The organism is Heliomicrobium sulfidophilum, from assembly GCF_057715735.1.
The window spans coordinates 286,778-342,772 of the sequence record NZ_JBVTZZ010000004.1; the positions used below are offsets into that span (position 1 = coordinate 286,778).

The 55,995-nt window shown below is 53.6% G+C and carries 58 protein-coding genes, 11 tRNA genes and 1 pseudogene (2 of these 70 only partly in view); 48 read left to right on the forward strand and 22 right to left on the reverse strand.

The annotated features are described in order from the left end of the window. Window positions 1-372, reverse strand: the 5' portion of a protein-coding gene (locus tag AC0CW1_RS02895; RefSeq protein WP_488181589.1) for a LysM peptidoglycan-binding domain-containing protein. Its footprint begins 114 nt before the window's first position; 372 of the gene's 486 nt are visible here — the first part of the coding sequence; the start codon lies at window positions 370-372; its stop codon lies beyond the left edge, outside the window. A 385-nt stretch (window positions 373-757) separates the two neighbouring features. Between AC0CW1_RS02895 and AC0CW1_RS02900 the strand changes: the two genes are divergently transcribed. Both AC0CW1_RS02900 and AC0CW1_RS02905 read left to right on the forward strand, forming a co-directional pair. Then, window positions 758-1,459 carry a response regulator transcription factor gene (locus tag AC0CW1_RS02900; RefSeq protein ID WP_488182106.1) on the forward strand — a complete coding sequence of 234 codons (702 nt, stop codon included), beginning with the start codon at window positions 758-760 and terminating at the stop codon, window positions 1,457-1,459. Beyond that, window positions 1,434-3,653: a sensor histidine kinase gene (locus AC0CW1_RS02905; RefSeq protein ID WP_488181590.1), complete on the forward strand. Its 2,220-nt coding sequence runs from the start codon at window positions 1,434-1,436 to the stop codon at window positions 3,651-3,653. The genes AC0CW1_RS02900 and AC0CW1_RS02905 overlap by 26 nt, the downstream gene beginning before the upstream one ends. 140 nt (window positions 3,654-3,793) lie before the next feature. On the opposite strand, the gene AC0CW1_RS02910 is transcribed toward AC0CW1_RS02905, so the two are convergent. Beyond that, window positions 3,794-4,228: a DMP19 family protein gene (locus tag AC0CW1_RS02910; RefSeq protein WP_488181591.1), complete on the reverse strand. Its 435-nt coding sequence runs from the start codon at window positions 4,226-4,228 to the stop codon at window positions 3,794-3,796. A gap of 414 nt (window positions 4,229-4,642) precedes the next feature. Here AC0CW1_RS02910 and AC0CW1_RS02915 point away from each other — a divergent pair, with 414 nt between their 5' ends. Beyond that, window positions 4,643-5,374: an AAA family ATPase gene (locus AC0CW1_RS02915; protein WP_488181592.1), complete on the forward strand. Its 732-nt coding sequence runs from the start codon at window positions 4,643-4,645 to the stop codon at window positions 5,372-5,374. 124 nt (window positions 5,375-5,498) lie between these two features. On the opposite strand, the gene AC0CW1_RS02920 is transcribed toward AC0CW1_RS02915, so the two are convergent. Further along, complete coding sequence (locus AC0CW1_RS02920) at window positions 5,499-5,867, reverse strand: hypothetical protein (RefSeq protein ID WP_488181593.1); 369 nt, start codon at window positions 5,865-5,867, stop codon at window positions 5,499-5,501. A 105-nt stretch (window positions 5,868-5,972) separates the two neighbouring features. Between AC0CW1_RS02920 and AC0CW1_RS02925 the strand changes: the two genes are divergently transcribed. The 3 genes from AC0CW1_RS02925 to AC0CW1_RS02935 all read left to right on the forward strand — a co-directional run bounded on the left by AC0CW1_RS02925 (window position 5,973) and on the right by AC0CW1_RS02935 (window position 7,819). Further along, complete coding sequence (locus AC0CW1_RS02925) at window positions 5,973-6,356, forward strand: hypothetical protein (protein ID WP_488181594.1); 384 nt, start codon at window positions 5,973-5,975, stop codon at window positions 6,354-6,356. 27 nt (window positions 6,357-6,383) lie between these two features. Beyond that, a complete protein-coding gene (locus tag AC0CW1_RS02930) occupies window positions 6,384-6,770 on the forward strand; it encodes a DUF5412 family protein (protein ID WP_488181595.1) in 387 nt (128 codons plus the stop codon). Window positions 6,771-6,901: 131 nt separating this feature from the next. Beyond that, window positions 6,902-7,819, forward strand: coding sequence for a GyrI-like domain-containing protein (locus AC0CW1_RS02935; protein WP_488181596.1), 918 nt, complete (start codon window positions 6,902-6,904; stop codon window positions 7,817-7,819). Between the two features lie 282 nt (window positions 7,820-8,101). Here AC0CW1_RS02935 and AC0CW1_RS02940 read toward each other — a convergent pair. Then, a pseudogene (locus AC0CW1_RS02940) lies at window positions 8,102-8,652 on the reverse strand (DUF6803 family protein). Window positions 8,653-8,820: 168 nt separating this feature from the next. Here AC0CW1_RS02940 and AC0CW1_RS02945 point away from each other — a divergent pair. Then, a complete protein-coding gene (locus AC0CW1_RS02945) occupies window positions 8,821-9,144 on the forward strand; it encodes a hypothetical protein (protein WP_488181597.1) in 324 nt (107 codons plus the stop codon). Between the two features lie 95 nt (window positions 9,145-9,239). Here the strand turns inward: AC0CW1_RS02945 and AC0CW1_RS02950 are convergent, their stop codons facing one another. The 4 genes from AC0CW1_RS02950 to AC0CW1_RS02965 all read right to left on the reverse strand — a co-directional run bounded on the left by AC0CW1_RS02950 (window position 9,240) and on the right by AC0CW1_RS02965 (window position 13,383). Then, on the reverse strand, window positions 9,240-11,204 hold the full coding sequence (locus AC0CW1_RS02950; protein WP_488181598.1) for a methyl-accepting chemotaxis protein: 1,965 nt from the start codon (window positions 11,202-11,204) through the stop codon (window positions 9,240-9,242). 536 nt (window positions 11,205-11,740) lie between these two features. Continuing rightward, window positions 11,741-11,817, reverse strand: a tRNA-Val gene (locus AC0CW1_RS02955). Window positions 11,818-11,827: 10 nt separating this feature from the next. Next, window positions 11,828-11,902: transfer RNA gene (locus tag AC0CW1_RS02960), tRNA-Arg, on the reverse strand. A 602-nt stretch (window positions 11,903-12,504) separates the two neighbouring features. Next, the gene (locus AC0CW1_RS02965; RefSeq protein ID WP_488181599.1) at window positions 12,505-13,383 is read right to left on the reverse strand and encodes a helix-turn-helix domain-containing protein; all 879 of its coding nucleotides are present in this window, start codon (window positions 13,381-13,383) and stop codon (window positions 12,505-12,507) included. A 219-nt stretch (window positions 13,384-13,602) separates the two neighbouring features. Here AC0CW1_RS02965 and AC0CW1_RS02970 point away from each other — a divergent pair, with 219 nt between their 5' ends. From AC0CW1_RS02970 to AC0CW1_RS02990, 5 genes are all read left to right on the forward strand, one after another. Beyond that, the gene (locus AC0CW1_RS02970; protein ID WP_488181600.1) at window positions 13,603-13,815 is read left to right on the forward strand and encodes a Rha family transcriptional regulator; all 213 of its coding nucleotides are present in this window, start codon (window positions 13,603-13,605) and stop codon (window positions 13,813-13,815) included. Window positions 13,816-14,128: 313 nt separating this feature from the next. Next, on the forward strand, window positions 14,129-14,257 hold the full coding sequence (locus AC0CW1_RS02975; RefSeq protein WP_488181601.1) for a hypothetical protein: 129 nt from the start codon (window positions 14,129-14,131) through the stop codon (window positions 14,255-14,257). 39 nt (window positions 14,258-14,296) lie between these two features. After that, window positions 14,297-16,177, forward strand: a complete 1,881-nt coding sequence (locus AC0CW1_RS02980) for a transposase (RefSeq protein ID WP_488181602.1) — start codon at window positions 14,297-14,299, stop codon at window positions 16,175-16,177. Window position 16,178: 1 nt separating this feature from the next. Next, the gene (locus AC0CW1_RS02985) at window positions 16,179-17,135 is read left to right on the forward strand and encodes an AAA family ATPase (protein ID WP_488181603.1); all 957 of its coding nucleotides are present in this window, start codon (window positions 16,179-16,181) and stop codon (window positions 17,133-17,135) included. 115 nt (window positions 17,136-17,250) lie between these two features. Then, the gene (locus tag AC0CW1_RS02990) at window positions 17,251-17,529 is read left to right on the forward strand and encodes a hypothetical protein (protein ID WP_488181604.1); all 279 of its coding nucleotides are present in this window, start codon (window positions 17,251-17,253) and stop codon (window positions 17,527-17,529) included. Here the strand turns inward: AC0CW1_RS02990 and AC0CW1_RS02995 are convergent. Then, window positions 17,490-17,690: a hypothetical protein gene (locus AC0CW1_RS02995; protein ID WP_488181605.1), complete on the reverse strand. Its 201-nt coding sequence runs from the start codon at window positions 17,688-17,690 to the stop codon at window positions 17,490-17,492. The genes AC0CW1_RS02990 and AC0CW1_RS02995 overlap by 40 nt on opposite strands. Window positions 17,691-17,824: 134 nt before the next feature. On the opposite strand from AC0CW1_RS02995, the gene AC0CW1_RS03000 reads away from it, so the two are divergent. The 12 genes from AC0CW1_RS03000 (at window position 17,825) to AC0CW1_RS03055 (ending at window position 23,882) form a co-directional block, all read left to right on the forward strand. Then, a complete protein-coding gene (locus AC0CW1_RS03000; protein WP_488181606.1) occupies window positions 17,825-18,061 on the forward strand; it encodes a hypothetical protein in 237 nt (78 codons plus the stop codon). Between the two features lie 22 nt (window positions 18,062-18,083). Beyond that, window positions 18,084-19,031: a hypothetical protein gene (locus AC0CW1_RS03005; protein WP_488181607.1), complete on the forward strand. Its 948-nt coding sequence runs from the start codon at window positions 18,084-18,086 to the stop codon at window positions 19,029-19,031. After that, entirely contained in the window at window positions 18,958-19,380 is a 423-nt protein-coding gene (locus AC0CW1_RS03010; protein WP_488181608.1) for a regulatory protein GemA, read from the forward strand. The genes AC0CW1_RS03005 and AC0CW1_RS03010 overlap by 74 nt, the downstream gene beginning before the upstream one ends. Before the next feature lie 117 nt (window positions 19,381-19,497). Then, entirely contained in the window at window positions 19,498-19,848 is a 351-nt protein-coding gene (locus tag AC0CW1_RS03015; protein WP_488181609.1) for a DUF6809 family protein, read from the forward strand. Beyond that, a complete protein-coding gene (locus AC0CW1_RS03020) occupies window positions 19,808-20,164 on the forward strand; it encodes a hypothetical protein (protein WP_488181610.1) in 357 nt (118 codons plus the stop codon). The genes AC0CW1_RS03015 and AC0CW1_RS03020 overlap by 41 nt, the downstream gene beginning before the upstream one ends. A 21-nt stretch (window positions 20,165-20,185) precedes the next feature. Continuing rightward, window positions 20,186-20,512 carry a sigma-70 RNA polymerase sigma factor region 4 domain-containing protein gene (locus AC0CW1_RS03025; RefSeq protein WP_488181611.1) on the forward strand — a complete coding sequence of 109 codons (327 nt, stop codon included), beginning with the start codon at window positions 20,186-20,188 and terminating at the stop codon, window positions 20,510-20,512. Window positions 20,513-20,619: 107 nt separating this feature from the next. Continuing rightward, window positions 20,620-20,925: a Mor transcription activator family protein gene (locus AC0CW1_RS03030; protein ID WP_488181612.1), complete on the forward strand. Its 306-nt coding sequence runs from the start codon at window positions 20,620-20,622 to the stop codon at window positions 20,923-20,925. A 19-nt stretch (window positions 20,926-20,944) separates the two neighbouring features. After that, complete coding sequence (locus AC0CW1_RS03035; protein WP_488181613.1) at window positions 20,945-21,565, forward strand: hypothetical protein; 621 nt, start codon at window positions 20,945-20,947, stop codon at window positions 21,563-21,565. A gap of 15 nt (window positions 21,566-21,580) precedes the next feature. After that, window positions 21,581-21,856 carry a hypothetical protein gene (locus AC0CW1_RS03040; RefSeq protein WP_488181614.1) on the forward strand — a complete coding sequence of 92 codons (276 nt, stop codon included), beginning with the start codon at window positions 21,581-21,583 and terminating at the stop codon, window positions 21,854-21,856. 60 nt (window positions 21,857-21,916) lie between these two features. After that, window positions 21,917-22,393 carry a hypothetical protein gene (locus AC0CW1_RS03045; RefSeq protein ID WP_488181615.1) on the forward strand — a complete coding sequence of 159 codons (477 nt, stop codon included), beginning with the start codon at window positions 21,917-21,919 and terminating at the stop codon, window positions 22,391-22,393. A gap of 357 nt (window positions 22,394-22,750) precedes the next feature. Beyond that, window positions 22,751-23,377, forward strand: coding sequence for a hypothetical protein (locus AC0CW1_RS03050; RefSeq protein WP_488181616.1), 627 nt, complete (start codon window positions 22,751-22,753; stop codon window positions 23,375-23,377). 4 nt (window positions 23,378-23,381) lie between these two features. Further along, complete coding sequence (locus AC0CW1_RS03055) at window positions 23,382-23,882, forward strand: helix-turn-helix domain-containing protein (protein WP_488181617.1); 501 nt, start codon at window positions 23,382-23,384, stop codon at window positions 23,880-23,882. A gap of 47 nt (window positions 23,883-23,929) precedes the next feature. Here AC0CW1_RS03055 and AC0CW1_RS03060 read toward each other — a convergent pair whose 3' ends face one another. Beyond that, window positions 23,930-24,361, reverse strand: coding sequence for a hypothetical protein (locus tag AC0CW1_RS03060; RefSeq protein ID WP_488181618.1), 432 nt, complete (start codon window positions 24,359-24,361; stop codon window positions 23,930-23,932). Window positions 24,362-24,574: 213 nt separating this feature from the next. Here AC0CW1_RS03060 and AC0CW1_RS03065 point away from each other — a divergent pair, with 213 nt between their 5' ends. Further along, window positions 24,575-24,838: a hypothetical protein gene (locus AC0CW1_RS03065; RefSeq protein WP_488181619.1), complete on the forward strand. Its 264-nt coding sequence runs from the start codon at window positions 24,575-24,577 to the stop codon at window positions 24,836-24,838. Window positions 24,839-25,018: 180 nt separating this feature from the next. Here the strand turns inward: AC0CW1_RS03065 and AC0CW1_RS03070 are convergent. From AC0CW1_RS03070 to AC0CW1_RS03085, 4 genes are all read right to left on the reverse strand, one after another. Beyond that, window positions 25,019-25,093: transfer RNA gene (locus AC0CW1_RS03070), tRNA-Arg, on the reverse strand. 2 nt (window positions 25,094-25,095) lie between these two features. Then, window positions 25,096-25,169 (reverse strand) — tRNA-Gly (locus tag AC0CW1_RS03075). Between the two features lies 1 nt (window position 25,170). After that, window positions 25,171-25,257, reverse strand: a tRNA-Leu gene (locus AC0CW1_RS03080). Between the two features lie 20 nt (window positions 25,258-25,277). Then, window positions 25,278-25,354, reverse strand: a tRNA-Pro gene (locus AC0CW1_RS03085). 141 nt (window positions 25,355-25,495) lie between these two features. Between AC0CW1_RS03085 and AC0CW1_RS03090 the strand changes: the two genes are divergently transcribed. After that, window positions 25,496-26,425, forward strand: coding sequence for an NAD(P)/FAD-dependent oxidoreductase (locus AC0CW1_RS03090; protein WP_488181620.1), 930 nt, complete (start codon window positions 25,496-25,498; stop codon window positions 26,423-26,425). A 112-nt stretch (window positions 26,426-26,537) separates the two neighbouring features. On the opposite strand, the gene AC0CW1_RS03095 is transcribed toward AC0CW1_RS03090, so the two are convergent. Continuing rightward, window positions 26,538-27,293 (reverse strand): hypothetical protein, encoded by a 756-nt coding sequence (locus tag AC0CW1_RS03095; protein ID WP_488181621.1) that lies wholly within the window; start codon window positions 27,291-27,293, stop codon window positions 26,538-26,540. 223 nt (window positions 27,294-27,516) lie between these two features. On the opposite strand from AC0CW1_RS03095, the gene AC0CW1_RS03100 reads away from it, so the two are divergent. The 5 genes from AC0CW1_RS03100 (at window position 27,517) to AC0CW1_RS03120 (ending at window position 30,266) form a co-directional block, all read left to right on the forward strand. Next, complete coding sequence (locus tag AC0CW1_RS03100; protein ID WP_488181622.1) at window positions 27,517-28,134, forward strand: adaptor protein MecA; 618 nt, start codon at window positions 27,517-27,519, stop codon at window positions 28,132-28,134. A 171-nt stretch (window positions 28,135-28,305) separates the two neighbouring features. Further along, window positions 28,306-29,634: a type I glutamate--ammonia ligase gene (glnA, locus tag AC0CW1_RS03105; protein ID WP_488181623.1), complete on the forward strand. Its 1,329-nt coding sequence runs from the start codon at window positions 28,306-28,308 to the stop codon at window positions 29,632-29,634. Window positions 29,635-30,018: 384 nt separating this feature from the next. Beyond that, window positions 30,019-30,094 (forward strand) — tRNA-Lys (locus AC0CW1_RS03110). A 4-nt stretch (window positions 30,095-30,098) separates the two neighbouring features. After that, window positions 30,099-30,174, forward strand: a tRNA-Thr gene (locus AC0CW1_RS03115). A gap of 9 nt (window positions 30,175-30,183) precedes the next feature. Next, window positions 30,184-30,266, forward strand: a tRNA-Leu gene (locus AC0CW1_RS03120). Window positions 30,267-30,347: 81 nt separating this feature from the next. Here the strand turns inward: AC0CW1_RS03120 and ligD are convergent. From ligD to ku, 3 genes are read right to left on the reverse strand one after another with little or no spacing between them, the layout of a single operon-like run. Beyond that, window positions 30,348-31,211, reverse strand: a complete 864-nt coding sequence (gene ligD, locus AC0CW1_RS03125) for a non-homologous end-joining DNA ligase (RefSeq protein ID WP_488181624.1) — start codon at window positions 31,209-31,211, stop codon at window positions 30,348-30,350. Window positions 31,212-31,228: 17 nt separating this feature from the next. Further along, window positions 31,229-32,125, reverse strand: a complete 897-nt coding sequence (locus tag AC0CW1_RS03130) for an ATP-dependent DNA ligase (protein ID WP_488181625.1) — start codon at window positions 32,123-32,125, stop codon at window positions 31,229-31,231. A 23-nt stretch (window positions 32,126-32,148) separates the two neighbouring features. Continuing rightward, window positions 32,149-32,970, reverse strand: a complete 822-nt coding sequence (gene ku, locus AC0CW1_RS03135) for a non-homologous end joining protein Ku (protein ID WP_488181626.1) — start codon at window positions 32,968-32,970, stop codon at window positions 32,149-32,151. 297 nt (window positions 32,971-33,267) lie between these two features. On the opposite strand from ku, the gene AC0CW1_RS03140 reads away from it, so the two are divergent. Next, a complete protein-coding gene (locus AC0CW1_RS03140) occupies window positions 33,268-33,999 on the forward strand; it encodes a nucleotidyltransferase family protein (RefSeq protein WP_488181627.1) in 732 nt (243 codons plus the stop codon). Window positions 34,000-34,315: 316 nt separating this feature from the next. Further along, window positions 34,316-35,041: a zinc dependent phospholipase C family protein gene (locus AC0CW1_RS03145; RefSeq protein WP_488181628.1), complete on the forward strand. Its 726-nt coding sequence runs from the start codon at window positions 34,316-34,318 to the stop codon at window positions 35,039-35,041. Between the two features lie 100 nt (window positions 35,042-35,141). Here the strand turns inward: AC0CW1_RS03145 and AC0CW1_RS03150 are convergent, their stop codons facing one another. Further along, window positions 35,142-35,678 carry a biotin transporter BioY gene (locus AC0CW1_RS03150; protein ID WP_488181629.1) on the reverse strand — a complete coding sequence of 179 codons (537 nt, stop codon included), beginning with the start codon at window positions 35,676-35,678 and terminating at the stop codon, window positions 35,142-35,144. Between the two features lie 138 nt (window positions 35,679-35,816). Between AC0CW1_RS03150 and recD2 the strand changes: the two genes are divergently transcribed. Further along, on the forward strand, window positions 35,817-38,027 hold the full coding sequence (recD2, locus tag AC0CW1_RS03155; RefSeq protein ID WP_488181630.1) for an SF1B family DNA helicase RecD2: 2,211 nt from the start codon (window positions 35,817-35,819) through the stop codon (window positions 38,025-38,027). Window positions 38,028-38,173: 146 nt separating this feature from the next. Continuing rightward, window positions 38,174-38,884, forward strand: coding sequence for a FadR/GntR family transcriptional regulator (locus tag AC0CW1_RS03160; protein WP_488181631.1), 711 nt, complete (start codon window positions 38,174-38,176; stop codon window positions 38,882-38,884). Window positions 38,885-39,041: 157 nt separating this feature from the next. On the opposite strand, the gene AC0CW1_RS03165 is transcribed toward AC0CW1_RS03160, so the two are convergent. Then, window positions 39,042-39,109: transfer RNA gene (locus AC0CW1_RS03165), tRNA-Tyr, on the reverse strand. Between the two features lie 111 nt (window positions 39,110-39,220). On the opposite strand from AC0CW1_RS03165, the gene AC0CW1_RS03170 reads away from it, so the two are divergent. From AC0CW1_RS03170 to AC0CW1_RS03180, 3 genes are all read left to right on the forward strand, one after another. Further along, window positions 39,221-39,922, forward strand: a complete 702-nt coding sequence (locus AC0CW1_RS03170; RefSeq protein WP_488181632.1) for a geranylgeranylglyceryl/heptaprenylglyceryl phosphate synthase — start codon at window positions 39,221-39,223, stop codon at window positions 39,920-39,922. Window positions 39,923-40,130: 208 nt separating this feature from the next. Then, window positions 40,131-40,206: transfer RNA gene (locus AC0CW1_RS03175), tRNA-Ala, on the forward strand. A gap of 357 nt (window positions 40,207-40,563) precedes the next feature. Next, a complete protein-coding gene (locus AC0CW1_RS03180; protein ID WP_488181633.1) occupies window positions 40,564-41,538 on the forward strand; it encodes a polysaccharide deacetylase family protein in 975 nt (324 codons plus the stop codon). A gap of 155 nt (window positions 41,539-41,693) precedes the next feature. Here the strand turns inward: AC0CW1_RS03180 and AC0CW1_RS03185 are convergent, their stop codons facing one another. After that, window positions 41,694-43,280 (reverse strand): S-layer homology domain-containing protein, encoded by a 1,587-nt coding sequence (locus AC0CW1_RS03185; protein ID WP_488181634.1) that lies wholly within the window; start codon window positions 43,278-43,280, stop codon window positions 41,694-41,696. A gap of 64 nt (window positions 43,281-43,344) precedes the next feature. Between AC0CW1_RS03185 and AC0CW1_RS03190 the strand changes: the two genes are divergently transcribed. Further along, window positions 43,345-44,529: a PP2C family protein-serine/threonine phosphatase gene (locus AC0CW1_RS03190; RefSeq protein WP_488181635.1), complete on the forward strand. Its 1,185-nt coding sequence runs from the start codon at window positions 43,345-43,347 to the stop codon at window positions 44,527-44,529. 214 nt (window positions 44,530-44,743) lie between these two features. Here AC0CW1_RS03190 and AC0CW1_RS03195 read toward each other — a convergent pair whose 3' ends face one another. Next, entirely contained in the window at window positions 44,744-45,505 is a 762-nt protein-coding gene (locus AC0CW1_RS03195; protein ID WP_488181636.1) for a hypothetical protein, read from the reverse strand. Between the two features lie 177 nt (window positions 45,506-45,682). On the opposite strand from AC0CW1_RS03195, the gene AC0CW1_RS03200 reads away from it, so the two are divergent. The 9 genes from AC0CW1_RS03200 to AC0CW1_RS03240 form a co-directional block, all read left to right on the forward strand. After that, window positions 45,683-46,330 (forward strand): GNAT family N-acetyltransferase, encoded by a 648-nt coding sequence (locus tag AC0CW1_RS03200; RefSeq protein ID WP_488181637.1) that lies wholly within the window; start codon window positions 45,683-45,685, stop codon window positions 46,328-46,330. An 18-nt stretch (window positions 46,331-46,348) separates the two neighbouring features. After that, window positions 46,349-46,987: a CBS and ACT domain-containing protein gene (locus tag AC0CW1_RS03205; protein WP_488181638.1), complete on the forward strand. Its 639-nt coding sequence runs from the start codon at window positions 46,349-46,351 to the stop codon at window positions 46,985-46,987. Between the two features lie 2 nt (window positions 46,988-46,989). Continuing rightward, entirely contained in the window at window positions 46,990-48,162 is a 1,173-nt protein-coding gene (locus AC0CW1_RS03210; RefSeq protein ID WP_488181639.1) for an acetoin utilization protein AcuC, read from the forward strand. A 97-nt stretch (window positions 48,163-48,259) separates the two neighbouring features. After that, window positions 48,260-50,350, forward strand: a complete 2,091-nt coding sequence (locus AC0CW1_RS03215; protein ID WP_488181640.1) for a YgiQ family radical SAM protein — start codon at window positions 48,260-48,262, stop codon at window positions 50,348-50,350. 103 nt (window positions 50,351-50,453) lie between these two features. After that, complete coding sequence (gene rimO / locus AC0CW1_RS03220) at window positions 50,454-51,791, forward strand: 30S ribosomal protein S12 methylthiotransferase RimO (RefSeq protein WP_488181641.1); 1,338 nt, start codon at window positions 50,454-50,456, stop codon at window positions 51,789-51,791. Next, entirely contained in the window at window positions 51,775-52,326 is a 552-nt protein-coding gene (gene pgsA, locus AC0CW1_RS03225; RefSeq protein ID WP_488181642.1) for a CDP-diacylglycerol--glycerol-3-phosphate 3-phosphatidyltransferase, read from the forward strand. The genes rimO and pgsA overlap by 17 nt, the downstream gene beginning before the upstream one ends. Window positions 52,327-52,513: 187 nt before the next feature. Then, the gene (locus tag AC0CW1_RS03230; protein ID WP_488181643.1) at window positions 52,514-53,047 is read left to right on the forward strand and encodes a hypothetical protein; all 534 of its coding nucleotides are present in this window, start codon (window positions 52,514-52,516) and stop codon (window positions 53,045-53,047) included. Next, the gene (locus AC0CW1_RS03235) at window positions 53,034-54,539 is read left to right on the forward strand and encodes an AAA family ATPase (protein ID WP_488181644.1); all 1,506 of its coding nucleotides are present in this window, start codon (window positions 53,034-53,036) and stop codon (window positions 54,537-54,539) included. Before AC0CW1_RS03230 ends, AC0CW1_RS03235 begins: the two co-directional genes overlap by 14 nt. Before the next feature lie 290 nt (window positions 54,540-54,829). Continuing rightward, window positions 54,830-55,995: the 5' portion of a competence/damage-inducible protein A gene (locus tag AC0CW1_RS03240; protein ID WP_488181645.1), read on the forward strand. The gene runs 118 nt beyond the window's last position; only the first 1,166 of its 1,284 coding nucleotides appear in the window; it begins with the start codon at window positions 54,830-54,832; its stop codon lies beyond the right edge, outside the window.

Below are 55,995 nucleotides of genomic sequence, written 5' to 3' on the forward strand. Positions count from 1 at the left end.
GGTAGGAAGTTCGACTCGGGAAGACCAAGTCGGCGGGTCCTCAGGAGTGGCGAACAACTCGTTTCCAAAACCGCCGATATCGGGTATGCGTATTTCACCGAAATACCTGTCAAAATTGCCGAATACGGTAGGCTGCGGTAAGGTGGCCGTAAAGCTCACCGCCTGACCGCCTCTGGGACCAAAATTCACATAAGCGACCCCACCTGTTCCGAAGGGCACACGCCCTCGGGGCTGCAACAGCGTACAGCATGGGTAAGCAATGAGGCCGGGAACACAAAGGACATCACCTGGAAATAATAAATTGGGATTGGGGATATGCGGGTTGTTGACGGCTAACGCCTCGATTCGCACTCGGAACATTTGAGCGATCATATAGAAGGTGTCTCCTGGAAGAACGGTATATCGACCCAGAAATGCTGGAGGACAGTTCAATGGAACTCGTTGAGTAATATGGTACGGCACCGTTATCGTCCCCCTACACAACGCATTTGCAAGCAATATATGCCAGCAATTTGATTTGTGCTAAGTGGAAGATTTATTTCCAGGAAACCATAAGCAGCGATCTCACCGTTGTAGGTGAGGTCGCTTTTTTTGGTGCGACAACCGAAATGTCAGAAAGCCTTAAGAAATCTATGTGATCTTTCTTCAGAATTACCTTTTATAATTCATAGCAGGGAGACAGCCAACAGAGCGACGTCAATCAGCGAAACCAAGGTCAGATAAGTGAAGAGGAAACATTTTTAAGGCGGTGACAGTCATCGACTCGTACAGCGTTTTGGTGGTGGATGATGATCCAGATATCGTGGAAAGCTTGTCCATCTACCTCCGTCATGCGGGCTATGCTGTTTTAAAGGCCTATGACGGCGTGCAAGCTCTGGAGATCATCAATACGAAGCCGGTTCATCTCATGCTCATGGACATCATGATGCCGAAGTTGGACGGCATCCAAGCGACCATGAAAATTCGGGAAGAGAAAAACATTCCCATCATTATCGTGTCGGCCAAATCAGAGGACATGGATAAAATCCACGGCCTCACGGTAGGGGCGGACGATTATGTCACCAAACCCTTCAATCCCTTGGAAATCTTGGCCCGAGTCAAGTCGCAGTTGCGGCGCTACACGAGCCTGGGGAATCTGGATCAGAGCCACGCGGCCTCCAAAATCGTCAACGGCGGATTGCAAGTCGACCCGGAATGCAAAAGCGTGACGGTGGACGGCGAATTCGTCAAGCTAACGCCATTGGAATACGGCATCTTAGAGCTTTTATGCAAGCATCCCAACCGGGTTTTCTCTGCCGAAGAGATTTACCGCCGGGTGTGGAACGAAGAGGGCTTTGTCAATGACAACACCATCGCCGTCCATGTCCGCCGGATTCGAGAGAAGATCGAGATCAATCCGAAGGAACCGAAATATTTGAAGGTGGTGTGGGGTGTTGGATACCGGATTGAAAAAAATTAGCCGCTCGCCCATGGTGAAATGGTTGGCTTTTTTGCTGGTGGTGGTCAGTTTTGGCATCGCCGCCACCATGTTCGCCAACCTGGTGAAAAACGTGGACAGCTTGGACGTGTTATCCGAGCGGGACTATGTGAATTCAGACGAATTATCGCGATACCAGCAGCGTTTTCTGGCCGATCTGAATGATTTGCTTAGGTATGGAAATGAAGAAAACATCAAAGCCGGCAACAGCATCAATAAAATCGAATTCGAAGCTCGAAAGCGGCAAATCTTCGATAATTGGTATGACGAACAGCAGATGGAGATTAGGGATCCGTCCCATGACGAGGAACCAAGCCTTGCAACGGTAGAAAGCAAGCTGCAAAAATCTCCGTTGATCAAAACGACATTTGAACGGGAGATGGCCGGAGAAATCGCCGACCTTCGTCAAGAGATGATTGACAGCGAGTTCCGGGCGTATCGCTCCCTTTTACAGAGAGTGAGCAATCAGGCGGGCATCGCCTACTATGCGACCAACGGTGTCGTTACCTATACCAATACGGACCAAAGGGATCGAAGCTACTTTACCGGATTCCAAGCCTACTACGTGGTGGACAAAAGTGTCTCAAAAATCTACCCGGCAAAGGAAAACAACGCAAGGTTCTACGGTTCCGCTTCCGACTACACGCCAAATACCACCATGTACCTGGCCGTCAACGATGAGCACCTCGCCCAAAAGCAGCAAGAATGGGACCGCCAATATGATCATCTGCGCTATGGCATCAGGGTCATCGCGGTCGCCGTCTTGCTGATTAGCATCGGTCTCCTTTACCTGATCTGGGGAACCGGAAGGGGGAACGATGGACAAGCCATACAGGTTCAACTTATCGACCGGCTGTACACGGATATGGCGCTTTTCGGTATCCTTGCCGTCGTGTTCACGTGGGCGGTTCTCCTGTTCCAACTGATACAAAGCAACCTTTTGGCTGATCCGCTGCTCTTTGTTGACTTCCTGCGGCCGGATTTCCTGTCTGCCACGCTGTTGAGCATGATCAGTTGCAGCCTGGGCTTAGGGTTGCTGTTATCGTTGGTGCGGCGCTTGAAAAACCGGAGCTTCGTCAAGGAGAGCTTGACCTATCAGGTGGGCTCAAAAATCTGGAACATGATCCGGACCGTTCTCACTTCCGGTCCCCTCTTGATAAAAATCGCCGCAGCCATCGTGGTGTTGGTGGCAGCCGTAGCCCTTTTGTCCGCGTTGATTGTTAGAGCCGATTCGCTACTGGCGTTCCTCTCCCTCCTCGTGCTTGGCGCGCTGACGGCCTTCGTCGTGTATTCCGCCATATCCGCAGTCAGACCGCTGCAAGTGATCATGGACGGGGTGCAGATCATCAAAGAGGGACAGTTGGATCATGAGATCCGAATTCACGAGAACAGCCTGTTTGCTTCGTTGGCCAAAGACGTCAATACCTTGGCCGATGGACTGAAGCGCGCCTTGGCCAAAGAGATCAAAGCGGAAAGAATGAAGTCCGAGCTGGTGACCAACGTTTCACACGATCTGAAGACGCCGCTCACTTCGATCATTACCTATGCCGACTTGCTATCCAAAGAAAACCTGATTCCAGAGGCGGCCAACGAATATGTGGCTGTCATCAAGAAAAAGAGTGAACGGTTAAAACAGATGACCCAGGATTTGTTCGAAATCTCCCGGGTGCAAAGCGGCAACATTACCATGGAAATGGAACGCATCGACTTGGCGGTGCTGGTCAACCAATCCCTGGCCGAACTGGAAGAACAGATGGAAGCGTCACAACTGGAATTCAAAGTGAGCGCCCAAGAGGGCCAGGCCCTTGTCCTGGCCGACGGAAAACGGCTTTCCCGGGCGCTGGAGAATCTGATCCAGAATGTGATGAAGTACGCACTGGTCAACACAAGGGTCTATCTTACCGTATCGGCCGATGAAACCCATGCCTATGTGGAATGCAAAAACATCGCCAACTACGAGATGAATTTCAATGCAGATGAAATTCTGGAGCGCTTCGTCCGGGGGGACCGGGCGAGAACCACTGAGGGCAGCGGGCTGGGGCTCGCCATTGCCCAAAGTAATGTTGCTGCTTGCGGCGGAGTATTAAAAGTGACCGTCGATGGAGACCTCTTTAAAGTGTTGATCACGATGAATAAGGCTTCGTCAGATGGGGAAGAGGTAAGAGATTCCCTCTGAGGTAAGGCATACGTATGCAGCGATCTCACCGGATTAGGTGGGGTCGCTTTTTTGGTACATCGTGGATGCCGATTGCTTGGTTAATTTACTACGAAAAAAGCAGCGACTTCTTTTGTTTTCGAAACTACTCCTGGACGGCGTTACCTTTCCGGTGATTCACATAACTTTTTCAGGCAAGTTTCATATAACCGATCGTACGTTTTTATTTGATAAAATTCATCATCCAATTTTTCGTATTTGAACAGTTTCTCAATGGGACTTATATTCATATTATGAATTTCGATAGCTTGTTGTAGCAGTTTCGCAAAATCGAACTGCTCGAATTCGAACAAGACCTGTAGAGTATCCTCGGCATACAGGCCCTCTGTATTAAGAAAATATTGATCGAAACCACCGTTGTTTACCTCTGTGGTTAATTTATCGATCATGAATATTTGCTTTTCAACCATGCCTAGTTTTTTAAAACCATGTAGAAAGAACTTATGAAGTATTTCCTCTGAAATCTTATTATATTTTTCTGTAATATCATCAACATCGGAAGATAATGGTGTTTGTTCGCCGAATCCTTTACTCAATATCATCATAACCTCCATAAATCGTAACAATGATCAACAGGACAAAAGGTATCAAGATGACAGAAAGAGGAAATGGAACAAATTTCAACACCCATAACGCTCCGCAGATGGTCGCGATGGTAAGATAAAACACCATGTCGTCCATATCCCACTTTTTCCGGTTTAGGACTACATGTAAGTAGCCGATTGGTGGTAAAATCATACATATTGCTAAAATGAAGTTTTTTCTTAGATACCAAGGCAACGTAACGCAGGCTCCTTTCGCTCTGATTGATGAACAATTTTTTCCAGTAAGCGATTTTCCCTGTCAGTGACATTTTAGTTATGCCAATAAAAGCATACCCTTTATATGGGATTTATCTGTATTATAGCACGATAATGTTTGTTGTGCGTTTCTGAGGAAAGGGGGCAAATATGCTCTCAGGAAATCAAGCAAGTTATCTCCGTAGCATCCGCCTTCGTCAAAATGAGGCGCCTTCTCTATCGGAGTATCCCTTTTCACTGCCTGCGGTAAGAGGATTAAAGGAACTTCAATTCCATCCCAAAGTCACCTTTTTCATAGGTGAAAACGGCACCGGAAAGTCTACGTTGCTGGAGGCGATTGCTGTCGCTTTTGGTTTTAATCCGGAAGGCGGATCAAGGAACTTCAACTTCGCGACAAGGGATACTCACTCAGAATTGCATCGCTATCTGACGGTAGTCAGCAACTATCGAAAGCCAAAAGATGGATTTTTCTTAAGGGCAGAAAGCTTTTATAATGTATCGTCGACCATTGACGACCTCAACTTGATCCGATCCTATGGCGGCAAGTCACTCCATAAACAGTCTCATGGCGAAGCCTTTTTTTCTACCTTCATGAACCGTTTCGGTGGACAGGGACTTTATCTGCTCGATGAACCGGAGGCAGCGCTCTCCCCCAGTCGTCAGATGGCGATGATATCACGCATCCATGATTTAGTGGAACAGGATTCGCAATTTATCATCGCGACACACTCTCCGATTATCATGGCCTATCCCGATGCGAAGATCTTTCTGTTTTCGGAGAGCGGTATTGACATAGTTGCGTACGAACAGACGGAGCATTACCGGGTAACGAAAGAATTTTTGATGAACAGAAAAAAGATGCTAGACATATTGCTGGAATGAGCACAAGGAAGAACCGCCCGTGAGAGGGCGGTTTGTTTTCGTTTTCGAAGCTGTTTCGAGGAATCGTTGCTGAGACGGAGCGGGTTGTCAATCCCAAGAAGGATTATGGTGAGATTAATAGAATTTATTTACATTCATAAAAACCTTGTGAATGAATTATCCATGACTTCCATGAAAAGTATACCAATTCCTTTAGTGTTATTTCGTAGTCTGGACCCAGTTCTTTTCTGATTTTCTTGACCAGGGTATGTCCATCCCGGTTATGCGTTTCTCTAAAAGCGGAAAAACCATCTTCCGTCAACGGGTGGATCATCGTTTTATGAAAACGACACCCCCATTCGTTTAGTTCATGTTTCAGGGCATCCGACAATGGCAGATCGCACAAATCAAAATTGTAGTTACATGTTGAGCACCATAAAGGATCCGTTGCGAATTCTGCTTCAAGACGTAACGAACGGCTTTTTTCAGGGCAGTTACATGCGAGGAGAGGCAATTCACACCATTCCCTTTATTAGGTTTCCATCCATATTATAGCACGCTTTGAGCCGCAGAGGCGGCACAGGCGGTTCGAAATTGAATTAGACAGAGGGGAAGTGCGGTGAAGAACAGAATTGTCAATGCGATTATCATCGGCATCGTCTTGATGGGCGTCTTTTTATCGGCGACAACAGCCGATGCGTTAGGCGACTATAATCATGGGACTCTATATGCCGTTGTTCCCGTTGACCCGGATCATCCCGAAAATGGCGCGATCCAAGTGATCTGTATGGTCCAGCGTTTTTTTGATCGAATCATTGACGTTGACCCCAAAGTTAGGGCGGAGAAAATCAACGGCAATTATCCCTGGGAGTTCGAAGTGGTAAGCTGCTCACTGTTTGCGCGAAAAAAAGATGCCTATGGCGTCGTTATCCACGGCGTGGTGAACGTTAGGAACATCTACACTGGTGAATATAAAATTGTTAGTGTCTATGAAGAAGTTTGACAGGCGATTTTATCAGGAGGCGTTCCTTTGACTTCAGAAGAATCTCGCCAGATCCACTCCGAACCGAGAAAAAAGCTGGCCATTGGATGTCTATTTCCAATGGTTATTGTTGCATTGCTGCTAGTGGCCTTTGGATACATTACATTTTTCACGTTGCGCTTAATACCTCATGGACAATACATGACGGAGACGAATGCTCCAGATAAATCATACACGATACGATTCTACATCATCGATGGTGGCTCATTGTCAGCGGATAGTGTTCGCGGTGAGTTGATTAATCATCGGACGAGCATGAAAAAGAACATTTATTGTGGGTATCGTTTTCGAGAATTGCATGTAGATTGGATAGATAACAACACAGTGATCATCAACGGTCGCCGGTTGCAGCTTCCTGGAGACACTTACGATTGAAGAAGAGATAGCGAGTAAAAAGGGAAATCAGTGGGAAAGTTTTCATGGCCGAAGATAAAGAAAGGCAAAGCAGGTCAAGATTTTTATCCAGCGAAAATGCTACCCTTTCATCATGAAGGAGGTGATCGCGAATGCGAGAAAAGGTGTACGCGGTGCAGCGGATGCAGGATTATATTGAACAACACCTACAGGCGCCGGTGACGCTGGACCAGTTGGCGGCGTCGGCAGGATACTCGTCGAGCCATGCTTCCAGAGTATTTAAGGAACTCGTCGGCATCCCTCCCTTGGAGTATCTCCGCGCGCGCCGGCTGTCCCAGGCAGCGCTTCAGTTGCGGGATACCTCCAGCCGTGTGCTGGAAGTCGCCTTAGACGCCATCTTCGAATCCCATGAAGGCTTTACGCGCGCCTTCTCCAAGCAGTTTGGCATCACCCCGGAGAACTATCGCAAGCATAAACCGCCCTTGCCGTTGTTTATGCCGAGCAGCGTTCGCGACTACTACCTCCATATGATGAAAGGGGAGAGGGACATGCAAGAGAAGACTGATTACTGCACCATCTTCACCCAAGTGGTCGAGCGACCGGAACGGAAGTTGATCCTGTTGCGAGGCAGGAAAGCCACCGATTACTTCGCTTATTGTGAGGAAGTCGGCTGTGATGTCTGGGGGATCTTGTGCAGTCTGAAGGGGGCGCTCTATGAGCCGGTCGGCATGTGGCTGCCGGAGAATCTGCGCCGGCCCGGCACTTCAATCTATGCGCAGGGGGTGGAGATGCCGGCTGATTATGCCGGGCCTGTCCCGGAAGGGATGGAGATCATCGATCTGCCGCCCTGCAAGATGCTGGTGTTCCACGGCCAGCCCTTCGCTGATGAAGAGATGGAACAAGCCATCGGGACCGTCTGGAATGCCATGAAGAACTTCCGTCCCGAGACCTTTGGCTGGCAATGGGCCGACAAGGATGGGCCGCGCATTCAACTGGTTCCTTTGCCCGAACGCGGTTACATTGAGGCGAGGCCGGTTCGGGAATTAAACGAAAGAAAGTCAGCCTTCTAGTGGTCGATCCCTCCGCCTGTTTCCCCGGTGTGACGTCTACAGTTCATCTCATCGGATAACGGTTAGCCCCAGGAAGAGCAGTCCTGGGGTTTTTTCTTTTGCGGATTAGGTAAGTAACTGGATGTATTGACAAAATAGCGAACAGGGTGTAATTTTACACTGTCGAGTGTAATTTTACACTGACCAAGACGCCGAAAACAATGGGGTAAGTCGGAGGGGAGGCTTGATGTCCGGTGGATACAGCGTCGAAGGATCGTTTTCCAGAACCACGGATACGCAAGGCTAACGTATCACAAGTCCTATGGTTTTATCTTCGAAGCCATCGTGCTCTTTCATGGAATGCTGAGGCATCGCTTGAGACGAAGGCGCGCTCATCAGCAGGTTCAGGTCCAGTATGCCGAAGATCATGGCCACGTGGGCGACGACCAGGAAGAGGGCCACGAAGGCGGCATGCAACTTCAGTTTCGCCTCTTCATAGCGCCCTTTGCCGATAAGGTTCAAGTCGAGAAGGGCCATCCCCAGGAGGGGAATCACACCGGCTAGGTAAAAACCGACGGCGATCACGTCTGAGGTCCGCGCCACTGCCCGCTCACGGTCAGCGGAATGACGGCGGTGGTCATGAGATAAGCGAATACGCCGAGGAAGTACAGGCCGCCTGCAATACTGGCGGCTTTATTCAATGTACGCAGCGTGCTGTTGCCCTGGCGGTTGAAGAGGATGAACAACTCCGTAATGGCCACCGTCTCCGCGAGGATGACCGGGATGGCCATGAACAGAATCAAGTTCCAAGGCTGATGTACGGCTAGCAGTTCCATATAGTGTGTCATTGCCATCGTCTAAAACACTCCTTTCATTTACTAAAAGGAGCATAACAAAAACTTGTGAAAGAAATATAAAGATGATGATTGACATAATGTGGTATTCATGATAGCCTGATTAAGGAAATATATTGCAGCACGAGGGGGATAAAGGGTTACCTCAAAACGAAAGGTGAGTGTGTGATGGAAGGAACGGTTATCAAAGGGTTCTTTTATACGCCCGTCATGCATATGACGCCGGATCAACCCATGGGGCATTTTGTCTTTATTCCGAACAGCGGAGAATGGAAAGACCAAACGATAGCTGTCGAGGCCGCCCAACACACCATTGTGGTTGTATATGGAACATGCGAACATGCCGAGGATTTCGATTTGTCCGAGATGATCAAAGAACAAGTGGTTGTGACGATAAAATACAAAGAACCGCCTAAGAAAATAGAAACTGGCGGTAGCTGGGTTGCCGACGCCCAGTATTCGGTGTTGGCGAAAAATATTACGATACTGTAACATGACTTCGAATCCCAATCATCAATAAAGAAGCAATCCAACCTGTTTGTTGAACTGCTTCTTTATTATTTGCCTTTTGAACACAAGAAAAGCCGTTACTCTTCCAGCCGGAACCGCTCCACTACCGCCTGCGACGACTGGGCCACCTCCATCAGCTTATCGGCCGACGCCGCCACTTCCTCTGACGATGCGGCCACCTCCTGGGCGATGGCCGTCACCGCTTGGGTGGACGAAGCGGCTTCCGTCGCCTTCTCATAGAGCAGTTGCAGCGACGTGGACGCATTTACCGCCATCGCCACCTGCAAATCAGCCCGCTTGATGACGCTGTCGAAGCGATGCATCTGCCCTTTGAGCAGTTCCACCATATCCCGCAGTCGCTCCGTGTTCTCTCGTGATTTCTGGTGCTCCGCATCGGCCAACCGGTGGCCTTCGTCGATGGCGGAGACGGTGGCGTCGATGTCGGAACGGATTTCGGCGATGATGGTTTGAATCCGCTGGGCCGCCTGGCGGGACTGCTCAGCCAGTTTGCGGATCTCATCGGCGACGACGCCAAAGCCGCGTCCGTGTTCGCCAGCTCGGGCCGCTTCAATCGCCGCGTTTAAGGCCAGCAGGTTCGTCTGATCGGTGATGTCGGTGATCGCCTGGATGATTTCCTCAATGCCCGTGCTCTTTTCATGCAGTTGGTTCGTCGTCTCGGCGCCCTGGCGCATCGTCCGGGCTGTCGTCTCCGAAAGCGACTGCGCTTCCTGCAAGGAGGCCGAGATCATTTCGGACATCCGGGTCAGTTGGCCGCCTTCCTCCGAAGCGGCCTTGCCCTCTGTCACGATTTCCTGGGACAACTGGGACAACTGCTCCATCTGTTCCACCGTCTGGGAGAGCTGGCGCGTCTGTTCGAGCAGGGTGGTCGCCACCTCTTCATTGCTGCGGGCCAGGTGATCGGCCGCTTTGGCCGTCTGCTGGCAGGTGCTGTTCAAACCGACCGCTTCAGTGTTGACCAGGCGGGAGGACTGGTGAATCTCGCCGATCAACTGGCTGAGCCCTTGGGACATCTCTTGGAAAGCCTTGACCAGGTGACGGATCTCCCGTTCGCGGTAGGTCCTGTCGTCCAAATGCACCGTCAGATCGCCCGACGCCAGTTTGCGGGCTTGTTCGCCCATGGCCTCCAAGGGAGAAGCGATGCGCCGGGCAAAGAGGGTGGACGTGACGAGGGAGAGGGCGATCATGCCGGCCGATAGGCCGAGCAACATCCACAGCAACTGGCGGATGGGGGCGAAGAGCGTCTGCGCGTCATCGCGGATCAGGATGGTCAGGTTCGTAAAGTTGGAATGCATCAATGTGGCCACATAGCGGACGCCGGCTTCTGCGTAGTCGGCCGCGCCGTCGGATCCGGCGGCGGGGAGGGAGTAGGTCTCGGCGGCGCCCGATTTGAGCCCATCAGGGTGGTAAAGCAGTTTTTGCTGGCTGTCGACGATGACGATCTTCTTATCGGCTGACGAGTCCAACTCCTGCATCCGTGTGATAAAGGAGCGGATCACATCATCGACACGCAGGTAGCCGGCCAGGACCCCGACCAGTTGGCCCCCTTCGGTGATCGGGACCGCCAAGGAGAGGATCGGTTTGCCGGTCACCTTGCTGATGGTCGGCACGCCGACGGCGAAGAGTTTTCCTTCCTTTAATATCGCCCGGGTGTAGTCGCGTTCGGCGACGTTTACTTTGGCGCTATTGTTGGAGCGGGCGATCTGCATCCCCGTCATATCGATGACGGCGATGGCATCCATATCTGGAAAGACGCTGCCGAAGGACTCCAGGAGAGGCTTTTGCTCATCGGGGTTCATGCGCTTGATCTTCGGCAGGCTGGAGAGCTGTTTGAGGAGGTTTCGCCGCTCCTCGATGGATTTGTTCAAGTCCTGCAACATGCTGTTGGCCCATTGAGCCTGGCGCTGGCGGATCTCTTGTTCCAGCGACGTGCTGACCGTTGAATAGGAGGTATAGCCGAGGAGCAGGAGTGGGAGTAGGGAAAAGAGGACAAAGCCGGCGATGAGTTTTGACCGGAGCGTCATGGGAATACCTCCTTCGCAGAATCAGCAGTTGTGACAGCAGAAGCAGCGGTTTTTTCATCGTAACCAGGTAGTGACCTTGTGGAGGCGGTTGTTGTGGAATATATTCCTTGGTGAAAATTAGGCAAAAAAAGAGCAAGTATAATCATTACACTTGCTCTCGCCTTTGAGAAAGTTTGAAAATACACATTCGGAGTTGTATCTATATTACGGTATTTTTTCTGTTTTCGTCAAGGGGAAAAAGCAAAAAACACCCCGGCATGGGGTGTTTAATGAAAATGCAATAAGCAGGCGCGACCTAATAGGCCCAAGCTGAACCGGCGGACACGGGACGCTTGCGCCGAAACGCTTTTCCCGTGCGCGCCCGGTGGCAGGCCAGGAGAAAAACCGTAAAGTAGCCAATAAACCGCTTTTTCATTTCACCCACCCCTTGTTGTTTCAATATCGATTCGTCTCTTTGCCACTCAAATGTAATATACTATGTAATATAAAAAAGTTTTGAACCCTTACTAAGGCTCAAAACTCTTTCTCACTGTGTATGGTGGGCGATAACGGAATCGAACCGCTGACCTCTTGCATGTCAAGCAAGCGCTCTAACCATCTGAGCTAATCGCCCTTTGTGAAAATGGTGCGCCCGGCAAGAATCGAACTTGCGCACCTGGTTCCGGAGACCAGCGCTCTATCCACTGAGCTACGGGCGCCTGTTAGCGACGAACAATAATATACCAAATCGAAGGCGCAGAGTCAACAGGAAATTTTGCCTAACACCACGAGGGCGAAGCAAGAACCAAAAGGCAGGGTCTCTCCCAAGGGAAATCCTATCGGAGAAACCTTGCCTTTACCGTTGGCCTTGAATCAATCCTGCCCCTGAATGTCCTTTCTCATTCTCTATGTCACTTAGAGGGTGCCATTCTTATCCGTTATTACATCGGAGCGTTTCCAGTGAAAAACGTGAGACGAGCCTATTTTTGTAACGAACCGTGCGCACAAGCTGTAACGCTTGATACGACACGGTTCTTCGGGTTTCATCGGCTACTTTTCGTTACAAAAAAAATTCGCGACCTTCGGACATTTACCTTCGGACATGGAATACCCTTCGGACATCGCCGCAAACCCTTGTGGCTCTAGGGATTCCAGCGTTCAGGAGCCTGATAGGGATGAGAACTTCATGACCTGCATAAATATTCGATAACATGAATAAAAATACTGCGTTTGACGAAGAGTCAATTTCAAATTCGATGAATCCCCACCCTCCTCATACATGTGCACGAAACTGCCGTTTAGTGCCTATGTCTCCAGATGGCTATGCCCCTCTGCCGTCAATCTCCTCAACGATGACCGCCGTTTCTGGTGGGATATAATGAACGATCTTTCCAATGATGTGCATGTTCTGGCTGCGGTGGTATGTGCGCGGCGGGAAATTATCGTTATTTGAAACCAGAACAGCATGATCGCCGACGATTTTGAAATGCTTGATCGTCACGCTGTTCTCCAGCATGACAAGAGCGATCTCGCCATCCTCCACAATTTGCTGCGGCCGTACAATCGCGTATCCTCCATTAAGGATACCAGCATCCCGCATACTCTCTCCTTTCACCTTTACCGCGAAGCACTTCTTGTATTCCTTGGGTACACGAACATAGCCCTGAAACATGTTCACGGCTTCAATCGGATCGCCCGCTGCGGATTCCCCAAGTATCGGGCTTAGCTCGGCCAATTCCTCGGGCAGCGTCGTGGTGGCTTCGTAGGTGGCAGCTTCTTCGCGGATCGTCGCGTCCTTCTTCTCATCTGGTGACTGCCGCTCCTTCTTCTGAGCCTGCGCAAAGCGAAGATACTGCTTGATAAAGGCTTTTTCCTCGTCGCTCAAATTTCTAAATTGGGAAACTACTTCCCATTCTTCATTAAAAAAAATAGGAGTCGCTCCCTCGTGTTCTTCGGACTTCTCATCGCCTCCGGCCTCAAGCTGAGCTTCCTTTCCAGTCAACAGCCAATCAACCGAAACACCAAAAGTCTCACTGATAGCAAATAGATTTTCGGAGGTAATAGAAACACTTCCTTTCTCTACTTTACTCAACGCACTACTTGTCATATTGATTCGAGAACCTAGCTCTCTTAAAGTCATTGCTTTTTCGTTCCGACACTTCTTAATCCGTTCACCTAAAGCTTTTTTTAAATCTGGCATGATTGAACCTCCATTTTTTTGAATTAAAAGACGCAAACCCTTGTATATCAACTAAAAGAAACAAATTCGGCGCTTTGTAAACTATAAGACGAAATAATGTTGACTTTGCGTCTTATAAGACATATAATTGAGTTGTGGGCGGTAGACTCCCATATAAATCATATCATTTAAGACGCAAGCTGACCATGACTAAGAATGTCGGAAAAGGAAGGTGATAGGATGGCACGTAAACGGCCAATCACCGCATTTGGTTGGGAGATTAAGCGGAGACTTGCCGAAAAAAGGCTGAGCCAACGCGAATTTTGCGAACTGCACCACATTCCCGAGAATCGCCTCGGCGATCTCATTACTGGCGTGAGAAAGGCGGTCAAGTACCGCAAGCAGATTGAAAAACTGCTAGGCATCGAATATCCCGAGAAACAAGCGAAGTAAAACGCTCCGCAGCAAGCCTCGAAGCTCTCCACGGTTCAACCCTCGCAACACGCCCCTGCTGCTGCCATCAGCAGCAAACGAACGGAAACAGCCTCCCCGCTGGCCGTCCGTAGCAAGATGTATCGGGATATGGAATGAAAGGAGTCGTGAAGATGAGTGTAACATGGCGTGCCCGCCTCCACGATATGCGAGGCGCGAACCACTGGGTATGTATGCAAGGTGTCGTGGAAACGGCCAAACGGGCAACCCGGAAAGAGATTCTGCAAAAGCAGATCGACCATCTGGAGGAAGAAGCCAAGCTGGTGATGCATGAATGGTGCAAGGCGCAAGCGCGATACGATACGATACGGTGTTGGAGGAACTGGGCGCACTGCATAAGCAGATGGACAAGCTGGTGGAAGACATTCAGAAGGCAGAGCCTGACGGAGAAGCCGCTTCCTGATCGGCGTCATTCAGCAGCAAGCGGGAGAGGGGGTAACGCATGGAGCTTACCGTCAAGGAATACGCCTCTCTGACCGACCAGACCGATCGGCATGTCCGGCGAAAAATCGCAGACGGGCAGTTGAAAGCCAAGCTTGGCATGATCAACCACAAAGAAGCGTATTTGCTGGATGTCAGCCAGTTACCGCCCAATGCCTACCGTAAGTTGTTAAGGGAACAGCAGAAGCAGGACGAGGTGGAACGAGCCGAAACCTTCAATTGGTTGGAGGTTCGGGAACGGTTTGGCAAGGAGGCGGAGCAAGACATTCTGACACGCCGAAAATGGACGCTGGAGGCGATTGCCTACGAGGCAGAGGAATTTACCGACGCGAAGAAAGAAAGGCTGGCGAAACGAATTGGCGTAGCCAAGCGCACCCTGCACCGCTGGGTGGAGGCATACAAGAAAGAAGGCGTGATCGGACTCGTGCCGAAGCCGATCCGCAAGCATTTGGAGGCGGAGGAAGTGACCAAACAGTTCCGAAGCATGGATGAGGCAGCGGTCAACTTCGTCAAAGCGCTGTACTTGGAACACAAGGACACGTTCCAGCCCAAGGTGGCATGGGTATATCGGCAACTGCAAAGCGCAGCGGCAGAATACGGCTGGAAGATCGGGAGCCGGGCAACCTGCTACCGGATCATTGAGGAGATCGCCCCGACCGAGAAGGTCTTTGCACGCGAAGGCTTGGAAGCCTGGGCGCGGAAGATGCTGCATAAGATTCGCCGGGAGTTCGAGAGCCTGCTGGCGCATGAGGTATGGAATGGCGATACACACGACTTGGATTTCTTCATTGATGTGGATGGCAAGCCGATCCGGCCGCAGTTGATCGCATGGCAAGACGTTCGCTCTCGCGCGATTGTCGGCTACGTGGTGACGCTGCAAGGCAATGGCTACCGCATTGGGCGAGCGCTCAAGCATGCTATTCAGAAGCACGGCCTGCCGAAGATCGCTTACTCCGACCACGGCAAGGACTACGATAGCGAATATCTGGAATCGGTCTACGAGCGGCTGAACATTGAAAAGGTGCTGTGCCTGCCGCGCTGGCCGAATTCCAAGCCGATTGAACGGTTCTTTGAAACCTTAACAAACAATTACACGCGCTTCTGGCCGGGCTACTGCGGCAGCGATGCCAAGAAGAACCGCCCGCCCGGATTTGACGAGAAGAAGCTGTGCGAGCAAGGCAAGCTGGTGAAGCTGGAGGATGGCATCAAGCTGATTGACGAAGCCATTGACGACTACAACAACGACGTACATAGCGAACTGGGATGTACGCCGATGGAAGCCCTCCAAAACGCACAGCATGCCCGTCCGGGACAAGTGGACGAGCGCGCACTGGACTTTATGTTTATGAAGGAAGGCGAGCGGCTGGTGCGCGTCGATGGCGTTCATTTCCGCAACTACGAATACTGGTGCGAGGAGCTTCATCCGCTGCAAGGCATGCAAGTCACGCTGTACTACGACCCGGATAACTTCGGGCAGATGATCATTTACCACGAAGGCAAGTTCGTCGGCATCGCCGAGAACAAGCGCCTGCGCTTCCTCGGTGCATCGGAAGAGGATGTCGCCGAGCATATGAGTTCCCTGAAACGGGAGAAGAAACGGGTACAGGAACGCATTCAGAGTTACCGGGAGAACACGCTGGAAGAAGCGATCGACAAACGGCTTCGCCGGGGCGCTTCCACATTGGAAGGCAAGGCCGGAGAGCAGCCAAACAGCAAGGTCACGCAACTGACCGGGCACGAGCGCAAGGCACGGGAAGTGGACAAGCATCGCAAGGCGGCGGCCAAGCAACAGGCCGAAGAAAACGAACTAGCCACGCAATCGCTGCATGACAGCGCAGCCCGCGCGCTAGAACGTATCAAGAAGGTTCAAGGAGGCAGGTAGCATGAAAGCACAAAAGGACGAGGCGGTGCGCCGCAAGCTGGAGGAACTGATTCGGCGCGGCATCAAGGTGACTGATTTGGCGGCCAAGCTCGAATTTTCTCACACCGCCCTCTCGCGTTACATTCACAAGGAGTACATGAGCGAAGCACTGCAAGAGAATGCGCGGGCGTTCCTCATCGAAAACGGCTATATGCAGGAGGCGCAGGAGGAAGCCGCCAGCGAGCAGGAAGTCAGTGATTTTTACCTCACCCGGATTGCCGCCGAAGTGATCGGCGTATGCGAGCAATGCTTTGAGCATCGGGACATGGGCGTGATCGTCGGGGAGTCCGGGATCGGCAAGACAACCGCCCTCAAGAAATACGTAGAATCGAATCCGCAGGCGGTGTACATCCGGGCGAATGCGAACATGACGCAAAAGGCGCTGCTCAAGAAGATCGGCGCGGCCATTGGCCTCCAATTCGCCTACACGGACGTTAGCTCTATGATGGATGCGCTCATTGAGCGGCTGGCTGACACGCATTACATCTTCCTGATCGACGAGGCCGAGTACCTGATTAACGCGAACAGTCCCACGCCGATGCGCAAGCTGGAAATGCTTCGGACGCTGTACGACGAGACGGAAACGTTCGGTGTGGTGCTATGCGGCATGACGAGGTTCAAGGGCTTCCTGATGCGCGGCACGAGCATGAAGGAGAATCTGGCGCAGTTCTGGAACCGGGTGTTCCGTGGCCGGGAGTTTGGCGGCACGAGCCGGGAGGATGTGGAGCCGATCATGAGCGACCTGCACATGCCAGAGGATGGGCGGCAGGAAATGGTTGCACGCTCGCTGGCGAACGGCGGCAACATGCGGCGGTTCATGAAACTGCTGGCAAGCAGCATGTCCCTGACGCATAAAAAAGGAGCAGCCATTACCCGCGACGTGGTGCGCCAAGCGGATACGCTGCTCCTCCGGTGGTGAGCTTCCTGCCCGAAGCGCATCACCCACAATCAAAATCTATTGAGGTACAACCAGTATAGCATGCCACGCGCCTCGCCACAAGGCGGCGGGCAGCATATGAAAGGTGGGAACCTCGATGAATCGTGAGCAACTTCGTGACTTGGCTAAAACCTATACGGAGAATCTGGGCGGAAGCGCGTTTTCTCTGCACGGCGAAGACGCTGAAACGAGCCTCCTGATTGACATCATCGCTCGGCTTCTTGTCGATTGCCAAGTGAGCGTAGGACGCGCCCTGTACATTTTGGATGAGGCCAAAAAGGATATTGCCAATCACTCCGTATGTAATACCGCCGCTGGCGACGACAACACGCTGCATCAACGCCCGGTGGTATCGGTTTCCTCATCCATCACCTGATCAAAGTCCCGCAACAACTCTGTATACGCCTTTTTATATCGGGCTAGCAGGTCATAGGCGCTGACGTGGTTGTGTATACGGGACTTGGATTCGGTGACAAAAAGCGGCTTGGAAGCCATCTGAACAGCAAGATCATGACAAATTTGTTCTTTGGTCATCATGCCGGGTTCCCCTCCCTTCTTTTGTAAAATGGCCGTACTTTCCTAGTGTACCACAGCCGGGAATACCCTGATCTGGGAATGGAAAGGAACCCTTCCTCATTTGAGGATGATAGACCGGAAAGGAGCGCGTGACCATGCAACGGATACTGATTCACGAGCGCGTGCATCAACGCATTGGGGACATTCTGCGCTCCCCCTCCGCTTTCAAGCGGTTGTATGAAGAAGAGCGCAAAAACGGCAACGACGTTACCCTCCTGCCCGGCCTTGTATTGCTTCGGCTGGAAGATGGAGAGGTTCACTATATTTGGCAAAACGGCTGCATCGTGGCGCAAGTCTACGCCTATCAGCCCGCTGCCCAACACGCTGTATAAATGAATCGAGGAGGATGATGGCATGAAACAAGCACTGGCTGAACAATTGCAAGAATTGCTGGATCGAAGCTGCCGAGATACCATTTCGCACTATGAGTTCAAGTCACCAGAAATTTCGGAGGAACGGGAGAATTTGAATCGTTACTATGACGAGCTTCGGGCGCTGATCCGCCCGCAAGACGTGACAGCCATCTCGTGCTATGCGGATGCGCAAGGCATTATAACAGATCGTCTCATTGAAGCCGCCTACGTGCTGGGCTTACTCCACAACCATGTGTTTCAGGACGGCATCCCGCTCACGATTGGTAACCTCAAGCTGACCGCCAAGCTCGCATTTGAAGCGGCCAAGCCTTCCGAGGAGCCGAATGTGATTGAAGTCCGAGAAGGGGATATCGTAACGCTCAAGCGCAAGGGTGGCCGCAGGCTAACCGGCTGCAAGGTGGAACAGATCATCCGTGACCACGGCATTGCAAACGGCAATATCGGGTTTGTATACAGTCGGTTGAAGGGCGTTGGCTATTCGCAAGTGTGGCTGGATGAACTGGAAGAACTCCAAGTCGATACCCGCACCGATATCGAAAACATCACAACCGAAGGAGCGATTTTCATGAAACCGATGGCATCATCTTTCCCAAGACTTCCAGAAGGCGCATTGGATGAACACCGGAAGGCACAGGAGCAGGAGCTTAGCCGTATGAAACCGATGGCAGCAGCATCTTTTCCGAAGCTTCCAGAAAGCGAATTGGATGAATACCAGAAGGTACAGCGGCAGGAACTTCGCCGCATGAGAGAAACGCTCGCGCGTTTCGCGAAGGAAGCGAAATTGTTCGATGGCGACGCAGATCGGAGCGCCTATGCGCATGTCACCGTCGAGGAAGTGGAGGAGGCGTATGCGAATGGCCGACACGATCAAGACCCCGGCGAACATGCTCAAGAAGATTTGGGCGCTGGCGCGGGAAACGAAGGTTGAAGAAAGCGATCTCCGCGCTGTCGTCCAGCAAGTGACCGGGCAAACGAGCTTGTCCGGTCTGACCGCCCAGGAGGCGGGGCAGGTCATTGAACGCTTGAAGGTGTATGCAGGCAAGGCGCAGCCGCGCCCGAAAAACCGGATTTCCAAGGCGCAGCGCTGGAAGATCGAGCAACTGGTGAAAAAACTGGGCTGGCAGGATGAACCGAAACGGCTGGCCGGACTCATCAAGAAATGTTACAAGGTGGAACGGCTGGAATGGCTGACTCCCTACGCTGCCGGAAAGCTGATCGAAACGCTGAAACAGATTGCAGCGCGGGAAGCGTCTAAAACGGCTTCTAAGCCGCAATAGCTTTTGAACGCATGAAACTACTGGAAGGCGGCTAGACCGCCGTTATAACAGGGGATAACACGGTTTACGGACGAATGCGCCATAAGCGCGAATCTACCCTATGAAAGGTGTGAGAGTATGGACGCTGTTCTAGCTTTTTTTAGCACGGAAATGAACGAGATGTTCATCCGCGCTTGCAATACGGTGGAGCAGCAGCTTCGCACGACTCCCCGCTATCAGCAAGTGACGGCGGAAAGCGCGGAAGCTGCCAACCGGATGAAGCAGGCACTCCCGCAAGATTGCCGGGATTGGGCGGATGAATGGGCAGAATGCGAAGCTGCGGTCAATGCCGAGTTTAACGAAGCGCTATTCATTCAAGGCATGCGCTACGGTGCGAAGCTGGCCGCGCTGATCCAATCACCGCAGACATCCTTGCTGGAGGAAGGAGTTGAACCGCATGCCAATGAATCGCGAACATTGGATTCATGACGCACGCGAGGAAGCGGACGATCAACTTCGCGACGACGAAGCGTATCAGGAAGCTGTAGCGGCATACAGATCGCTTATGGATCGGGTGCAAGACGCTCTCCCTGATGAGCATAAATGGCTTCTAGGTGAAATGGACGATGCAGACGGTGTTGTCGAGGCTGCTTTCGAGACGCAGCTTTACTTCGTCGGCATGCAGCACGGCTATGAACTGGCGCAGTTTTTGAGCGGTCAAACAGCTACGCAGTGTATGAATTCAGAAAAATTTCGGATGCTCCTCCATTCCTCTCCTTTCTCTGAGAGGGCGGAGACGGGATAAGGATGAGGGGAGGCGCGGAAGTTGGGAACCTTGAAGGACTATCCGCTCAAGGAGGCGGAGCGCTGGTTGCTTGCCTATCCGGAATGGAAGAGCTCCCTGCCGCGCTCTCGTGATCTGTTCAACTACAATGAATTTCATCGAATCGAGGCGATTGAGCAGGCGATCAGGGAACTAGGCGAAGAAGATCGGAAGCTGCTGGACATGATCCAGAAGGGGAAATCGTATATTGCCATCAGTATGACGCTCCACATGAGCGAAACAACGGTATGGCGTGCGAAAAAGCGGTTGCTGGCGAAACTGACCGAAGGATTTGGTATCGTACCGCCAGCACAAGCAAGGAGAGGGTGAGTTTATAAGCCCTCTTCTTTTTTTGTGCAGGTAAAATGAAAGTTTTCAAATAAGCTTTGCTGGTACCATAAATAGTGAAGATAAGCCATGAATGAGGGAGTGAGAGAATGAAAGATATTGATTATAGCTCGGTGATTCCTGAGATCACCCCGGAGCATCTGCCTAAGCCCTATAACGAATTGGCTGAGCTCCTAGGCGTCGAGCGGACATTGGAGGTTGCCAAGTCTTTTGGTGGAACCTACCTATACCTTCCGAAGTATAGAAAGGCCGTCAAGGAACTGACAGAGCGGATGATTTTGAAGGAGTTTCAAGCGGGCTTGGACTTTAGAGAAATTGCCATCAAATACGATGCATCAGAAAGCTATGTTCGCGATCTGGTTCGAGCGGATACAGCAAGTCGCGACAAGCAATAAATAACGGGAGTGAGACAAATTGTTCAAAGTTGAACCAAACGGAAAACTATCGGAACTGTACGCGCTTGAGCGCCATATCAAAGAGCAACGTAGCCAATGGGACGAACAACGCAATGAACTGAATCGGCGGATCACCGCTTGCAAAGATCAGTTGCATGAATGCCTTTTGCAAGAAGGCCAAGGCGAAGCATCCGACTATAATGAAGTCGAGCGCCAATTGAAGATCGCCGAAGCGCAGTTGAAAGAGTTCCAGCGCAGCATTCCAGCTGTTGAAGCGCAATGGACGGAACAGCGAAATGCCTTGTTATTCGAGGCTGAAAAAGAAGCGGAATCCTTCATTGAAGTGACGTGCAAAGCCGAGCACGAGCGAGTGGTTCAAGAGTTGTTGACCTTAAAGCAGCAGTATGATGATCGGTTGAAGGAACTTGGCCGGGTGTATGGCGCGGCCTACGCGAAGCATGAAGAAAGAGAGTCGATCCGCCAGCGTCAAGATTCAAATTACAAGAAGCAAACGAGCGGTCGGCAGAGTCTCTATGAGTGGCACTCCTGGGCGGATTATTTAATCAAAGGCCCGGACAGCTACGGCACGGACAAGCCATTCCATGAAGGAGCTAAAGAAGCTCGTGGCTTGTCCAGCTAATCGGGAGGCGCATTTATGAAATGGTATGAGATTTTTCGTTCCGGGAGCTACGAGCCACAGGGAACCTTCACAGAGAGCGACCTTCAAAGTGTCGTAGACAATTACGACCCAAGTCGTTTTAGAGCACCGATTGTTATTGGGCACCCAAAAGAAGAAAACGAAGTCTATGGATGGGTAGCGGATATCAAGCGGATCGGTGGCAAGCTGCTAGCGAACTTCTCGGATGTAACGCCGGAGTTTGCTGCCGCCGTCCGAAATGGGCGGTATAAAAAGGTGTCGGTTCGCCTGTGAAATACGGCACACGGCTGGACACTGCGGCATGTTGGGTTTCTTGGAGCCGCCGCCCCCGCTGTGGAGGGACTACAACCCATTGAATTTACAGAAAACGGCGTTTGGATTCACGCCGACTTTTATGACACCGAAGGAAGTGAAATGAATATGAATCGATCTGAAATGCAAAAGCTGCTGGCTCGTGAACGTGAAATTGCGGTATTCATGAGCAAAAACGAGCATCATCTCCCCCATTCTTTACGGAGCGGAATGGCAGAATTCATGTCTGTGCTGTCCGATGAGAAAACAGTCGAGTTTTCAACCGATGGGGAGCGCGTTCAAATGTCCCCGTATGAGTTTTTCAAAAATGTCATTATGGAACTCATGGAACGGGGCGGCTTGCTTCCGGCAGGCGATAAAGAGCGTTATGGCATAGCTGCCGGAGATCGCATTGATACGGAACGCCTTGATATGGATCGGGCGGCTAAGGAGTTTGCAGAGAAAAATCAGTGTAGTTATGAAGAAGCTGTTATAGCGGTTATGAACTCATCCCATTAAACGTGAAAGTGTTTCATGCCGCGAACGTGATAAAGTAATGTTGTAGGCTGTTACATCAAACCGGATATTCAAAGATTCCTCCTTGAAGGCGCTGGAGCGCTATGTATCCGTCGATAGTTTGCGGCTACAGGCGGATCAGGACGATTGTGACGATCTCTCCTTCTCGTCAACTGGACGAGTTTGACCTGTCATCATCTTTACAACGTCTTTCAATAAAGCGTTTTGGGACACGCGCTCACCCCCTTTTTTCTGCTCCAGCGCCGCCAAGGGGGAATCTGAATCTCCTAAGCAAACAAGCCTCCTCTGAACATATGATATAGTTACTATAGTGAACCGTTCAGAGAGGATGATAGCCAGATGACATGTGTAATTGGTTTGGTGGAAAATGGCACCATATACATGGGATGCGATAGCGCAGGTACATATAATAGAGAAATTTCCATCCGCACGGATGAAAAAATATTTTTGAAAGAGCCGTTTTTGATCGGCTTTAGCGGCTCCTACCGTGTCGGTCAGTTGATTCGATATCAGTTTACGCCTCCTTCTCACTCGCCTACCAAAACGGATGACGAATACATGGTAGCTACTTTCGTAGAAGCGTTGCGCCTGTGCCTGAAGCGCGGCGGCGTAAACAAGATGAATGAGGGCGAAGATGACATGAGTAGCATGATTCTCGTAGGGTATCGCGGGCAGCTATTCCGAATCGAAACGAATTTTCAGGTAGCAAGAACAGAGGATCGGTTCCAAGCCATTGGCAGCGGTCGTATGGTGGCTAGTGGAGCCATGTATGCTACAGAAGGCCTTCCCCCTGCGGAACGGATTACGAAAGCACTGGAGGCTGCTGAGCGCTTTATAAGCACGGTGAGACGGCCATTTCTATTCTTGGAGCTACCTATCAATATGAAAAGGAAAAGCAGCACGCGCGGCAGACGCAACAAACAAGAAGTTGCGGAACAGGAGGCTGCGAACACCTCGGGAGGGTAGTAGAATGCGTGATCAAAAGTCTTCGTTCGGTGATATAGACTGGATCAGAATGTATGAACGCTTTGGCGTAGGAGCAGAGAAAAAAATTATGATGCGGCACAAATGGATAATTGAAGCAATTGGTTGTGAGTCAAGGGAAAAAACGGAGGAGAATAAGGAAAGGCTGGCACAACAAATCGGGATAAGCAAGGCTACCCTGTACCGTTGGGTTCAAGCATACAAGAAAGAAGGCGTGATCGGGCTCGTGCCGAAGCCAATCCGCAAGCATTTGGAGACGAAAGAAGTGACCAAACAGTTCCGAAGTATGGATAAGGCGGCGGTCAACTTCGTCAAAACGCTGTGTTGGGAGAATAAGGGTATGCTACGGTCAAAGGCGGAAGTGTATCGAAGATTACAAAGTGCGGCGGCAGAATACGGCTGGAAGATCGGGAGCCAATCAACCTGCTATCGAATGATTGGAGCGTTAGAAAATGAGGATTACAGTCAAAACAACCTCCAGCCCTGACTCGTCGGGGAACTGGAGGTTTATGCAAATTTTTATGCATAAACCTCCTAATGGCTTGTGACATGAAAAGTGAGAAAATTGGACAAATTCTGTGACACGCTACACTGAACATCATTGATGCCGTAGCGGAAAAAATGCTCCTTAAAGTGCTGAATCGCCTTCTCGCTAACGCCGAACTCCTGGGCCATCTCCGTGTCCGATTTGTCGGCCGCGACGCCGGCGATGAATTTATCGAAGTCCACACCCATCTCATGGGTCTTCTCGACTAAACTTTCCCGCATCCCCCAGGGCGCGCCCCGTGTGCTAAAGTCGCTCGTCTCCTGAACTCCTAGTTCCCGGGGACGCACCCCCTGTTCGGTCACGTGACCGTAGAGATCGGAACGAGCGTCCAGGGCCACCCGGGTTGCCGATCCGAGATCTTCGGGAACAAACCGATCCGGTAAAGGACGTTGGTCACCTTTGCCTTGCGAGCCCCCCATGGTTTTCCCTCCTTGAACGTACATGTTCATGGGTAGTATTGGAGGGAGCGTCCCAACCTATGCCGTCATTGGAATTGAAATTTTTGACGAAAAAAGCAGGAAAAACTCAAACATTATCGTAATATCTTAAATAATTTGACAACAGATAAAAAATGTTTTCAGCTGGAACCAGGAATGGAAGCAAGAAACAGGATGCTGGTAGGTGGGAAGGTTATGTCACCCAAATTCGAACCGGATCATTACATCAGTCCGGGGACGGCTCACCGATGTTTTGGCGTCGAACCGGAGGCGCTTAAGCAGATGGTGCTGGAGGGCTTGATACCGGGGCAAGTAGAGAAAAACCGAGTCCGGATCAAGGAAGATACGCTGATCCGCGCTATCGAGGAAGGGGTTATCAGCCAATCGCCCCGCTTTTTGGGCATGTATGAAGGTAAACTGAAGGAAGTGCGCCCGGGCGTGTACCGCACTGTCGTGTGACTACCGGCGCCCCCCCGGGGCAGCGGACCTTCTTCAAAAGGGTCAACGTGAAGGGAATACCAAAATAACGGGAACCATCCGCTCCGAACAGAGGGAAGAGCAAAAAAGACGTAAAGGACAAAAAAGAACGCCATCATCATGACGGCGTTCTTGCGTTTTTTTGAAAGATTAAGGTAAATATGGTGCGCCCGGCAAGAATCGAACTTGCGCACCTGGTTCCGGAGACCAGTGCTCTATCCACTGAGCTACGGGCGCGTTGGAGCGGGTGATGGGAATCGAACCCACGTATTCAGCTTGGGAAGCTGATGTTCTACCATTGAACTACACCCGCATGGTGCGGTCGAGAGGACTTGAACCTCCACAGCCTTGCGACCACTAGAACCTGAATCTAGCGCGTCTGCCAATTCCGCCACGACCGCATGATATAAGGAGCTGATAATGGTCGGAGCGACACGATTTGAACGTGCGGCCTCTACCACCCCAAGGTAGCGCTCTACCAAACTGAGCTACGCCCCGACAATTGTCACAAAAAATATTATAGATCACAAGGGCCGCCTCTGTCAAGAAAAAGGCCGTGATAAATATCGCCATTGGATTTTCCGTGATTGGTGGGGAAAGCTAAGCCCTGTAAATCCTTGAAGGGCTGGTGACGAATGCGTGCGCTTCGATATTATCGTCATAGGTGCTGGAGCAGCAGGCTTGTCCACGGCGATTCAACTGGCCCGCTACAACCATTCGGTGCTGGTCTTAGACGGAGGGGAAGGTCGGACAACCTGGGTTCCCAAATACCATAACCTGCTGGGGTATCCCCAGGGGATTTCGGGGAAAGAGTTGCTGCGCCTCGGCCGGGAGCAGGCCCAGTTGTACGGTGCGGAGATCGTCAAAAGTCAGGTGGGTCGGATCGAGAAGACGGAGGAGGGCGACTTTTCTGTCACCACCAGCAGCGCCGATTACCGCAGTCGCTACCTTGTCTTCGCCACCGGCTTGACCGATACTCAGCCGGAGATCCCCAACCGCTACGAGTTTGCCGGTCGGTCCCTCTACTACTGCCTTGATTGCAACGGCTTTGAGTTCACCGGCCAGAAGGCGGCTGTGCTGGGGCACGGAAAGCGGGCCATCCGTAACGCCCTCGCCTTGCTCGATTACACCCACCATGTCTTTATCGCCACCAACGGAAAAACGCTTGAGGGTCGAGAGGAGCACATCGATTTGCTCAAGGAGTACAATATTGATGTGATCGAGACGCCTATCGAACGCCTCCAGGGCACACTGGGCCAAAAAGGGAAGCTGAATGCGCTCTACTTCCAGGACGGTTCGATTCGTGAAGCTGATGCAGCCTTATCGACCTATGGAACGAAAGCCAACAGCAAGTTGGCCCTGAGTTTAAATGTAGAGGTCAACGAAACAGGCCATATCATCGTGAACGAGTTCATGGAAACCGATGTTCCTCATATCTACGCCGTCGGGGACGTGATCAACACGACCCAGATGCTCGTCTTCGCCATCTGTGAAGGTGTGAAGGCGGCCATGTCGATTCACCGCTCCATGGAATCGAAGCGACAGCGGGTTCCAGTTGGAAACGTGTGAGTCCTGACGGGGTCAGCACAGGGCGGCAAGAGGGCGGACAACTCAACCGATATCATCGTTTTTAAACAAAGGGTGACGCCTTGTCTTATGGCGTCACCCTTTGTTTTTAGGATCAGTTCGGCTGAGCTTGGTCCGCCAGTTGCGGTCCCTTCTCCTGAAGGTCTCCCATATGGGTGAACGGTGAGGAAAGGGTGCCTCGGCCAGTTCCCGCCATGCCGCGGGCTTCATCGTAAAGGCGGTATTCCTGTTGCAATCCTTTTAATCCGTTAAAGACGGCCTTTTCCCCATAAAGCCAGCGGAGCATCCCAGGCACTTCATTTTTGATTGTTTCAACACAGATGGGGCTGCCCATTTCCTGCAAGCGTTGCAATTGCGAGAAAACAGAGGATTTTATCTCTTCCGGGGTACTGCCCCAGCGGATGCGCTTCCCCGGCGCCCAGGCAAGCGGGGTGGGCCGCGCCGTCCTTTCCGGTCCCGCCGAAGCGCCATTATGCCCTTCCTCTAACCGTTGCACACGCTGGCGCAGGTCTGCCGCTTCTCCCTGAAAACGTTGGAGCGCTTCCAGCAGTATGGACGACACCATGGACAAGGTCTCTTCCGTCGCCTGGCGGTACTGCTGGTACTGTTCGTCCATGCGACGGAGAATCATTTCTTTTAATACCGGAGATGATTGCAACCGGGAAATCAAGTCGTCGAGATGGTACTCTTCGATGCTACCGGGAGATCGATATTCCTTCCCGGACAGATCGGCCGGCGTAATCATATTACCGACAAGCCCTCGTCGGCCTTTTTTATGATGGATGCCAGTCGCCGCCGCTTTTTTTTCTCGGATCTCTGTCGTAAAGATTTTGCGTATTTCGTCTGACATGGTGGGCTTCCTTTCTCTCCTTGGAGGTATGCTCAGTCATTTAAAAGAAAACTTTTTTATCTGAAAGTAAAAAAAATTCAGAAAAAACTCTTTTCCGCAGGCAGGGGATCGTTTATAATAAGCCACAAGACAATTTGGCAAATGAACGAGCATAAATCTAGTTAAACGAGATATATCCCGCGGTAAACGAAAAGCACACAAGGATAGAGGGGGTTGGTTGGCAATGCGGATCGAAACGCTTGGCGATGGTCGCATTCAGGTGTTGGTTTCTACTGAGGATTTGTCCCAGCGGGGAATAAATATTCGCGACCTTTGGCAATACAACCCCAATGCGCAAAAATTTCTTTCGGGAGCCTTGCGGGACGCTATGGATGACGGGACGATCCACCTTCCTTCGGGGACGATTTCTGTTGAGGCTATCGGATTGGTGACAGAAGGGGTTGCTGTGATCTTGACTTTGAGCAAACCCGCCATCGCCTCTTGTCCGACGATCGAACCGGAGAGCAAGCGTGAGGAAAAAGAAGGCGCTTCCGTCAAAGCGACAGAAGTGGCCTATGTATTCCATAGCTTTGAAGACCTGCTTTCCGCCTGCCGGCGCTTGGCAGACAACAACCTGCGTCTGGGGAACTTGATCAATTACCAGGACTCGTTGTACCTGACCCTCCCCGTTGAGGTGGGGCAGGAGCGGGAGGCCCGGATGCTGTTAAGCGAGTATGGAGAAAAAAGCCCTTACTCACCCCTATTTTTCACGGAACATGGTAACATCATACGCAAGGGGGACGCGCCGCGCTTTATTGTCGAAAAGTTTGGACAGAAGGAAGGATATCGAAAAACGGGATAATTTTTTGTTGCAACTACTTGTCACCCCATCGATTCTTGCTTATAATGTAAATGAAATATCAAAAGTCACAACGGAGTGACGACTGGGCAACGACGCTTTCACATCTTGATACACAGTCAAGATGCATGAAAGTGTTTTTTATTTGCCCATACTATGTGAGGAGGTTTGGACATGGGTTATACCAAAGAGGACGTCCTTCGCATGGCCCGCGAATTCGACGTCAAATTCATCCGCCTTCAGTTCACCGATATCCTGGGCGTCCTGAAGAACGTAGCGATCCCTGTCGATCAACTGCAAAAAGCTCTTGACGGCGAAATGATGTTTGACGGTTCCTCCATCGACGGCTTTGTCCGCATCGAAGAGTCGGACATGTACCTCCGTCCCGATCCGAACACTTTCGTTATTTTCCCCTGGCGTCCCCAAGACGGCGCTGTCGCCCGTCTGATCTGCGACGTTTACAATCCTGATGGCACCCCCTTCGCCGGCGACCCCCGGAACGTGCTGAAGTCCGTTTTGGCTGAAGCCGCTGAAATGGGTTACACCATGAACGTTGGTCCCGAACTGGAATTCTTCCTCTTCCTGACCGACGCCGAAGGCAAAGCCACCACCATCACTCATGACAAAGCCGGTTACTTCGACATGACCCCCATTGACCTCGGGGAAAACGCCCGCCGTGACATGGTTCTCACCCTGGAGCAGATGGGCTTTGAGATCGAAGCGTCCCACCACGAAGTGGCTGCTGGTCAGCATGAGATCGATTTCAAATACTCCGACGCTCTGGATGTGGCCGACAAGATCGTCACCTTCAAGTTCGTCGTCCGGACCATCGCCCAGCGCCATGGTCTCCATGCCACCTTTATGCCGAAGCCTATCTTTGGCATTAACGGTTCCGGCATGCACACCAACATGTCCCTCTTCAAAGACGGTCAGAACGCTTTCTATGATCCGTCCACCCCGGATCAACTGAGCGAAACGGCCAAGTACTACATCGGTGGTCTGCTGAAGAACGTCCGTTCTTTCGCTGCTGTCACCAACCCCACTGTCAACTCCTATAAGCGTCTGGTCCCTGGCTACGAAGCTCCCTGCTATGTCGCCTGGTCCTGCCGCAACCGCAGCCCGCTGATCCGGATCCCCGCCAAACGCGGCGCCTCCACCCGGGTCGAACTGCGCAGCCCCGATCCCTCCTGCAACCCCTATCTGGCTCTCGCCGTTTGCCTTAAGGCTGGTCTCGACGGCATCAAAAACAAAATTGCGCCTCCCGCTCCTGTGGATGAGAACATCTACCACATGGACGCCGCCCGTCGCGCCGAGATGGGAATCGCCAGCCTGCCTGCTAACCTGGCCGAAGCTGTCGATGAACTCGAGAAGAGCGAAGTCATCAAAGAAGCCCTTGGCCCCCACGTCTCCGAGCGCTACGTTGAAGCGAAACGGGGAGAATGGGATTCCTTCCGGATCGCTGTTCATCCCTGGGAAGTCGACGAGTACCTCACCAAGTACTAATCGGCGGTTTGAGTTCCAGCGGACGGATACCTCGCTTTACCTATTGAAAGCAAGCCGCTCCCTCATCAGAGGAGCGGCTTGCTTTTATCGTTGACTGCTGCTGAAGTGGTACAGTGGACTCGCAACTTTCATGGATGGAATTTACTGGAGTGCAATTTGGCTTCTGGCCGTAAAAAATGAGGCTGATGTTTTTTTCGAATTGGAAAAAAATACTCGTTGCATTCTCCGTGCGACTGTGTGATAATAATCAACGTCGCCGCTGCGGTTCGGTAAAATCTACCGCGAATCAACAGGCGATAAGCTTCATATGATTGAACCTTTTATCCAACTCGAAGAGTCTAAGCGACAGGCATGAGTTGTTGTTCTCTATTCTTAATTGGGTACGATCCATTAGCTCAGTTGGTAGAGCACCTGACTTTTAATCAGGGTGTCGCTGGTTCGAGTCCAGCATGGATCACCATTTTGCCGCCGTAGCTCAGTTGGTAGAGCGTATCCTTGGTAAGGATAAGGTCACCGGTTCAATCCCGGTCGGTGGCTCCAGCACAATGTGCGAGAGTGGCGGAACTGGCAGACGCGCACGTTTGAGGGGCGTGTGGGCAACCGTGGGGGTTCAAATCCCCCCTCTCGCACCATATAAAAGCAACACCATTTTCCGATGTAGGAAATGGTGTTTTTTGTTTTTTCGCAGCAGCGCATTTTTGGCAACGAAGTCGTTATTTTTGAAGTAAAGGAAGGACCCCTGTGAGAACATTTTTCGTTTCTAGGACTGGTTGGAAGAGATCTCCCATCTGATCAAGCCGATCAAAGATGGTGCGCATCGTAAAGTCTTTCGGCTGCAGATCTGCTGTAACCTCGGACCAGAGCAGAGGTGTCGAAACGGGAGCGCCTGGCACAGGTCGTAAGCTGTATACGCCTGCCAGTGTTTTTCCCCGACCGATCTGCCAGCAGTCGAGGTAGAGCCGGTTGCCGCGATCCCGAATGGGACGAGCGAGGGTTACGCGGGGGTCGGCGGCTTCGATGAATTTGGCGATGGCCACTGCGCACTCCCGTACGGTTTGGTAATCGTAGCTGTCGCCGACAGGCACATAGATGTGCATTCCTGAAGCGCCGGACGTTTTCGGATAAGCGCTCAAACCGAAGGTATCGAGGGCGCTTTTCAGTAGGAGCGCCACCTCCGCAACCGTCTGATAGGACTGGCTTTCATGGGGATCGAGGTCAAAGACCATGCAGGTTGGGTTGTCCAACTTATCTCTCTTTGAGAGCCAGGGATGGATTTCAATACAACCAAGGTTGATCAGAAACAACAAATCCGCCGCATCCTCTACGAGACAGTAGCGGATGCTTTTTCGTTTTCCCTCAGAAGCGACTTCGACGGTGGGCAGCCAGTCAGGACGCGAGGGCGGCGCTTCTTTTTGGTAAAAAAACTTGCCGTCGATCCCGTCAGGATATCGGACGAGCACGAGGGGGAAGCCCTTGAGATGGGGCAGGAGGTGAGGTGAGATTTTGAGGTAGTATTCGAACAGGTCCCCTTTGGTGTAACCCTCCTGGGGCCAGAACACCTTGTCGGCATTGCTCAACAGCAGTTTTTTCTCGTTTAGGGTGACTTCAAGTTTTCCGCCGCGCCGAGGTAGGAAGGATGGCGCAAACGCAGGTCCGGTGTCCACTCGAGGTAGCGGACGCGAACGGAATAGGCCGGGAGGACCGGCGTGTACTCCTTGTCTCCTTGTCCACCCTTGTTCCCCGCCAGGCGGTGGGGGAACAGGCGTTGGTGCCATTGCTCTGCCTCCTTGCTTGTAAGGCCCGAACTCACCGAACCAGCGTAGACCCTTTGCTCCTCGCCAGGGGTGCCGAGGACGAGAGAGGCGACACGGCCCGGCTGGGTTTGGGTGTATCCGATGACGGGACAGGTGATCTCGCGAAAGTTTTTGATTTTTTTCCAGGTGCCATGTTTTTTACCGGGGACATAGGCGCTGTTTTTGTCCTTGGCGACCATGCCTTCCAATCCGAGCGCCTCGATGCCGTGAAAAAAAGCCCTGCCCTCTTCTCGGTGGGACTCGGTGAAGACAACCTGTCCGCCGGCAGCGAGATGGTCTTCCAACAGCATCAACCGCTCATGCAGCGGCAGTTCAAAGAGCGATTGGCCGTTGAGTTCTAGAAGATCGAAAGCCATAAAACGGACGGGATACAAGTGGGCGAGCCGACGGATGGTTGTTTCCGTCCGGGCTTGCTCTCGGCGGAGGACCAGGGGAAAGCTCGGTTTTCCCGAATTGTCGAGGACCACCAGTTCGCCGTCGACGATGCCGTTGTTGCCGGGGCGCAAGATGCTTTGGGACGCCACATCGCTATAGTTGCCGGTAATGTCCCGGCTTTTGCGGTTCTGCAGCCTGACTCGGCCGCTGTCGACAAAAGCCAGCGCCCGAATACCATCCCATTTTACCTGGAAGAGATAGTCGGGGTGATCGAACGGTTCCGGGTGGGGCAGGGGTTCCATCGGCAAGAGTTTCTTTGATGGCCTCATGAGGTCTTGCGTCGGCGCACTTTTTTCGGCGGTTCTGCTTTTTGCTGGGCCTTAGCCTGTTGAATGCTCGCCTTAAGCGCTTCCATCAAGTCGATCACCTTGCCGGCTGTCGGCGCTAGAGGCGCTTCGACGATAGCCTGGCCTTGGACTTTCGCCTCGATGAACTGGCGGATCCGTTCTCGGTGTTCGCTCTTCCACTTTTCGGGATTAAAGGACTCTGTCAAACTCTCGATCAGTTGAACAGCCATCGTTTGTTCCTTATCGGAGACTTCGATGCCCTCGCCCAAGTCCCCCAGGGGCTCCATGGAACGGATTTCTTCCGGGTAGAGCATGGTGTGCATGGCCAAACCTTTGCCATAGACACGCAGGGCCACCAGGGCCTCTTTGGTGCGCAGGATCACCCGCGCCAGGGCGAGGCGATCGGTCTGTTGCAAAGCGTTGCGCAGCAGCGCATAGGCCTTCTGTCCATGCTGATCCGGCGCCAGGTAATAGGTCTTTACAAAAAAAATCGGATCGATGTCTTTCAGGGCGACGAAGGACTGAATATCGATGGCGCGACTTCCTTCCGGGGCCAGGCCCTCCAGTTCTTCCTGGGTGACAATGACATAGCGGCCCTTATCGTATTCAAATCCCTTGACAATCTCTTCCGGCGCCACTTCTCGATCACAGTGAGGGCAACGTTTCTGATACTGGATGGGGTTGTGGCACTCTTTATGGAGGAGGTGAAAGCGCACGTCTTTCTCTTCCGTGGCGGCGAACATCTTAATCGGGATGTGCACCAGACCGAAGCTGATGGCGCCTTTCCAGATGCTTCTCACGATCATTCCCCCGGTTTTTGGCGATATTGTCGCGTGAGGGTAGTATCCCCGTTCTCACTTTTGCTAACAAAGGTAACAAAAAAATTACATTTAGAATGAAAAAACGATGGTAAAATGAGGGTAGGGCTGGAAGTACCAAGGGATAACTAGTATAATATGAGTAGGTCTCCGCAATCTGGATAAGGGTTGTAAGATCAATTGTTTGTTGATGCGAAAGGGGGGGCATATCAGGTACCTTTTTCGAATATATAGAAATGGTACTTTCTTGCTTCTGGAGAAAGGGAGTGTATTCCTAACATGAAAGCCGTAATCATGGCCGGAGGACTGGGAACACGTTTGCGCCCCTTGACGGACAACATGCCGAAACCGATGGTTCCCATTCATGGACGCCCCGCGATGGAGTATGCTGTGATGCTCTTAAAGCGCCATGGCATTACCGACATCGCCGTCACTCTTTGTTACCATCCCAAGATGATCATGAATTATTTTGGCGATGGTTCCCGCTTTGGGGTTCGTTTCGAGTATTTTATCGAAAAAGAACCGCTCGGGACGGCAGGTTCAGTCAAACAGGCGCAAGAGTTCTTGGATGAGACGTTTTTGGCGATAAGTGGTGATGGCATAACGGATATACACCTTGGGAAAATCATCCATTTTCACCAGAAGAAACAGGCGATGGTGACGATGGCGTTGACCTGGGTGGAAGACCCCACTCAGTTCGGCATCGTGATCACCGATGAGGATGGTCGCATACGTCGGTTCATCGAGAAACCGAAACCGGAGCAGGTCTTTACGAACACAATCAATGCGGGAATCTACGTGATTGAACCTGACGTATTTACATACATTCCCGACGGTTTTTATGATTTCTCGAAACAGCTCTTCCCCAGCTTGATGGCCGAAAACATGCCCTTTTATGGGGTGCAGGCAAAAGGGTACTGGAAGGACATCGGCACCATCGAGCAGTATAACCAGGTGCATGTGGATATCAAAAACGGCAAGCTAAATCACGAATACAAGGAAGCGATGTAATCAGACGCCAAGTCCTTGGAGCCAACTCCAAGGACTTTTCTCATGACTGCCCAACGTTGTTTTTCTGTGTATAAAGGGACCGAGTGGAGGGAATAATTCTTAGCGTAGGGGATTACCCCCTTTAGTTCCCCTATGTTTCTCCTCTGGAAGCCCCTTCCCCAGGGGGCTTCCCCCCGTATTGAAAGTCCGAACGATTCGGGCTTTTTCTTTTATCTCATTTCATTAACCTTTCCTTTACCCAGGATTTATCTTGCTTTAACAAGAGACTGCTAGCATGGTTAAGGGCTCCAAGTGCTGAAGGGGGAAGGTGTACAGCTTGCGATTTTTGATTGGCGATCCACCGATCCAGACAGCGGCGCGTTGGTTGCTGGTATCCGCTTCTCCTGTCCAGTCGAAGAACGATGGCGGTCTCGTGGCGGTTACCCATGATTTTTGCTTGAGTCAAGCGAAAGAAATCTTGAGGAACGACGGCTATGAGTCAGAAGCCTGGCAAGTGGCCTATCATCTGGCCCAGTTAAACGAAGGTGTCGCCTTCGTCGACCAGAGTTGGCGTAATGTCGCCCACTACTATAACCCGGTCTCGAAAAGGGGATTGTTTGGCGGTCCTAGCGCCGTCACGGAGATCGAACGGTATTTCCAGCGAGCCGTCAAGCTGTACAAAGAGAAAAAAATCGCCAGAGCGATGTTTTTTCTCGGCGCCGCAAGTCACTTTGTACAGGACCTTTGTGTGCCCCATCACGCGACAGGGGCGATCTTTTCCGGTCATCGCGAGTTTGAACGCTTTGCAGAAGAAAACCGCTACGACTATGCAGTTGCCTGTGCCGGCGCCTATGACTGCCAGAAGCAACCAGGTGATTGGGTCGAAGCAAACGCTCGCATCGCTTATGATTACTTTTCTACTGTCTCTGGAGGAAATAGGCTTGCCTTCGATCAGGCATTGGCAGTGCTTTTGCCCTTAGCTCAGCGGACAACGGCCGGCCTCGTCAAGCACTTTTTCGACATCGTGTCTGCGGAGGAGACGGAAGGTGTTGTCCTTACTTAGCCCAGTTCGGTTCTTACGTTGAATAGCAATAGAAAAGACACCGGGGGAAGTTGAGTTCCTCCGGTGTCTCTTTGTGTCAGCCCATTTACGTTATATTAGTTTATACGAACTGGTGAGCCACCCGCCTGCCGACGGGGAGGGCGACGACGGAAGCTGCAGCCAGCTTGACGAGGTCTGCCGGCAAAAAAGGGTACAAGCCTAACGTCAATGCCTTGCCCAGGGGTACGGAGAGGGCGTACGCTAGGCCGAGGACGCCGGTCGTGTAGATGATGGTCAGTCCGACGGCGCTGATGACGACGTTTCTCGCCAGACTGGCTTTGGTCCAGTGACGGGTCATAAGGCCGCAGGCGATGGTGGCGAGGAGGTAACCGAGCAGGTAGCCACCCTTCGGTCCCAGAAGGACGCCGATGCCGCCGCTGAATTGGGCGAAGACGGGGATGCCGATAGCGCCGAGGAAGAGGAAGACGCTGATGCCGGTGAGGGCGATGCGCAGAGGAAAAATCAAGGGGAAGAGCAGGATGACAAAAACCTGCATCGTGATCGGAACGGGACTGAATGGCAGGGGAAAGGAAAGTTGAGACGAAATAAAGATAATGGCTGCGATGAGAGCGGATAGGGTCATGTCACGGGTGTTCACAGATCACCCACTCCTTTCTGCGTTAACTCAACTCCGATTATGATTGTAATCGCCCCCTGGGCGATTGTCAACGAATAGATTGCAACAGGTTGACAAATCTCCGCGCTACATTCGAACGTGCGATAAGGCGGGTTTTCGTTGGAACAATTGACGGGAGAACTCATTCGCATCCTCTTTCAGCAGGAAGCGTACACAGTTGCAGTATTTAAGGTTGAGTCCCAGCGAGCAACGGCGGTGGGACCGCTGCTTTCCGCCGAGACGGGGTTGGTCTATGCATTGGAAGGGGAGTGGGTGGAACATCCCCGTTTCGGCAGGCAATTTCGCTTCTCCAGTTGCCGCATGCTGCCGCCTTCGACCCCCAAAGCGATGGAAAAGTTTTTATCAAGCGGGCTGATCAAGGGGATCGGCCGCAAAACAGCCAAAAAACTCGTTCGCTCCTTCGGCGCCGATGTGCTGACGGTGTTGCGTGAGGAGCCGCAACGGCTGCTGGAACTGGAAGGGCTCCCGTCGGCCAAGGCGCTGTCCATTTTGGAGTCCTACCAGGAGTTCGCCTTCGGCGAGAACCTGATGGCGTCGCTGAACAGCTACGGTATCGACGGCGATCTCGTCTACCGCATCTTCCGGCGCTACGGTCGCGAAAGCTTGGAGACAATCGAGGCCAACCCTTACCGGCTCGCCTTGGACTTGCGTGTCTCCTTTGACCAGTGCGACCGGATCGCCAACCGTTTGGGATTTCGGGGAGACGAGCCGAAGCGGTTGCAGGCGGCCCTCGTCTACTGCCTCTATCTTGCCCGCGACGAGGGCCATGTGTATCTGCCAGAACCGGAATTGCTTACTCAAACGGAAGCGATCCTGGGGCAGTCGGAGTTGTATCCCGAAGCGCCTGAGCGAAAGAGCTTGCAGGAGCAGGTGATGGCTGCTGCGGAGGCGCAGGTGATTCGCCTGTCTGGCGATGGCTGTTACCTGCCCGAACTGTACCGGGCAGAGCGGTTTGTCGCCCGGGCGTTGCGCCGTTTGTCTGAAGAAGGCGAGGCTTGGCCCATCGATGTGGAATCAGTGATCGCCACTATGGAGGAGGACTTCGGCATCCGCTATGCCGAGGGCCAGAAAGCCGCCTTTTTTGGCGTGGCCAATCATGGACTGACGGTGATCACCGGCGGTCCCGGCACGGGGAAGACGACGATCGTCCGCGGTTTGATCGCCCTTGTCAACCGCGCCCAGCCGAATGCCGAGATCGTCCTCTGCGCGCCGACGGGGAGGGCGGCCAAGCGTCTCGCCGAGACGACGGGGCAGCCGGCTTTTACGGTGCATAAAGCTCTTGGTTTGCGCGGTGGTGAAATGGAGCCCTTTTGGGATGTGGATCCGCTCGAGGCGGATGTAGTCATCGTTGATGAGGTGTCCATGGTCGATATCTCCCTGATGGCCAGCCTGCTCCAGGCGTTGCGTAGAGGCGCCCGGCTGGTGCTTGTCGGCGACCGGGACCAATTGCCTTCTGTCGGACCCGGACAGATCCTGCGGGACATCATCGAGCAGGAGATCGGGGCGATCCTTTGCTTGAATCATATTTTTCGCCAGGCCGAGACATCGGCCATCGTGACGGAGTCGCACCGGATCAAATCGGGTATCCTTCCTGATCTGTCAGGGCGCAAGGATTTCATTTTTCTCCGTCGCAACAGCAGCGTCGAGATGGTCGACGCGCTGCTGCAGACGGTGAGTCGCGCCATTGAGCGGGCCGGTTACGGGCTCGAGGATATTCAGGTCTTGTCGCCGATGCGTTACACGGAGGTGGGCGTATGGAATCTGAACAAGCTGCTGCAGGAGCAGCTGAATCCCATGATCATCGGAAAGAGAGAAGTCAAAGCCGGCGGTCACGTCTTTCGCACTGGCGACAAGGTGATGCAGCTAAAAAATAACTATGAAAAAGATGTATTCAATGGAGATCTGGGGTTTATTGAGGATATACTGTTAAGTGGAGAGGAAGAGGCCGACGAGGATACGATCGTCGTGCGCTTTGACGAGGGGCGCGTCGCTTATGGGCGGTCTGAGTGGGAACAGTTGATGCTCGCCTATGCGACAACGGTACATAAGGCGCAGGGAAGCGAATATCCCGTCGTTGTGATGCCGATGACCCTTCAACACCGGCGGATGCTGCGGCGCAACTTGGTCTATACGGCGGTGACGCGAGCCCGCGACAAGGCGATCCTGATCGGCGTCCCTGATGCGCTGGCTTTCGCGGTGACGAATCAACAGGACTCCTTCCGTTACAGCGGTCTTCCCCGGTACTGGGAGGAAGGAGCGGCAGGCGGGGAATCGGATGATTTCAGGGATTCCGATGAAAACGAAGCGTAAGAAGGGCCAAAATACGCTTTTTTGAAGGAAATGCTAAAAAAAGAAGCGGCTTTTTTCTCGAAAAATTGGTCCGATGGTCTTACCTCTAGGAGGATTTCTCTCAGTGATGAAGAAAGTTTTTGTCACGGGGGAAAGGAAGTGTCGACATGGAATTACGTCCAATCCGCACGCGAAAGATATATGAAGAAATCGTCGTACAGATCAAAGAATTGGTCAAGAGCGGCAGCTTAAAGGCCGGCGACCGTTTGTTGTCGGAGCGAGAGCTGGCAGAGAACCTGAAAGTCAGCCGCGCAGCCGTCCGGGAGGCCTTGAGCGCGTTAGAAGCCATGGGTATCGTTGATATCAAGCCAGGCGATGGCGCCTTCATCCGGCAACCGTCGGAAAACGGCGTGATTGAACCGCTGGCCATGCTGCTGCTCGTGGAGAAGGACCTGCCGCGACAGATTTTAGAGGTCCGTAAGATCATGGAGGTGGGGGCTGCCGGACTTGCCGCTCAGCGGCGGGAAGAAGGGCACCTGAGATCCATGAAAGCTGCTTTGCTACAGATGGAGCAGGATATCCATAAGGGAGATGTGGGGGAAGAGGCCGATTTCCTGTTTCATTTTGCCCTGTCCGAAGCTGCCCACAATTCCTTGCTGTTGCGGTTGATGCAGACCATCTCCGATACCATGCGGGAAACTCAGCGTAGCAGCCGCGTTCAACTGCTCTCCACACCGGGTGTGAGAGAGAGGCTATTGGAGGAGCACCGTGGGATTTTTCTTGCCGTCGAAGCGCAGGATACGGCAAAGGCGCAGGAATTAATGTACGATCATCTACAGCGTGTGGAACAATCGATCTATAAGACGATGGAAAAATGATTTAAAAACAAAAGGCCTTCAGTCAAGAAGACTGAAGGCAGGGTGCCTACGGGTAGGCAAGAGGGATTCGAACCCTTTCGATCCAGGAGCCACGTACCTGCGATCTTAGCCTTTTCTCGCCGAACCAGTAGGGTCATCCAAGGGATGGCGATCAGGGCGCGGATGGTGGGAGTTGAACCCACGTTGGCCAGTTTATAGCCGGTGCTCCTCCGAGAGCACACCCGCTCAATGCCATAGTGTACCTTATTTTTCGGTACAGGTCAAAGTTTTAGATCATTTTTACCTTCGTTATCTACATTTTTTTGAGACGATAAAAGGGAAGGGCTTACGATAACTGTGACGAGACTGATGGTGAAGCTGGATCCGGACCGGCAGCTTGATGATGAGCGACTGAACGTTATTTTGCGTTCTGACGCCGATGCGATTATTGTCGGGGGGACCCAAGGGATTACCCCAGAAAAAGTGAAGGTCTTGTTGGAACGCATCCAGCGATTTCCGAGGGAGATCATCTTGGAAGTCACTGATGCCCGGTGCGTTATCGAAGGCGCTCACCGATACTGGATTCCGGTGGTGTTAAATTCAAGAGATCCCCATTGGATTGTGCGAGCCCATGCCCGGGCGATTCGGCGATGGAAGGATCCCCATGTTACCGACCGGCTGATTCCGGTCGGTTATATTGTTTTGAATGAGGAATCGGCTGTTGCAAGAATGACCGGGGCCGATGCCACGATCGATGATGAAGAACTGATCGGATTATGCCAGGTGGGACATTATCTTTTTCGATTTCCCTTGATCTACATCGAGTACAGCGGCAAATGGGGCTGCATGGAGCGAGTGGCTCGGATCGCCGGACAAGTGCCACAGGTCCCCCTGATTTACGGCGGTGGTATTCGAGAAAGTTGGCAGGCGAGGACAGCGGCCTCGCTCGTCCAGACGGTGGTCGTAGGAAACATGATCTATGACGTGCGTCAGGCTGGAGAACTGGAGTCTCAAATTCGTACGCTTTGTCAGGCGATTCGGACAAGAGAAAGAGGATAAAATTCGATCTTGCGCTTATAGAGTTAAGGTGGTATAGTAGCTTTCGTTGTGATTCTTCAGCCACCAAGCGGCCGATGTTGTTCTTACCAAGGATTGGATGATTGACAGGCGGCTATGCTAGGTGTAAAATGATAGAACACGAAACATCCTATAAAAAATGCACTAACATTTTAGTGGGATGATGGGACGCTGGGAACTCGATAACGATGGGGCTATAGCTCAGCTGGGAGAGCGCTTGAATGGCATTCAAGAGGTCAGCGGTTCGATCCCGCTTAGCTCCACCAAAAAGATAACTTTCCCGCCGTCTTACGGCGGCGGGGTTTGCTCCTTGAAAACTGCACAGAGGATAGGTAAAGCGCAAGCGATTATGGTCGAAGCGACCGATGCCGGCGTAAAGCGGACATGTTCGATTCCAATGATGTGTCAACGATGCCATGCATTGACGATGCGTCAGCGGAACGATAATTCCAGCGAAGCGACGGACAGGGCAGGTTCAAGTCCTGCCCCCGCAACCAAGCTGATGAACAGGTGTTGAAACAGACACCTGTTTTTGTTTTTTATGGGAATAAAATGCGGTAAGGTTAAGTGGAATTATCGAGCAGAATAAACTATAATCAATGATGGGGAAAGGGGTAGAATTTGTGGAGCATAAAATGCGGGATTTGGGGATTCCGCTCATAAAATTATTCATTTTGTCGTTTTCCTTTTTTCTCCTCATCCAGACGGGGATGTATATCGGGCAATTACCGCCAGAAAAAAGAAGTGAACTGGCGATGAACATATTTCCATGGTTGTTCACCGAAGAGGTGGTGGCCATGGCTGGTGAAGTGAATTATCCCATTGATGACGTGGGGTTGACCCAGGGGATCATCTTCTTGGAACAGCAACAACCTCCGGGAGGTTCGGAGTCATCCGCTCCCGCTTCCTCTGAACAGACGAAAAGGCAGATGGAACCCACCGCCAATCAGCCGCCCACTCTCCCTGTAGCTGCGTCTGTGAAACAATTGACCAAGGTGGCTTATCTGACCTTTGATGATGGTCCCAGTGACATTACGCCGCAAGTCCTTGATATTTTGCATAAATATGACGCTCAGGCCACCTTTTTTGTCATCGGTGGTCAGGCTGAGGCGCGCCCTGAGCTTATTCGTAGAATCCATTCAGAAGGCCATTTGATTGGGAATCATACTTATTCTCATCGTTACAGGCAGATATATGCCAGTCCTACCGCTTTTATCCAGGATCTTCAACAGGCGGAAGAGATCCTAAACCGGTTGCTCGATGAGCGCCCGAAACACATTCGCGCCCCCGGAGGTACGCTGGGCAACGTGTCTGGCGAATTGAGCAAGCGATTGAACTCTCAAGGCTATGTGCTTCATGACTGGAATGTGGATTCAAAGGATACGGCGGCGCCCGTTGTGGGAGCCGATTCCATCTACGCCCAGGTCCTGCGGCAGGTCGCTGAAAAGGATAACGCTGTGATCCTCTTCCATGACGGCCCTGGGAAAATTACTCTGCCGAATGCTCTTCCCGCGATTATCGAAGAACTAAAAAAACAAGGCTTTGTCTTTAAATCGTTGGATCAGATTGAAAGGCCAGTCGTCATGCATCATTATTAACGCCCACTGGAGTTGAATGCAAAGACAGATTAGGTACTGAAAAGGGCCGACCTCAAGAGAGGTCAAGCCCTTTTCAGATCTGCAGATTGACGAAAAAAGACGACGATAATGAGAAATCTGGCAGCGTCGGGGGGAATGACGCTGCCAGATTTATTCTAGTATAGACGGATTACAGGCTTAGTTCGTTGGATCAGTACGGCCAATTCTGCTCGCGTCATCGACTGATCCGGATGGAATGAACCGTCACTGAAACCTGTCAGCCACCCGCGGGAGGTTAAGGCAGCGATCGCTTGGTTTGCGTAGTGGCTAGACGGTACATCCGAGAACCGGGAGGAAACGGGCACATTCGGAATCGAGTAGGCCCGTTGCAGCAATAAGGCCAGTTCGGCCCGGGTCATCGTATCATCCGGTGAGAAGAGACTGGCGCCGCGTCCTTTGATTAAACTGGCTTTGACGGCGCGGGCGATGGCGTCTTTGGCCCAGTAATCACTGGGAACGTCACGGAAGGAGATGGATGAGCCGGCAGGCAATTGCAGATGACGGGCGATCAGTTGCACTGCTTCGGCACGGGTGATTTTGCGATCAGGGCCAAAATTTCCGTCGGAAGAGCCGGAGAGCAAACCTTGTTTGACTAGTTCACCGATTTCCTTGGCTGCCCAATGCTCCTGCGTGTCTGAAAACTTTAACTCTTGCAGCCAAGGTTGGAAGCTGTCCCAGAGCTGCGGGTCTTCCAAGCCGAGGCGCCAGCCTGCAACGCCAGCCAAGCCGTAGACATGAACCAGCCGCATTTTGGCTTGTAGTGTAGCCCTGTTGTCGAGCCATAGTTCGTTTTGACCATTCGCTGCCGAGAAACGCAGGCGGAAGGCGCCCTGTTCTGCAACCCACTCGATGGGCGCTCCATGCTCAGCTGAGAGGCGAAGGGCGCGATCATAACCGACGCCATTGCCGTTCTTTCCGTTTATCCAGTAGCGTCCGTAGAGGGGAATGCCAAGGATCAGTTTTTCCGACGGAATAAGGGTCCTCATGTAGCGGGCGACCTTTTCCACCCAGCCGAGGGAGGCCACCGGGCCCGGTTGGGAGGTGGCCCAGTGCTCATCGTAGGCCATGACGATCACCTTGTCGACGATGGCGCCGATGGCCTTATAGTCATAGGCGTCCGACCAGTTGCCTGTGTTGGCCTTTGTGGCTGGCGCGACGGCGACGGAGAGCCTTTTGCCTTTGGCATGGAGAGGACCGGCCAAAGCTTGCAAAAAAGCCACATAGGCGCTCCTTTTTGAGACGCTGAAATTCTCCAGATCGATATTGAGACCATCGACGCCGGTCTGGTCGACGAAGGCGACCAGTTCTTTGGCGAGAGTGGTCAACCGTTGCGGCGACAAGGCGGCGTCACCGGCGATCCGGTCAAAATTGTTCGTCAAAAAAGGAGCTCCTTTCAATCCACGGTTGTGTAGCCATTGCAGCAGTTCCGGATCGGCATGGGTCGTCAGGCGGCCTTCTTGGTTCACCTCTAGCCACGGCAGAAAGACGCCGTCAATATTCCCACGGCTCTTCGTCATCTGTTGCTGGTAGGCAGCGCGACTGCCACCGAAAAGGTAAACATAAGCCTCTTTATCGCCTTTGGGGGCCCATGATTCGGCCCCCCAAAGGCGATCAGGCCCCAATGACAACGATAGGGGAGATAATAACGAAAGGAGTGTGAGGGTGAAACAGAGGAAGCCAATGAGCCAAGCGCGTGTTCTCATGGCGGACCTCCCGTACAATGTGATATAATGATAGAAGGAATTGCCTTTCAAGGAGGGCATCTTGGTGTTTGAAGAAACCTGGGAATCGAGCGCCCAGATCCTGGTCGTGGACGATGTTGTGACCAACGTGGAATTGATGCGTTTGCAGTTGACCCGGGCCGGTTACCAGGTGCTTACCGCTTTTAACGGGGAGCAGGCGCTTGAATCGATAAAAAGAACATTGCCCGACCTGATCCTGCTGGACGTGATGATGCCGGGGATGAACGGCTTTGAGGTTTGCGCAAAGCTGAAAGAGGATCCCCATACGCAACTGATTCCCGTGGTTTTGGTCACCGCCCTTCATGAAGTGGAAGACCGGATTAAAGGGATTGAAGCTGGCGCCGACGATTTTATCAGCAAGCCCTTTAACCGGGTGGAACTGCTAACGCGGGTCCGATCGTTGCTTCGCATTCGCAAGCTGTACCGTCAATTGGAAAAAAACTACCAAGAGATCGAATCAAAGAACGCCATTCTCACGGAAGAGCTGAGAATGGCTCGCCATGTCCAGCAGCACCTGTTGCCGACGGGATATCCCTCGATGGAACGGTTGGACTTTGAAGTGACCTATCGTCCCACCATTGAGATCGGCGGCGATTTTTACGACTTCATCACCGTCAATCAAGACGAGGTTGGCGTTTTCGTTTCCGACGTGTCCGGTCATGGCGTCTCGGCGGCCATGTTGACCATGGTGATCAGCACCATGATGCGCTCCATCACCCAGGAAACCCTTGCGCCGGGGCAGGTGCTCGACCGGTTGAACTTGCAGTTCGGAAAAATGGTGGAGGGCGAACTGACAGGGACTTTCGTCACGGCCTTTTCCCTGCTCGTCAATCAGGCGACCGGTCGGGTGCATTACGCCAACGCCGGCCACCCCAGCCCCCTGTTGCTGCGTGGGGATAGTGACAAGGTAGAAAAACTCGATACAGACGGCTTTCCTTTGGGGCTTTTCGATACGGCAGAGTATGAATCGAGGGAGGTTGACATCCGTCCAGGTGACAAGCTGGTCTTGTATACAGACGGCATCTATGATGTCGTCAACGAGCGCAAGGAGTGTTTTGGATTCAGTCGTTTTGAGGCGCTCGTCAAAGAACTCCGTTATTTGTCGGCAAAAAAAATGGCCGAGGCGATCATGGGTCGGATCAGCGCATTCGCCCAGCAGATGGTCCAGCCTGATGATATCTGCCTTGTTGTAATTGAACACCTCAGATAATATGCAAACATTCAATAATGTTACAGTGCGAATTTCGACTGAAATGAATTGAATGTATTGCAATCCAAACGTACTTACTACATTCAATTCGTGCCCAGATGATTTTTTTGACCTTTTTTATCCCAACAAAAAGTGGCAAACCCTTTGCCTGCGGGTATGCCACTTTTGTATATCCTTATTCCTTGAGTACGAGTTACCAATCCGGCTCCGTCTGTTACCGGCTAGAACTTTCCGCAGTTTGTTCTGACGGGCTTTGCGCCTGCGGTTTCGTGGACGGTGTGACCGTTGGCTTGGGTGGGGCCTTGGCGTTGCCAGAAGTCGGGCTAGAGGGGGCCGGCGCAGGGTTGCCGCCCGCTGTGGCAGGCGCCGTCCCTTGGGGCGCAGGGAAAAGGTTGGCTACTGGCTGCGCGATGGCTTCGATGTGACCCAAGGTGCGCGTCTTTTCGCCATACTCGAAGGTGACAGGGTCTTTCCATTGGAGAGCCTTCCATTCGTCACTGGCGGGCGCAGCCATGGCGACGATCTGATCGCCGATCTCCAGCCGGATTTCAACGGCGTCGCCCATTTCGACGCCTTTCAGGTACTTCCCTTCCCCGAAGGCGGGGTAGGCGGCGTCGTAGTAGGCGTAGTAGGCGTCCAGTGATTTGATCGTCAGCCCTACCGTTTCAGCCAGAAAGAGGACGACCAGGCTGAGCAGGGTCGCTTTCAAGCGCCAGTACCCGCTGTCATTCATGGGAGGGCGTTCAGCGGCCAACTGGTAGGTGGCGCGAAAAGCCAGCACCGTGACAGAGACGCAAAAGGCCAGGAAAAAGGCCAAACTCAAGTCCTGGTAATAGCGTCCGGCCATCGTTTCCCAATAGGTAGGGGGAGTCGATAGCTTCCATTGGATATAACCGTAGAAACAAAGGGCGATAGCCACAGCCAAGAGCCATCCGCCGGCAAGTAAAGCCAGGAGAAAACGCAAAGGGTCTTTCACTTTGACCCGCCGCCGAGTACGATTTCGAGTCGCCGATGACCGAGTTCGACGCTGCAGTCGATTTCACCCCCATAGTGATTTGGATTTATCGACAATTGTCTTGTTATTCCTTCGCTGCCCTGATAAAAACTCCTGCTTTGCGTCAAACCTTGACGGCAGGAGATGATAAATTGGAAGGTGGGGGTTAAGATTACGGTAGAAAAAGTGCAGCGGAAGCCGCGCATCATCCAGATGGGGCGAGGAAACGTGACCATCTCTGGTCCCGTCAAGGCTGAAGCGATCCTTCACTACGAGATGGATGAGGGGCTCTGTGCCTTTCGTCCCCCCAAAGAGCAGCAGAAGGCGCTGGCGGAGATCGCCCGCCTGCCCGAGGGGCAGGTGATCATCGCCGTCCATGGCGAGCAGATCATCGGCTATGTGACCTTTCATCGGCCGGAGGAGTTTGAACGTTGGGCGCACAATCAGGTTCCTGGCATGCTCGAAATGGGAGCGATTGAGACCAGCAAGCAGTGGCGGGGCTTGCATATCAGTAGCCACCTGTTGGATGTAGCCTTCGGCGAAAGCGCCTTAGAGTCCTTTGTGATCATCGCCACTGAGTATTACTGGCACTGGGATTTAAAGGGGACTGGTCTCTCGGTGTGGGAATATCAGAAGTTTCTTGAAAGTCTCTTTAACCGCGTCGGCTTGCGCCGGGTTGGCACCGATGAACCGGATATCCTGGCTCATCCGGCCAACATGCTCATGGCCCGCGTGGGCCGGTCGGTGCCGCAGGAGACGGTACTGCTCTTTGAAGAATCGCTTTATCAAAACCGGTGGATGTTTTGACGGGGAGGCGTAGTTCAGATGCTTGTTGAGGATATCATGATCCGTCAGGTCCATGTGGTTAGCTCGGAAACGACGGTCCTGGAGGCGCTAACACTGGCGGAACAGATACGGGTGCGCCATCTGCCGGTGGTGGATGATGGACGGCTCGTTGGCATTATTTCGGATCGGGACCTGCGGGATGTGAAGCCCTCTATACTGGAAGCGGATAATCTGGAGATTCTCTCATCCACGCGGGTCAAGGACATCCTACATACCTCCCTCGTCACCGTCCATCCTCTAGACGCCATTGAAGACGCGGCGAAAATGCTCTATGATCACCGCATCGGCTGTCTGCCCGTTGTGCAGGCCGGAAAGTTAGTTGGGATCATCACCACGACCGATCTGCTGCATGCCATCGTCGATATGATGGGTATGGGACAACCGGGATCCTATCTGGAGATAGAGGTGCCCGATCGCCCCGGAGCGTTTCTCGACATCGCGGCGATCGTCAAAAGCCACGGCGTCAACATCATCAGCATCTTCGTCAATCCCGCCCGCCAACGGGACAGACGGGTCATCTCCCTGCGCATCGCCACTTTTGATCCCCGGCAAATCATTCAGGAGATTGGAGAGGCTGGTTATGCTGTCGTATTCCCGATCGCGTTGAAGGGGGGATAGGCATGGGAAGACCGCCTCTTTTGATTTACTCGCCCGATTTTCACGCCTACCAGTTCGGACCGGAACACCCCTTCCATCCCTTGCGACTTGAGGTGACGGTCGATTTGCTCCGCCGCTGCGGTTTGATTGCGCCGGAGCAAATCGTGCCGCCAGAGGCGTGCACCCGGGAGGAACTGCAGCCGGTCCATTCGGAGGCCTTGTTGGACGCCATCGAGGGGGCCGGGGAAGGCCAGCTTTCTCCGGAAAAGCTGCGACCCTATGGCTTGGGCGATGATGATACGCCCGCTTTTCCCGGCATGGGCGCCGCCACTCGCCTTGTGGCTGGGGCCACTCTGCAAGGGGCAAAGCTGATCATGGAAGGAAAAGCGGACCATGTCTTTCAGATCGCCGGGGGATTGCACCACGGTCACCGCAACCGGGCTTCCGGTTTCTGCGTCGTCAATGACGCCGCCGTGGCCATCGCCTATCTTCAGCGGCGCTTCGGCCTGAAAGTGGCTTATATCGACACGGACGCCCATCACGGCGACGGCGTCCAGTCGATCTTTTATGATGACCCGACGGTGTTGACCATCTCCATACACGAGACGGGCCGCTACCTCTTCCCGGGGACAGGCAATGTGGAGGAGCGGGGCCGTTTCGACGGTTACGGTTTTTCTTTCAACATCCCCCTTGAGGCGTACACAGAGGATGATTCCTTTATCGAACTCTACGAGCGCGCCGTTGAGCCCTTGATCGAGGCGTTTCAGCCGGATCTGCTGATCACTCAGAACGGCTGTGACGCCCATTACCTCGATCCGCTGACCCATCTGGCGTTGACGACGCGCAGCTTTGAAGCTGTTCCCCGACTGGCCCACCGTCTCGCCCACACCTACTGCCAGGGACGCTGGTTGGCTTTAGGCGGCGGCGGCTACGACCACTGGCGGGTTGTCCCTCGGGCTTGGTCGTTGCTCTGGGCTGAGATGAATGACCAGGTTCCGGCAGTGGAGATCCCGAAGGATTGGCTGCTGCGCTGGCAGTCGCAGAGCCCCGTTTCCTTGCCCTCTCGCATGCGCGATGAGCCGGGCGAGTATCCACCCATTCCGCGCCGGGCGATCATTGAGGATAAAAACCAAGTCACCTTGCAGCGCGCCATGCGCGATGCAGTGGACCTGATCCGCTCGCGCAACGCGCCGTGAGGCGCCGAACATCGAATAGAGCATAACTTTTCACGCCTCTTTCCAGACGGGCGACATAATCCTTTGGGCAGACTACCAGGGAAGGGAGGTTGTTCCCATGGCTGCGCCATTTTTACCGCTTTCCAAAGCAGAGATGAACGAACTCGGTTGGGACGCCTGCGACTTCGTCCTGGTCACCGGTGACGCCTATGTCGATCACCCCAGCTTCGGGGCAGCCATCATCGGTCGTGTCCTCGAGAGCCGGGGATACCGTGTCGGCATCATCAGCCAGCCTGACTGGCGGGATGCTCGGACCTTCAAGGTCTTGGGCCGACCGCGCTTGGCCTGGCTGGTGACAGCTGGCAATCTCGATTCCATGGTTAACCACTATACGGCGGCGAAGAAGCGCCGTTCGGAAGACGCCTACTCGCCGGGTGGGCGCGCTGGATTGCGGCCGGATCGGGCCAGCCTGGTCTACGCCCACCGTTGCCGGGAGGCGTATAAGGAGCCGCCGATCATTCTCGGCGGAATCGAGGCCAGCCTGCGCCGGTTCGCCCACTACGACTACTGGGATGATAAGGTTCGCCGCTCTGTGCTTGTCGACGCGAAGGCTGACCTGCTCGTCTATGGTATGGGCGAGGAGCCGATTGTGGCCTTGGCGGAAGAACTGGCCAAGCGACGGGCAGGGGAGGACTTTGAACACCCCCTCGGAGCCAGGACTGCTGGGGTCTGCTATCTCGCGACTGATCTAGCCGCCATTCCCGGCGAGGCCCCGCTCGTGCTCCCCGGCTTTGATGAGGTGGCCAACGACAAATGGGCCTACGCCAAGGCTTTTCAAGTCCAGGAACGGGAGCAAAACCCCGTCGACGGTAAGACGCTCGCCCAGCCCCACGGGGAACTGTACCTGGTGCAGAATCGCCCCGCCCGCCCGCTAACGACAAAAGAGATGGATGCCCTTTACGATCTTCCCTTTGCGCGCCAGCCTCATCCTGCATATGAAGGTATGGGGGGCGTGCCGGCTCTGGAAGAGGTGGAATTCAGCCTCACCGCCCAGCGGGGCTGTTTCGGCGGTTGCTCCTTCTGCGCCCTCACCTTCCACCAGGGACGGATCATCCAAGGGCGCAGCCACAACTCCCTCGTCCGCGAGGCCCGACAGTTGATCCATTCCCCGCGTTTCAAGGGCTATATCCACGATGTGGGCGGACCGACGGCCAACTTCCGCCGACCAGCCTGCAAGAAGCAGGGCAAGGTGGGCGCCTGTCGCGACCGCCAGTGCCTCCATCCTAAACCTTGCCCCAATCTGGAAGTCGATCACGGTGACCTGCTTGACCTGCTGCGCAAGCTGCGCGCCCTGGAAGGAGTCAAGAAGGTCTTTATCCGTTCGGGATTGCGCTTTGACTACCTGATGGCTGACAAACCGGCCCGGCGGCGCGAGTTTTTAAAAGAGCTCTGTGAGCATCATGTGAGCGGCCAGTTAAAGGTGGCCCCAGAGCACGCCTCGCCGAAGGTGCTCCGCCAGATGGGCAAACCAGGCATCGACGTCTATGAGGCGTTTAAAAAGGAATACGAGCAGGCCAACAAGGAACTGGGCAAGGAACAGTACCTGGTCCCCTATCTGGTGTCGAGCCACCCCGGCTCGGACGTTCATGAAGCTATTGAACTGGCCGAACGTTTGCGCGACTGGGGATGCCATCCCGAGCAGGTCCAGGATTTCATCCCCACGCCCGGTAGCCTGTCGACTTGCATCTATTACAGCGGCATCGACCCGCGGACGATGGAACCAGTCTATGTGCCCCGTTCACCGAAGGAAAAAGCCCGACAACGGGCGCTGCTCCAGTTCCGCCGACCTGAAAACTATCCGTTAATTTACCAGGCCCTGCGCGCTGCCGGGAGGATGGACCTGGTCGGACACGGACCCAGCGCCTTGATTCGGCCGCCTCGCCCCGGCATGAGCGATGGCCGTGAAGAGGGGGGACCGGCGCGAAAAGGGCAGCGGGGTCTCACAGGGAAAAAAGCGACGGCAAGCGCCAGTCAGGGGACTGGCAGATCGATGGGAAAGGCTGCCGGTAAACCAGCGGGCAAAGGGTCCGAAAGAGCATCTGGGAAAGCGAGCGGCGGTGTGACCGGAAAGGCTGGCAATAAGGCTGGTGGCAAAGGGATCAATAAGAGGAATGGTCAAGGGAGCGGGCCCAAAGGACGCTCTTTTTGACAGCGTCGCCGCCTTCCGTTATACTAATAAATTAGCGAGCGTCATCCTTACACGCCGGGATGGATGGCGCGCTATTTCTTTTGCGGGGAAGGGCGGAAGCGATTTGATGATGAAAGTGCACATCACCAGCTTGGGCTGCGCGAAAAACCGTGTCGACACAGAAGTAATGATGGGGTTGCTACGCGAGGCCGGCTATGAATTGACGCAACGGGAAGAAGACGCCCATGTCCTGCTGGTCAACACCTGCGGCTTCATCCTCCCCGCTAAGGAAGAGTCGATCCAGACCATCCTTGAACTGGCCCGTTACAAAGAGACCGGCCGGTGTCGGGCACTGCTCGTGGCGGGGTGCCTCCCCCAGGGTTATGCGAGCGAACTGTCGGCAGAACTGCCTGAAGTGGATGCCTTTTTCGGTCCCGGCGATGTGCCGCGCGTGGCCACATTCGTCAACGACGCGCTCAAGGGCAAGCGCTCTCTGGAAGTGGGAACGCCGGATTTTCTCTATGACCATACAATGCCTCGGGTCCTCTCGACCCCCTTTCATTATGCTTACGTGAAGATCGCCGACGGTTGCGACAACCGCTGCGGCTATTGCGCCATACCGGAATTGCGCGGGCGCTTTCGCTCGCGCAGCGAGGAATCGATCGTCCAGGAAACGCAATCCCTTGTCGACCGGGGCATCCAGGAGGCCCTGTTGATCGCCCAGGATACGACCCGCTACGGCGTTGATCGCTACGGCGAGTTCCGTCTGCCGCGACTGATTCGCGAACTGGCTCCGATCGAAGGCTTGCGCTGGATCCGGTTGATGTACTGCTATCCCTCTCACTTTACGCCCGAATTGATCGAGGCGATGGCTGCCGAACCTAAGGTCTGCCGCTATGTGGACCTGCCGCTGCAACATGCCAATGACGAACTGTTGCGGTCCATGAACCGTCACGCCAGCATCGCCGAGATCCGCCGATTGGTCCAGACCTTGCGGAATCGCCTGCCGGGGTTGGCCATTCGCACCTCCTTTATCGTCGGTCTGCCTGGGGAGACGGAAGAGATGTTTCAAAACCTCCTCGATTTTCTCGCTGAGATGCGTTTCGACCGGGTCGGTGTATTTACATACTCCCGGGAAGAGAATACGCCGGCGGGGAAACTGGCCGATCAGGTGCCCGAGGAGGTCAAAGAGGAGCGCTATCACCGGGCGATGGCCTTGCAGCAAGAGATTTCCTTATCCATTCAACAGGAGTGGGTGGGCAGGACGCTCGATGTTCTCGTTGAGGAAGAGGTTGCCCCTGGGCTCTACCGGGGACGGAGCGAGCGGGAGGCGCCGGAGGTCGATGGCCATATTGAATTCAAGAGTCGCCACCGGATGGCCGGTGAATGGGCCAAAGTCCGGATCACCGCTGCCAGCCACTACGACCTGATGGGGGAAGCGATCGATGAACCTGGCGAATAAGGTCACCCTGACAAGGATCCTCTTTGTCCCCCTCTTTATGGTCATCTTGTTCATCCCCAAGGTGCCCTACCGGGAGTTTCTGGCAGCCGCCGTATTCATCCTGGCTGCCGTGACCGACGGCTTGGACGGCTATATCGCCCGGTCGCGTAAACAGATTACCCGTCTCGGCACCTTCCTCGATCCCCTGGCCGACAAGCTGCTGGTCACAGCAGCGCTTATTTCCCTTGTTCAGTTAGGAAAATTATCTGCCTGGGTGGCCGTGATCATCATCGGCCGGGAATTTGCCGTCACCGGCTTGCGGGCCATTGTGGCGGCAGAAGGCCATACGGTGGCAGCCAGCAAGCTTGGCAAGCTGAAGACCGTTTTTCAAATCATCACCATCGTAGCCATGCTGATCGATGAAGTCCTCAGCTTCGTCATTCCGTTGCCGATCACTGACATCATCCTTTATCTCACCGTCTTCTTCACCCTCTGGTCCGGTGTCGATTATTTTGTGAAAGCCAAGAAGTATCTGAAAAACCGCTTGGAGGCGTGAGCGAGCAAAAAAGTGACCTGCAAGAGGGTCACTTTTTTCACAGCACCTACTCACGGCTCGCCGTTGATTCCCACCTGTTCCCTAATGAAAAACCCCTCTAAAAGGCGTATAATCATCATGCGAATAGTGGAAATAGGGACCTGCAAAGGTCCCTTGTTTTTCTTGGGGGAAGGGGAGGATTTGAGAGATGAAAGGGATTAAACCGCTGTGGGTGGCGCTTTTTGCTGCCGTCGCTCTGGCGTTGCTCTGGGGTGCCGAGTCGGCCTACAGCCATTTCGGGGTGGAACAGCCGCTGAAAGAGGCGATCGCTGCTGCGGCGCCCGGCGCCGTCGTCGAGAACCACAGCGAAGAGACAGCAAAAACAGTCGTCGAGGTGTCGCCGGTGCTTGTCAATGACTTGGGAGAAACTCACCGGCAAGTGAACAAGCTTGTCCGACAGCATCTGGGGCCGGAGGCGCAGGCGCAGTTGAAGGACAACCCTGACGAGACGAGTTGGAAGCTTTGGGAACAGGTGCAGTTCCCGCTCTTTCAAGGGATCGCCACCGGCAACTATACAGAGATGAAAAAGCAGATTGACACCATCGGAGCGGGCGCATCGTCGGCTCAGGTTGATGTCTCCTTAGACGAAGAGAATGTGTACCTGCGGATCGTCAACGGTGATCACTTTTTGTACCGGATCGTGACACGGGAAGGGGGGGGGAGCGGCGATGAACCGTTCTGACATCCTGCAGTACTGGAAAGAAGCGATCCTCGGTTTCGTCGTCGCCCTGGCTATCTTCCTTTCTTACCGGTTGATGAACCCGTTGCCGCTGTTCATCGCCTTGTCGAGCGGCTTTTTGGCCTACTTTCTCTTGGAACGGCAAGGGATCGGCCAGGGGGGAGGGCTTGGCGATTACGTTGCTCCAACGGCTTTCTCTTTCGATGATATCGGCGGACAGGCCGTCGCCAAGCGAGAACTGATCGAGGCCCTCGACTTCATGGTTCATAGCGCCGCCACGGCGGAACTAGGTATCCGCCCACTGAAGGGCATCCTGCTCTGCGGCCCGCCGGGAACAGGGAAAACCCTGCTGGCTAAGGCGGCTGCCGCCTATACGGACAGCGTCTATCTGACCTGCTCCGGCAGTGACTTCATCGAGGTCTATGCCGGCGTTGGTGCCGGTCGCGTCCGCAGCCTCTTTAAACGGGCGCGGGAACAGGCGAAAAAGCAGGGGAAAAGCGGCGCCATCATCTTTATCGATGAGATCGATGTCCTCGGCGCCAAGCGCGGCGGTGACCGGGGCCATTTGGAGTATGAGCAGACTTTGAACGCCCTGCTCGTCGAAATGGACGGGCTGAAAGCGGACGATCCCATCCGGGTGCTCTTGATCGGCGCCACCAACCGGCCTGATCTGCTCGACGCGGCCCTGATGCGGCCCGGCCGTTTTGATCGCCAGATTCAGGTGGACCTGCCTGACAGGGAGGGACGCAAGCATATCCTGCAGATCCACATGCGCAATAAGCCGATGGCGCCTGATGTGGATCTGGAAGCTGTCGCCCGGGAGACGATCGGCTTTTCCGGCGCTCAGTTGGAGAGTGTGGCCAACGAAGCAGCCATCCTTGCCTTGCGGGCCGGAGACAAGGCGATCAATGGCAACCAGTTGAAGGATTCCATCGAAAAGGTGCTCATCGGCGAAGCAGGCGACCGCAAGGCCATTGAGGAAGAACTGTGGCGCGTCTCCGTTCACGAGACGGCCCATGCGCTCTTGAGCGAGTGGGAGCGGCCTGGTTCGGTGGCCCGCCTGACCATCTCGCCGCGGGGACGGGCTCTTGGCTACCTGCGCCAGGTCCCCCCGGAAGAAAAGGTGCTTGACACCTACAGCGACCTGATCGGCGGCATCCGCGTCGCCCTGGCCGGCCTGGCGGCGGAGCAGCTCGTTTTCGGCGAAGGCTCCTCGGGCGCCCGCCAGGATTTGGCCAACGCCTCTCAACTGGCCCTGCGGATTATCCTGTCAGGCCTGTCTGATCTGGGGCCGGTCGATGGCAATGAGATCCCGGAGACGGTCCGTTTCCGTGAATTGGGTCGGATCATGAAGCGGGAGCAGGAATTCATCGCCGAGGCGCTGCGGTTGCATCGGGATCTCCTGGAGGGCATCGCCCGTTGCCTGCGGGAGAAAGAGACCCTCTCAGGAGAGGAGTTCCGGCAGCAGATGAGTGAGCTTGCCAGGACGGCTTGAATAAAGATATGAAATAGCCCGCTCCTTTATTTTGAGGAAGCGGGCTATTTTTTACGCCTTTGGTGTGCGCAGCTACTGGCTCGCCCTGCTTGGGCCAAGAGAGGTTGCCCCAGGCATTTCTGCTGCTCTTCCCCAGAGCGCTCGAAAAAGATATAATTGGAAAAGGAACGGGTAAATAATAAGAGGAAGCGTGCAGGATCACCCGTCGTTGCCAGAAAATAGTAGGAACGTCTCCTTAAACGTTCCTTTTTCACGCCCCTCCGTTGAAAAAGCTGCATGGGGGTGTTATCATGATAAGCGCCGAAATCGTGTCCACTGGAACGGAACTGCTGCTGGGTCAATCATTGAACACCAATGCCCAGTACTTGGCCGAGCGTCTGGCCGGGCTGGGCGTTTATTGCTTTTACCAGACGACGGTGGGAGATAACCCCGGGCGGATCCGGAGTGTCATCGAAAAGGCCCTCGAACGGGCCGATCTGGTCATCACCACGGGGGGACTCGGCCCGACCATGGATGACCTGACCAAGGAAGTGGTCGCCGAGATTTTCGGCTTGCCTATGGAGCGGGACTGGGAGGTGCTGGCCCGCATCGAGTCCTTTTTTCAGCGCCGGGGACGGCCGATGCCGGAGAACAACGTCAAGCAGGCGATGATCCCGGCGGGCGCCCGGATCATCCCGAACCACTTGGGCACAGCGCCAGGGATCCTCCTTGAAGGGGAGGGCAAGACGGTTATCCTGTTGCCGGGACCGCCCTTTGAGATGAAGCCCATGTTCGAGGAGACGGTGGCGCCCTATCTAGCGGAGCGGACGAAGGTGAGCCCCGGCGTCCTGCACTCGAAGACGCTGAAGGTGATCGGCCCCGGCGAATCGCTGGTGGAGGACCGCCTGCGCGACCTCTTGCAGGCGTCGAACCCAACGATAGCGCTGCTGGCCAAAACGGCGGAGGTCCATGTGCGGTTGACGGCGCGGGCGACGTCGGTGAGGGAAGCGGAGGCGATGATCGCCTGTGAGGAGGCTGAAATCCGCCGACGCCTTCATCCCTTCGTTTATGGGGCTGATGAGGAAAGCCTCGCCGCTGTGGTGGGGCGGTTGTTGACCGAGCAAAAACGGACCCTGGCTACGGCTGAATCATGCACCGGCGGCTACATCAGCCACCTGCTGACCAATGTGGCGGGATCGTCGGCCTATTTCCTCCTCGGTGTGACCTCATACTCGAACGAGGCGAAAGCAGGGGTCCTTGGTGTCGATGAGGCCATCCTTCGCAACCACGGCGCCGTCAGTCCGGAGACGGCCCTGGCGATGGCGCGCGGGGCGCGTCGCCTCTCTGGCGCCGATGTGGCCCTGTCTGTTACCGGTATCGCCGGACCGGGCGGGGGTAGCGAGGAAAAGCCAGTTGGCCTCGTCTATATGGCACTGTCCGCTCCTGAAAAGGAAGAGACGGAGAAGCTGCAGTTCTT

Bases quoted from the DNA above. Each gene is read 5' to 3' on its own strand.
- AC0CW1_RS02915 (WP_488181592.1), top strand. From the start codon at position 4,643: ATGCTCTCAGGAAATCAAGCAAGTTATCTCCGTAGCATCCGCCTTCGT.
- AC0CW1_RS02935 (WP_488181596.1), top strand. From the start codon at position 6,902: ATGCGAGAAAAGGTGTACGCGGTGCAGCGGATGCAGGATTATATTGAA.
- AC0CW1_RS02945 (WP_488181597.1), top strand. From the start codon at position 8,821: ATGGAAGGAACGGTTATCAAAGGGTTCTTTTATACGCCCGTCATGCAT.
- AC0CW1_RS02950 (WP_488181598.1), bottom strand. From the start codon at position 11,204: ATGACGCTCCGGTCAAAACTCATCGCCGGCTTTGTCCTCTTTTCCCTA.
- AC0CW1_RS02965 (WP_488181599.1), bottom strand. From the start codon at position 13,383: ATGCCAGATTTAAAAAAAGCTTTAGGTGAACGGATTAAGAAGTGTCGG.
- AC0CW1_RS02970 (WP_488181600.1), top strand. From the start codon at position 13,603: ATGGCACGTAAACGGCCAATCACCGCATTTGGTTGGGAGATTAAGCGG.
- AC0CW1_RS02975 (WP_488181601.1), top strand. From the start codon at position 14,129: ATGGTGCAAGGCGCAAGCGCGATACGATACGATACGGTGTTGGAGGAA.
- AC0CW1_RS02980 (WP_488181602.1), top strand. From the start codon at position 14,297: ATGGAGCTTACCGTCAAGGAATACGCCTCTCTGACCGACCAGACCGAT.
- AC0CW1_RS02985 (WP_488181603.1), top strand. From the start codon at position 16,179: ATGAAAGCACAAAAGGACGAGGCGGTGCGCCGCAAGCTGGAGGAACTG.
- AC0CW1_RS02990 (WP_488181604.1), top strand. From the start codon at position 17,251: ATGAATCGTGAGCAACTTCGTGACTTGGCTAAAACCTATACGGAGAAT.
- AC0CW1_RS02995 (WP_488181605.1), bottom strand. From the start codon at position 17,690: ATGATGACCAAAGAACAAATTTGTCATGATCTTGCTGTTCAGATGGCT.
- AC0CW1_RS03000 (WP_488181606.1), top strand. From the start codon at position 17,825: ATGCAACGGATACTGATTCACGAGCGCGTGCATCAACGCATTGGGGAC.
- AC0CW1_RS03005 (WP_488181607.1), top strand. From the start codon at position 18,084: ATGAAACAAGCACTGGCTGAACAATTGCAAGAATTGCTGGATCGAAGC.
- AC0CW1_RS03010 (WP_488181608.1), top strand. From the start codon at position 18,958: ATGGCCGACACGATCAAGACCCCGGCGAACATGCTCAAGAAGATTTGG.
- AC0CW1_RS03015 (WP_488181609.1), top strand. From the start codon at position 19,498: ATGGACGCTGTTCTAGCTTTTTTTAGCACGGAAATGAACGAGATGTTC.
- AC0CW1_RS03030 (WP_488181612.1), top strand. From the start codon at position 20,620: ATGAAAGATATTGATTATAGCTCGGTGATTCCTGAGATCACCCCGGAG.
- AC0CW1_RS03040 (WP_488181614.1), top strand. From the start codon at position 21,581: ATGAAATGGTATGAGATTTTTCGTTCCGGGAGCTACGAGCCACAGGGA.
- AC0CW1_RS03050 (WP_488181616.1), top strand. From the start codon at position 22,751: ATGACATGTGTAATTGGTTTGGTGGAAAATGGCACCATATACATGGGA.
- AC0CW1_RS03055 (WP_488181617.1), top strand. From the start codon at position 23,382: ATGCGTGATCAAAAGTCTTCGTTCGGTGATATAGACTGGATCAGAATG.
- AC0CW1_RS03060 (WP_488181618.1), bottom strand. From the start codon at position 24,361: ATGGGGGGCTCGCAAGGCAAAGGTGACCAACGTCCTTTACCGGATCGG.
- AC0CW1_RS03065 (WP_488181619.1), top strand. From the start codon at position 24,575: ATGTCACCCAAATTCGAACCGGATCATTACATCAGTCCGGGGACGGCT.
- AC0CW1_RS03095 (WP_488181621.1), bottom strand. From the start codon at position 27,293: ATGTCAGACGAAATACGCAAAATCTTTACGACAGAGATCCGAGAAAAA.
- AC0CW1_RS03100 (WP_488181622.1), top strand. From the start codon at position 27,517: ATGCGGATCGAAACGCTTGGCGATGGTCGCATTCAGGTGTTGGTTTCT.
- glnA (WP_488181623.1), top strand. From the start codon at position 28,306: ATGGGTTATACCAAAGAGGACGTCCTTCGCATGGCCCGCGAATTCGAC.
- AC0CW1_RS03130 (WP_488181625.1), bottom strand. From the start codon at position 32,125: ATGGAACCCCTGCCCCACCCGGAACCGTTCGATCACCCCGACTATCTC.
- AC0CW1_RS03140 (WP_488181627.1), top strand. From the start codon at position 33,268: ATGAAAGCCGTAATCATGGCCGGAGGACTGGGAACACGTTTGCGCCCC.
- AC0CW1_RS03160 (WP_488181631.1), top strand. From the start codon at position 38,174: ATGGAATTACGTCCAATCCGCACGCGAAAGATATATGAAGAAATCGTC.
- AC0CW1_RS03185 (WP_488181634.1), bottom strand. From the start codon at position 43,280: ATGAGAACACGCGCTTGGCTCATTGGCTTCCTCTGTTTCACCCTCACA.
- AC0CW1_RS03205 (WP_488181638.1), top strand. From the start codon at position 46,349: ATGCTTGTTGAGGATATCATGATCCGTCAGGTCCATGTGGTTAGCTCG.
- AC0CW1_RS03210 (WP_488181639.1), top strand. From the start codon at position 46,990: ATGGGAAGACCGCCTCTTTTGATTTACTCGCCCGATTTTCACGCCTAC.
- AC0CW1_RS03215 (WP_488181640.1), top strand. From the start codon at position 48,260: ATGGCTGCGCCATTTTTACCGCTTTCCAAAGCAGAGATGAACGAACTC.
- pgsA (WP_488181642.1), top strand. From the start codon at position 51,775: ATGAACCTGGCGAATAAGGTCACCCTGACAAGGATCCTCTTTGTCCCC.
- AC0CW1_RS03230 (WP_488181643.1), top strand. From the start codon at position 52,514: ATGAAAGGGATTAAACCGCTGTGGGTGGCGCTTTTTGCTGCCGTCGCT.
- AC0CW1_RS03235 (WP_488181644.1), top strand. From the start codon at position 53,034: ATGAACCGTTCTGACATCCTGCAGTACTGGAAAGAAGCGATCCTCGGT.